Origin of the sequence: Sporofaciens sp. SGI.106 (assembly GCF_050314255.1) — a bacterium.
Classification (GTDB): domain Bacteria; phylum Bacillota; class Clostridia; order Lachnospirales; family Lachnospiraceae; genus Claveliimonas.
The window spans coordinates 57,672-113,495 of sequence record NZ_JBNPMZ010000007.1 but is presented as its reverse complement, the minus strand read 5'-3'; the positions used below and the strand labels follow the sequence as shown (position 1 = coordinate 113,495).

Below are 55,824 nucleotides of genomic sequence, written 5' to 3'. Positions count from 1 at the left end.
AATGTGTTTGACCGGTATGTGGCCGGTATTGAGGAGGCAGGTGTCATCCAGAGAGTGGATGAGTTCCTTTCAACACCGGGATATCAGGTCCGAAAGGATGAGATATATGAGAAAGTGTCAGGCACTATGCTTCGCACCATGAAGGAGGCAAATTACGATTTTGTCCGGTATTCCGAGATGGAATTTAAGGGGAAATCTGCCGAGGTGGCAGATGATATCCTGAATATCCTTCTGGAAGAACACCAGGTGGTGAAAGTGACCGATGATATGTATACGCTTTCAGAGTATATGGATCGGGCGAAAGAACGCATCGGCGACAAGCTGAGTGAGAACCCGGTCATAACTATTGCTGAAGTGAGAGATATGTTCCAGACCAGCAGAAAGAGTGCAAAGCCGATTCTGGAATATATGGACAGTATTAAGGTGACGAAGAAGGCCGGGGCAGAAAGTGAAAGGGTAAAATACTAATGAATTTGAAACAATTAGAGGCATTTGTAGAAGTGTCAGAGAGCGGAAGCTTTTCCGGGGCTGCCAAGAATCTGTTTTTGACTCAGCCTACCATCAGCGCGCATATAGCTTCGCTGGAAAAAGAACTGGATGTCCGATTATTTGTCCGCAATACAAAAGAAGTAAATCTTTCTGACGACGGACAGCTTCTTTACAAATATGCCCGGCAGATGGTTGATCTGGAGAAACAGATAGAGGCATCTTTCGGAAGCGGAAAAAACGAGGAAAAGAGATGTATTACGATTGCAGCATCCACGATTCCTGCTCAGTATCTGCTGCCAAAGGTACTGGCTCGATTTAACGAAAAATATCCGGATGAACAACTGAAAATTATGGAGATGGACAGTGCAAAGGTAATCGACCAGGTGGTTGACCATGTGGTGGACATTGGATTTACCGGAACGGTACTTGAAAAAAAGCACTGTAAGTACATTCCGTTTTATAAGGATGATCTGGTAATCATCACTCCCTGTGAAGAGAAATACCGGATTCTCCAGAACACACCACAGGATATATCCTGGATTACCAGGGAAGCGCTGATCATGCGGGAGGAGGGCTCCGGTACCCGCAAAGAGGCCAGAAAGCAGCTTAAGGGTGCGGGAATTAATCCGGAATCCCTGCAGGTCGTTGCCAGCATTGAGAATCCGGAGACGATTAAAAAATCAGTCAGCCGCGGAATGGGTGTTTCCATCCTGTCCCGTCTTGCGACGGAAGATGAAGTGAAAGAAGGACGGGTGTTGGCATTTGCGATTCCGGGAGCAGATGATGGCCGTGATATTAATGCGGTGTATAATAAAAATTATCAGTTGTCGCTCTCGGCAGAGAGATTTTTAAAGGTTGTAAAAGAAGTTTATCCAATTGAAAATCAATAAATATGGCGCCATGTATAGAATGTATCTATAAGTGGCGCTTATATATTGCAGTTTTCGATTAGACGAGCCGGGAGAAAAGGCATATACTTAAGAAAGAGTCAGAAAGAAGTGAGGTTAGTATAAAATGATATATTTAGATAATGCAGCAACCACTATGCATAAGCCGCAGGAAGTGATAGATGCAGTTGTGGAAGCGATGAGCTCCATGGGGAATGCGGGCAGAGGTGCTCACGGTGCAGCGCTCAGCGCTTCCCGGATAATTTATGACACCAGGGAGAAGCTCTGTAAAATGTTTGGGGGGACCAGCCCGAAACAGGTGGTATTTACCAGTAATTCTACAGAGAGCCTTAATATTGCAATCAAAGGTCTGATCGAGCCGGGAGATCATGTGGTCACTACAATGATGGAACATAATTCTGTACTGAGACCGCTTTATGAGCTTCAGGAAAAAGGAGCGGAGCTTACGATTGTTAAAAGTGACAGTAGAGGTGTGACAGATTATGCGGATATAGAAGCGGCGATCCGTTCGGATACCAAAGCAATTGTATGTACGAATGGCTCGAATCTTTCGGGAAATCTTGTGGATCTTAAACGGGTTGGTGAGATTGCAAAGCGTCATGGGGTGCTGTTTATCGTGGATGCTTCCCAGACGGCAGGTGTATTTCCGATAGATGTACAGGAGATGAACATCGACGTATTGTGCTTTACCGGTCATAAGAGTCTTATGGGACCGCAGGGAACCGGAGGTATGTATGTGAGAGAAGGACTTGCGATCCGTCCTTTAAAGAGCGGCGGAAGCGGGGTTCAGACCTATAGCAAAACCCATCCGACTGATATGCCGACGGCATTGGAAGCCGGGACCTTAAATGGTCATGGAATTGCAGGTCTGCATGCAGCACTTGAAGTGATCGAGAGAACTGGCATGGATCATATCCGGGAGAAAGAGCAGGATCTTATGTGGAGATTCTACGAGGGAGTAAAGGATATTCCAGGCGTGAAAGTGTACGGGGATTTCAGTTCCAAAAACCGATGTCCGATCGTTACACTTAATATCGGCGACTATGATTCTTCAGAAGTGAGTGATGAGCTTCTTACAGAATATAATATTTCAACCAGACCGGGGGCACATTGTGCACCGCTTATGCATGAGGCGCTTGGTACGGTAGAGCAGGGGGCTGTGAGATTCAGCTTTTCGCATTGTAACACGGAAGAAGAAGTGGATACAGCTATTGAAGCGATCCGTGAACTGGCGAGAGAAGACGCCTGATGTTTCCATATTGGGAATGGAAAGAAAAGAGGAGGAAAAACACATGAATTTATCAGATTCAAAGAAGAAATTAGCACTGGCAGGTGTAGTATGTGGTCTTGTAGCGGCATGTCTTGCATACTTTGGAAATCCTGCCAACATGGCATTCTGTATTGCCTGCTTCGTGCGTGACATTGCAGGTTCGCTGGGTATGCACCAGGCGGCAGTGGTACAGTATGCAAGACCGGAAATCATCGGTCTGGTACTTGGTTCATTTATTATTTCAGTTGCAACAAAGGAATATCGTTCTACGGCAGGTTCATCACCGATGATCCGCTTTATTCTGGGAATGATCATCATGATTGGTTCTCTGGTGTTCCTGGGATGCCCGCTGCGTATGATTATTCGTATGTCCGCCGGTGATCTGAATGCATGGGTTGCATTAATCGGATTTATCCTTGGAGTTTCAACAGGAGCATTTTTCCTGAAAAAAGGCTTCAGCCTTGGACGTGCTCATGAGACACAGTTTGCAAGTGGAGCTGTAATGCCGGCAATTATGGTTGCTATCCTGATTCTGGCAGTATGTACACCGCTCTTAAAGGCAAGTGAGGCTGGACCGGGAAGCGTTCATGCACCACTGATTCTGTCACTGGTTGGCGGCCTTATCTTCGGAGCGTTTGCACAGAAATCCAGAATGTGCTTTGCCGGAAGTATCCGTGACGTTGTACTTATGAAGAATTTTGACCTGCTTACCGTTATTGGCGGACTGTTTGTAGTAATGTTAGTATTCAATATTGCAACTGGAAGATTCATTCTTGCATTTGGTACACCGGGAATCATTGCTCATTCCGAGCATCTGTGGAATATCCTTGGAATGTATGCTGTTGGATTTGCTGCAGTTCTTGCAGGTGGATGCCCGCTTCGTCAGTTAATCCTTGCAGGACAGGGTTCCTCTGACTCTGCAGTAACAGTACTGGGACTTCTTTTTGGAGCTGCATGCTGTCATAACTTTGGTCTGGCTGCAAGCGGAACTGCTCCGAATCCGGAGACTGGTGAAATCGTAGCAGGTGCAGTACCGATGGCAGGCAAGATTGCATGTATCATCTGTATTGTTGTATGCTTCGTAATTGCAGTGACATGTAAGAGAGAAAAAACAAAATAAACTTTGAAATATGTATATGGTTATGATATTCTAGGAAAGAAGGTAAAATATATGAAAGAAGTAGATGCAAGAGGTCTTTCCTGTCCGGAGCCTTTGATGCTGACAGCAGAAGCATTAAAGAATGCGAATGGACCGGTGAAAGTACTGGTCAGTGAGCCTCACCAGAAAATGAATGTTGAAAAGTATGCCAAAGACCATGGTAAGAAATCAACTTCTACAGAGAAAGGCGGATGTTTCGAAGTAGTGATTGAGTAAGATGAGAAAGAAAGAATTAAAACTGGTAGTAACCTTCCATACCACTGCAGATGCGATGGCTATGGAGAAAGCATGCAAAGAGCATAATGCTCCGGGACGCCTGATTCCGGTACCCAGGGCAATTTCCGCGGGCTGTGGATTGTCATGGTGTGCGGATCTGGCAGACAGAGAAGAAATTCAGGCTGTAATGGCGCAGGTGGGAATCCAGGAAGAAGAGATGCACGAGTGCATGGTTTAAAGTGAATAATGTGAAATGAAAAAGCTTTCTGTTTAAAACCGGGATTCGATAGTAGAATCCGGAGAATAAGCAGAAAGCTTTTTTGGCGGATCGGTTAATTCCATTTTTTTATACTCCTTCTACAAATGTGTCCAGAACGTGCGGGAGAAGTTTGTCGCTGTATTCTGTCAGAGAAAATTTCCCCTTGAACAGTGCCCAGTCATAAAGTAGTGCCCGCTCGTACATGGCATAAATGTTCATCAGCTCCTCGGCTGAGGACGTATTAGCAAACTCGCCGCTATCCAGACCCTGACTTATTATTTCTGTTATCCATTTGAAATAATAACGCTTGTGATCAGACAGGGATTTTTTATCCTTTGTCGTAAGCTGGGAAGAATAGAGAAAAGCCAGGAGCGAGATGTCCACGCTGGTCTCAATCATATAAAACAGCTCGTGGTTCAAAAACAACAGCTTGTCATAAGCAGAAAGTTCGGGATTGATGACACCGGCCAGTTCCTCATACTTTTCGTCAAAAAGATAAGATAAGGAATTGAGCAGAGATTCTTTGCCTTTAAAGTAATGATAAAAGGTCCCTTTTGATGTTTTGGATGCCGCAATGATGTCTTCTATGGTAGTTTTGTCATAGCCGTTTTTGAAAAACAGATTCCAGGCTGCTTTTACAATCCGGCTTTTGGTTGATTGTCTTTTTCTTGGCATCTGAGTCATTCCCTCCTGTTGTGATATAAAAAGGAGACAGATTGATTCTAATCTGCCTCCTGTTGAAAGTCGGTTTAATTGTGACCTAACCTACCTGGAAACCATATTTCAATGGATCTTCCGGATCGATGAGGTATGTAGCAACACCTGTCAGGTAGCAGCTTCCTGTAATCATCGGGATTACAGCATCGTAGTCGCCAACCTTAGCGGTTTCTTTGATAACGCCTTTGAATAAGGAACCGATAAAGCTTTCGTAGATGAATTCTTCGCCAACTTTAATCTCTCCCCAGTGATGCAGGGTAGCAAGTTTTGCACTTGTACCTGTTCCGCAAGGTGAACGGTCAGCCATAGCATCTCCGAAGATAACTACGTTTCTCATAGTTGCTTTGTCAGGATTCGGTGTTGGTCCATAGAACTCAACAAGGTCAACAGTATCAATGTCAAGAAGAGGATGTTTAACAGGGATTTCCTTATTAATAATATCAAGCATCTTCATTCCGAGTTTGGTATATTCCGGAACAGTTTTCGGATTGATTTCTCCGATATCCAGTTTTGTGGTGTCTACAAGAGCGAAGAAGCTTCCTCCGAAGGAAATTGTAAATTCGATCTCTTTTCCGTCGATTGTTACTTTCTGGTTCTCTTTGTAAACGAATGCCGGTACGTTTGTAAGAGTAACACTTTCTACTTTTCCGTTCTTAACAATAGCTTTGGTGCGGATAAGTCCGGCAGGAGCCTCGAGAATAACTTCGTTCTCTCCTTCGTGGGATTCTACCAGACCAGCTTCGACTGCAACTGTTACTGCACCGATTGTACAGTGTCCGCACATGTTCAGGTATCCGCCTGTATCCATGAACATAACACCGAACTGAGCTTCTGGATTAACCGGCTCACAGAGGAATGCACCGAACATATCGTGATGTCCTCTTGGCTCAAACATCAGAGCGGTACGAACATGGTCATAATTCTTCTCCATCCATTTTTTCTTTTCGATCATAGTGTTTCCTTCCGGCTCCGGGAAACCTCCGATGACGATTCGGCAGAATTCACCAACTGTGTGGGAATCAACTACCTGCAATGCACCTTCGAAACGGTCGAAATTCACATTTGCTTTCAATTCCATAGCTTGAAAACCTCCTTTTAAAAGATATTTGTTATAGATTATTATAGAAAAAATCTATAATTATTTATAAAAACACATTGAAAACCCCATGCTTTCTTTGTGCCTTTTTCTATGGAACAAGATGAATAGTGTTGATTTTTTAACAATTATATAGTAAAAAAATATTGCCTGATAAACACTCTTTTAACAAACTAGAATGCGTTCTAGTACGTGTTCTAGTATTGCGTTCATTTTTATATAAATCATTATGAGCTAAAACCCTTGAAAAGTCAATGATTTTTTGATAATATAAAAGTAACAAAAAGCTATTGAAATATAAAATAAACTGTGTTATTGTTAAAAATGTGATAAGAATAAATATGGGGGTAGATGGGTGACTGGTGTGCCTCCTAGTCTTCAAAACTAGTGTGGGGCGTTAAGAGCGTCCCGGGTGGGTTCGATTCCCACATGCCTCCGCCAAAAAAGAAATAATGAATGTTAAAAAAATCGCAGACTGCTTTGCTTATGGGGTCGTGTTATAGAGATAATCAATAAATGTCAACACGATGCAGGGCGCTATGGGGGTCTCGACAAGATATTAATGGATAAATTATAGAATACGGGGAATAAGTAAACGAGATGGAATGTTTCGTTTTTTACTTATATAAAAAAGAAAAGGAGAATTATGTCATGGGAAATGTACAGATTTTGTTACGTCAGCACGTAGGTGCTCCGTGTGCTCCGTGCGTTGAGGTTGGAGCAGATGTAAAAAAAGGTACTCTGATCGCTACTCCTACAGGACTTGGAGCAAATATCTTCTCTAGCGTTTACGGAAAAGTAGCTGAGATTACAGAGGATCGTATCATTATCGAGATGGCAGATGAGCAGCCGGACGAGTTCGTTCCGATTGATGTACCGGCTGATGCAAGCAAGCTTGATATGGTAAAAGCAGCTGGTGTTGTTGGTATGGGTGGTGCAGGCTTCCCTACAGGAGTCAAGCTTAACATCAACCTTTCTGAAACACCTCTTGGGGAGATGAATCCGGAGATCAATCCAGAGATCGATGATGTGAAAGAACCGGGTAAATACAGTTATATTCTGGTAAATGCTGCAGAGTGTGAGCCGGGACTTGAACACAACATCAGACAGCTTGAAGAACAGTGTGACAAATGCCTTCAGGGTGTAAAATACTGTATGGAGATCACACAGGCTGATAAGGCAATCTTCGCAATTAAGAAGAAAAACAAAAAAGCTGTTAAAACATTGATGGCAGCAATCGAAAATGAAGAGAATATTTCCATGCATCTGCTTCCGGATATTTATCCGATGGGAGAAGAACGTGCGGTTGTTCGTGAGTGCCTTGGATTAAACCTTGATACAACACAGCTTCCTTCTGCGGCAAGAGCCGTTGTAGTTAACCTTGAGACAGCAGCAAGAGTTGCTGAGGCGATTGATGAGAAGAGACCATGTATCAGCAAGAACCTGACAGTCCGTGGTAACATCAAAGGTGGAAATGCAGCACATGTATTTATGGATGTACCGATCGGTGTTTCTGTCGGCGAGATGATCGAAAAAGCAGGTGGACTGGATAAACCGGATCAAGTCGGCGAAATCATCATGGGTGGAGCTTTCACAGGACGTGCAGCAGAGCTTGATGAGCCAATTACAAAGACGACAGGTGGTATCCTTACAACATACAAAATGCCGGACCTTACAGATAAGAAAGTGGGACTTCTTGTCTGTGCATGTGGCGGTAGTGAAGCACGTATGCGTGTAATCGCAGAAAAAATGCACGGTGAAGTTGTATCTGTATGCAGATGTAAACAGGCAATTGAGAACAAACCGGGTGCACCGCTTAAGTGCCTTCGTCCTGGAAACTGTCCTGGGCAGGTTAAAAACAATATGCAGTTTAAGAAAGATGGCTGCGAATATATTATTATTGGTAACTGTTCAGACTGTACAAACACAGTTATGGCATCTGCTCCTCAGATGGGACTTAAAGTATTCCATCAGACAGACCATGTTATGAGAGCAGTTGGTCACGCACAGTATCGTCAGCTTACAGTATCTAAATGGGTTGACCAGGATATTGATGTAGAAGACTAGTTATGGTATAAATTGCGGAAGTAAGGAGTGATTCCCCGATATGACTCTTTACGGAGCAATTATATATATGTTAATTATCACGATTAGCAAAGTAATTAAAAGGAGGGAACAATATGTCTATTACAGCTGAAACAGCGAAACAACATGCAAATGATCCTGCAGTGTTATGCTGTAGAGCAGAGGCTGGAATCATTATTGAACCAGCAAATCTTGAAGATCCAGCAATTTTTGATGAGTTAGTTGACTCTGGATTATTGAATCTTGATGGATGCTTAAAAATTGGACAAATTTTAGGAGCAAAACTTACAAAAACTCTTGATTCTCTTTCTCCGTTAACAGCAGATGTTGTTGAGGGAGCAAAGGATTCTGTAGAGGAAGAAGCAGAAGAAACAGTAGAGGAAGCAGCACCGGCAGCAGCACCAGTAGAAGCAGCACCGGCAGCAGCACCGGCAGCAACAGCAGTTGCAGGCGGAATCCTTAAAATCCACATCGGAGAAGGAAAAGATATCGATCTTTCAATTCCGGTTGGTGCACTTGGCGGAGGAGCACAGGTAGTAGAGGTTGCACCGGCAGCACCAGCAGCAGCACCGGCAGTAGCAGCTCCGACAGCTGAAGAAGTGGCAAAAGAAGGAAAGGTTGTCAGAAGCCTTACAAGAAAACATTTTGCAATCACAGAAGTTAAGAGAGGACCGGAGACAAAGATCGAAGGAACAGTTCTTACAATCCGTGAAGGCATTGAAGCAGACGTAATTGCTAATTCTGATCTTGTTAAAGATTTCCATCTTGAAATCGTTACACCAAAGGAATACCACACATATTCCGAGACAATCATGGATGTTCAGCCAATCGCAACAAAAGAAGGCGATGCTAAGATCGGACAGGGCGTTACAAGAGTAATCGACGGCGCTATCATGATGCTTTCAGGAACAGACGAAGGCGGAGTTCAGATCGGTGAGTTCGGTTCTTCAGAAGGATATATGGACGAAAACATTATGTGGGGACGTCCGGGATGTCCTGATAAGGGAGAAATCTTCATCAAAGGTAATATCGTAGTTCAGGAAAAGACAAACATGGAACGTCGTGGACCTATGGCTGCACACACAGCATTTGATATTATCACACAGGAAATCCGTGAAGCATTGAAGAAACTTGAAGACGACCTTGTAGTAGATACAGAGGAATTTGTACAGGTTCGTCATCCGGGACAGAAGAAAGTAGTTATTTGTAAAGAAATCATGGGACAGGGAGCTATGCATGATAACTTCATCCTTCCGGTAGAACCATGTGGAATTCTTGGAGCAAGAGCTAACGTAGACCTTGGTAACCTTCCGGTATGTATGAGCCCATTGGAAGTGCTTGATGGATGTATCCATGCTCTTACATGTATCGGACCTGCATCTAAAGAGATGACAAGACATTACTGGAGAGAGCCACTTGTACTTGAGGCACTTGCTGATCCGGAAATCGACCTTTGTGGTGTAATCTTTGTTGGATCTCCGCAGATCAACGCTGAGAAGTTCTATGTATCTGAAAGACTTGGACAGACAGTAGAAATGATGGACGTTGATGGTGCATTTGTTACAACAGAAGGTTTCGGTAACAACCATATCGACTTTGCAAGCCACCATGAGCAGATTGGTATGAGAGGAGTTCCTGTAGTAGGACTTTCATACTGTGCAGTTCAGGGAGCACTTGTAGTTGGTAACAAGTACATGACAGCAATGGTAGATAATAACAAATCTGAAGGCGGTATCGAGAACGAAATCCTTGGAAACAATACACTTTGCCATGAAGATGCAATCCGCGCTCTTGAGATGCTCAAAGTTCAGATGGCAGGCGAAGTAATCAAGCCAGCTGAAAAGAAATGGAATCCAAACGTTAAGGCTACCAACATTGAAATGATTGAAGATGCTATCGGATCCAAGATTGATCTTGTAGACAATGAGCAGGCACTTCCGCTTAGCCAGAAACGTATTGATAAAGGATATAACTAAGAATAAGGTGTTTTAAATGAATGACGAACGATTGAAATATGGTGACAGAATCATATACATGGAAGGAATTTGTGTTGATGTTGATGATTGCAGCATCAGTGTAGATTTGAAAGGACGATTGGGATTCTTCAAAGCTCCAAAGAGAATGTTTATCTGTGATACTGAACCAAAAATCGGTCAGGAATTTGGATGGCATATGAGTTTCCCGGAGCAGCTTGGTCCTGAAATCCATGAGAAGTACGTCAGTAATTTAGAAAAAGAGCGTCGTAAACAAGCAGAGATGAACGCTCGTTTAAAGAAAGAGGAGGAATAAAAATGAGTTTAACGGTTGTTAAAGGATTACAATCAGAAATCTTCGTTCCAATTACTCCACCGATGGTATGGACACCAGTAGAAAAAGAGTTGAAAGATATGACAGTTGCTCTTGCTACAGCAGCAGGTGTACATCAGGTTGATCAGGAAAGATTTAACCTTGCAGGTGACTTTACTTGGAGAAAGATCGATGATAAATGTCCATCAGATAAATTGATGGTATCTCATGGTGGATATGATAACAGTGATGTTAATAAAGATATCAACTGTATGTTCCCTATCGACAGACTTCATGAATTAGTAGAAGAAGGATTTATTAAGGCTACAGCTCCGTTCCATGCAGGATTCATGGGTGGTGGCGGAAACCAGGAAAAATTTAAAAACGAGACAGGTCCAGCAGTAGCAGCAATGCTGAAAGAGGAAGGCGTAGACGCAGCAATCCTCACAGCTGGCTGAGGTACCTGCCACCGCTCTGCAGTATTGGTGCAGAGAGCGATTGAAGAAGCTGGAATTCCTACAATTATTATTGCAGCTCTTCCACCAGTTGTACGTCAGACTGGTACTCCACGTGCGGTTGCTCCGTTGGTACCTATGGGTGCTAATGCAGGTGGTCCTCACAATGTGGAACAGCAGACAGCTATCGTAAAAGCTACTCTTGAGCAGTTGGTTGAGATCCAGACACCTGGAAAGATCGTGCCATTGCCATTTGAGTATGTTGCTAAAATCTAATATACAGCGAACTTCAAGAGGGGAATGGTTTGTCCATTCCCCTTTTTAGATTCTTTCTTTGATAGCAGAAAGAGTAATAAAAAATGATTGATTTTGTATATAGGTGTGATAAAATAAAAACAGATGAGTTTACGTAGCGAAAAAATTGCTAAAGGAGGACATGGAAAACATGGCAGTTGAGGAACAGAAATTACGTCGCCTTACCATTAAAGCATTTCATATGGATACGGTTGTCGAAGGTGACCGTAATGATATCACAACAGGCGGAAAGATGACTGTTTGTAAAGATATCATCCCGGAATTATTAAAGGATGCAAAGCATATCACAGATATTGATATCCAGGTAATCCAGCCGGGAGATCATGATCGTTGGACGAATACTATCATGGATATTATTCCAATTTCTACAAAGGTGCTCGGAGAATTGGGCGAAGGAATCACACATACAATTACAGGTGTTTATGTGATGCTTACCGGTGTAGATGTTAATGGAAAACAGTGTCATGAATTTGGATCGTCAGAAGGTAACTTAAAAGAGCAGCTTGTGCTTAATAAAGCGGGTACTCCGGGAGATAATGATGTGATTATTTCCTTTGATGTCACGCTTGCGGCAGGAATGGGACAGGAAAGACCGGGTCCGACAGAAGCGCATTTGCTTTGTGATAAATTCATTAATATTTTCAGAGAGAAACTAAAAAAATTTAATGGAAATCAGTGTACGGAGAAACATGTATATCATGATGTAGTACGCCCTGGCAAGAAACGTGTTTTGATTATCAAACAGGTTGCAGGCCAGGGAGCGATGTATGATACACATATGTTCTCGAAAGAGCCATCTTGTTCTATCGGATCAAAATCCATCATTGATATGGGAAATATGCCGGTAATAGTTACACCGAATGAATACAGAGACGGAATTATCCGTTCCATGCAGTAAGAGGGGAGGAAAAGAATATGGGAATTGGTCCTTCAACAAAAGAAACATCATTACATCACTTCAGGGACCCGCTTCTTGAGGTTGTTGCAGAAGATACAGACCTTGATCTGATGGGGATTATGCTTGTCGGTTCTCCGGATGGTAACGAAGACAAGATGCTTGTTGGTACGAGAGCAGCTATTGCGGCAGAATGTATGCGTGCAGATGGTGTGATCATCTCCTGTGACGGTTGGGGAAACAGTCATGTTGATTACACAAATACAATTGAGCAGATTGGTAAGCGTGGCATTCCTGTTACAGGAATTACGTTTAACGGTACAGTTGCACAGTTTGTAGTTGTGAATGATTATCTGGATGCGATTGTAGATATCAATAAGAGTGCGACAGGTGAAGAGACGAATATCGTTGGTGAAAATAATATGGATCGTATCGACTGCCTAAAAGCAAAAGCTCTCTTAAAGCTTAAGATGCGTAAGAAAGATCAGGAAAATAAATAGCGGGTCTGAATTAAAAGCAAAACCACCAATCTTGATATTATACATTTTTGAGTGCAGGTAGAAAAGTAACAACAATCCAAAGATAAATGATTGGCTGATGAATTCGAGAGAGATTTTGCCCATGTTGTCAGAATGGTGAAGGGGCAAGAGATGATTTGAAGCTCTCAGGAAACGGAATTGGATTTGTACAATGCTCTGAAAGATATGCGAAAGGGAACTGCAACATCCGCGGATATGGATGATACGGTTCCTTTTTATATTATTTGACAGAACAGTAATTAAAGCAAAAATAAAAGAAAAAGGAGAAAAAATGGAATTAAGAGAAGATTTATTATATTCAAAATCACACGAATGGGTAAGGGAAGAAGGAGATGTAGCAATTATTGGTCTTACAGATTATGCACAGTCTGAGCTTGGAGAGCTGGCATTTATAGATCTTCCGGAAGAGGGGGATGTGATTGTAATAGGTGAGCCTTTCGCAGATGTTGAATCTGTAAAAGCGGTATCTGACGTGTACGCACCGGTATCCGGAACAGTATGTGAAATTAATGAGAATCTGTTGGATGCTCCGGAGAAAATCAATGAAGCACCTTATGATGCATGGTTCGTAAAAGTGAAAGATATCACAGAGAAAGAAGAACTTTTTACAGCAGAGGAATACAAGGCGTTCGTAGAGAGCGAAGCGTAGGAGAAGTGTTGTTGGTGCAGCAGTACATGTCATGCCTAAAAATAAGAGATAAATGTTGAAAAGATAACATAAAAAATGTAAAATAAAAGGCGGTATGGAAATTGGGATGCAGATGGCGTAATATCAGGATTATTTTAAGGAGAAGAGAAATATGATGTTAGAACAGAAAACAACAGATTTTCTGGAAGTATTATCCTCTGCCGCACCGGTTCCGGGCGGCGGGGGTGCATCCGCGGCAGTGGGAGCGTTTTCCTCTGCGCTTGGAATGATGGTGGCAAATCTGACGATTGGAAAGAAAAAGTATGCAGATGTAGAAGAAGAGATTATTGAGGTAAAAGAACAGCTTCAGAATCTGCAGAAAGAGCTGATTGACCTTACGGATAAAGATGCAGAAGCATTCGAGCCTTTGTCCAAAGCATACGGACTTCCAAAGGATACGCCGGAGCAGAAGGAAGAAAAGGAAAGAGTGATGGAAAAAGCACTGTATGAAGCCAGTATTGTTCCGCTGCAGATTATGAAGACTGTTGCCAAAGTGATGGAGCTTCTTGAAACACTTGGAGAAAAGGGCAGTAAAATTGCAATCAGTGACGTGGGAGTTGCGGTACTGTTTGCACGTGCAGCATTAGAAGGAGCTTCTCTGAATGTCTACATTAATACCCGGTTAATGAAAGATCGGGAACAGGCAGAGCGCCTGAATAAAGAATCAGATGATATGATTGAGGAAGCACGCAGGATGCAGGAAAAAATATATGCGGGAGTGCTTGGCAAGATCCGTTAGGAGGAAAAGATGAGTGTATTGATGAAGGGCGCTGACGTGGCAAATGCCATGAAAGAAGTGCTGATAAAAAAGGTAGAATGCCTGAAAGAAAAGGGAGTTCATCCCTGTCTGACGATTGTGAGAGTGGGAGAGCGTCCGGATGACCTGGCTTATGAGCGCGGTGCAAAAAAACGGATGGAGACAATTGGAATCGAATGCAGAATTTTAGAACTTCCCCAAGAAATTGAACAGGAGGATTTCGAAGAGGAGTTCCGTAAGGTGAATGATGATCCCTGTGTTCATGGAATTCTGCTCTTCCTTCCGTTGCCAAAGCATTTGGATGAAGAGCCAATTAAGGCTATGATTCATCCGGAAAAAGATATGGACTGTATGTGCCCTGTTAATATGGCAAAGGTGTTTGCGGGTGATGAGTCTGGATACGCTCCATGTACTGCGGAGGCAGTAGTGGAGATGCTGGACTACTACGGTATCGATCCGAAGGGAAAGAATGTAACCGTAGTTGGACGCAGTATGGTAGTGGGAAAGCCATTGGCCATGATGTTACTGAAGAAGAATGCAACCATTACAGTCTGCCATACCAGAACAGTGAATCTCGCGGAAGTGTGTCGAAGGGCAGAAATACTTGTTGCGGCAGCTGGTAAGGCTAAGATGATTACGTCGGATATGGTGAGTGAAGGAACCGTTATTGCGGATGTGGGCATTAATGTAGATGAAGATGGAAATATGTGTGGAGATGTGGATTTTGAGACTGTAGAGTCAAAAGCATCTTATATCAGCCCGGTTCCGAGAGGTGTTGGAAGCATTACTACCTCAGTGCTGGCCAAACATGTAGTCCGTGCGGCAGAAGCCGTGGCTGAAAGAAAATAATAACTGATTGATATGTCACAGCTCCATTGATAGTACGATGGAGCTGTATGCTTTTAAAAAGACTTCTGCATGATAATGAGTTAATGATTTAATACGGTAAAGTGAACAAAAAAATTGAGTGAAAAATACCATTATTTGGCAACGTGCATAAAATTAATTTTTTGAAAAAAATAGCATTGACGATTAAAAAAAGTGGTGCTATATTATAAGCAACTTAGATGTGCGAACCAATGGCGGTTAACTTTTTAGGACGAAAAAGGTAACTGCTTATTATTTTTAAAGCGTACAGATGAGTTTTAACCCCAGTGGTTGCAATTGCAGTTATGCTGTTGCCGATCATTTCCCCCAAGAATGATCCTGCAACGGTGAACTCCAATTAATATATACTATCTCATTATGAGAAGCATTCCCCAGCTTTGTATATACACAAAACTGCAGTGCAACGAGATAACCTCTCAATGACATACCAAAAAGAAAGGGCACGACTTTTTAAGTCGTGCCTTTTCTTTGTTGTAATATAGAAATAGAAAGGGCAGGACGATGTGTCCTGCCCTTTCGGGGGTCTAAGCTTTAGCTGCGTCTTTGAAGAAAATAACTGCACAGATAATCATTACGGCTGTAACAATCCATGTCAGGACTGTTAATGGAAGTGATGTAATGATGAAGCATGCAATCAGTACACCGATAACTCCGGTGACAGTAAGTACAAGAGAAGATGCTCTGTTGTATTTTCCTTCTTTTACAAACTTAATACCTGCAGAAGGCATCAGGAATGCACAGGAACCCATCATGATTGGGAAAGCAACATCTGCGCTCATTCCAAGCAGAAGTACAAGAGCCATACATGGTGCATAAAGTCCAAGACCTACGATCATCAGAGCGCCAAGAACAAAGTTGGCAACTACACCAATTAAGAGTTTTACACCTGTAAGAGCTGTTGCGCTTCCTACGATACCAAATGGACCAACACCGAGGAGTTTGCATACCATAACGATTGCCAGTGCTATAAGAGCGGAACCAAGAGCAATACGAACTTTTTTGAGGTCCCATTTAGATACTACGGAAGCTCCGATAACAGCACCCAGGATTGCGGAGCCTATCATAAGAACCAGAGTGAGCGGATCAACAGTAACTTTCTGGATGAATACAACTGCCTCAACTACAACGGGAATGGCATAAGCTACATTTAATGTTCCGGGAATAAGTTCATCCGGACATGACTTTGTGAATTTAAATGCTGTGGTAGAAGTAGCGTAGCTTCCGATTCCCAATGTGTCGAAGAAATTGGCCAGGACACCGATAATAATTGTTGGTATGTATTTGACATCTTTAAAATCTTCTTTGTGTTTTAACACGTCTTTTACATAATAAACCCCGAATACAGCGGTCCATATAATAAGGACCCAAACTAAAATTTTTGCAATACTCATTTTCTCATCCTCCTAGATTGATTGTTTTTGATATATAAAATATCGTAGAAAACAAAAAGACGATTTCCTTGTGGAAACCGTCTTTGGTTAACTGTTACAAATGCATTATACTACAAATACAAATAATCAGTCAACAATATTGTGAAAAAATATTCAATATACTGGAAGAAATAAAGAAGGGATGAAAAAAGCGGTTTCTGAATGAACAAAAACCGCCTTTGGATATTCAATATGAAATTGTAATCTTCTGATTAAGCCTCTGTCTTGGAAGCATCTCTGAAGAACATGATAGCTGTGTAAATCATAACTACACAAATGATGTATGTCAAAGTCTTCAGTGAGAAGAAGCAAGCTACCTTATAAGCAATAACTACACCGATACATCCGAATACTGCAAGGTAAAGGGCAGCTCTTCTGTCGTATCTTCCTTCTTTGATGAACTTGAAGCAAGCTGCGTTCATCAGGAATGCACAGGAACCCATCATGATTGGGAAAGCTGTTCCGATGTTCATTCCAAGTGCTGCACAAAGTGCCATACAAGGAGCATACAGACCAACACCGATCATCATAAGAGCGCCTAAGAAGAAGTTAACAACGATACCGATAACAAGCTTAATACCTGTCAATCCCAATGCCTCTCCGCTTACACCGAAAGGTCCGATACCTGCATTCTTGCAGAAGAGAACAACGGCAAGAATGGAAAGACCAACACCAAGTCCAAGACGAACCATCTTCAGGTTCCATTTACATACGATACCAGCTCCAACAAGAGCTCCGATAATGGATGCAGCAAGCATAAGTACCAGTGTAAGTGGATCGATATCAACGAAACCGAAGAATAACAGAGCCTCAAGTGTTACAGGGAAAGTATCTCCAACGTTCAGGGTTCCAGGAACTGTAAGGTCTTCGCTGGATTTTGTAAATTTGAAACCAGCCTGTGTGGTTGCATAGGAACCGATTCCCCATGTATCAAGCAGGTTAGTGATACATCCAATCAGTGCCAGAGCAATTGGTTTTCCGCCTTTGATATCTTCTTTGTGTGCGAGAAGGTCTTTGATAAAGTAAGCACCAGACGCGATTACAAAGATGATGAGCGCGATACGTAAGATTGTGATAATGTTCATAATTCATCCCTCCAGATTGTTTAAAAAGTTACTAAAAAAATTAACAAACAATATTCATCACTGAAATAGTATGTAAGGTCATAAACACCCCGATTTGTTTATGCATCCTGTTGATATTGTCTGTTCTTTAACTAATTGTACCAACATCGATAGGAAAAGTCAATCGAATTTATAGAATATGGACAAAAAGGACAGGCTTTATGGTGAGAATGTGTGAAAAATGGTATGTTAAAGTATTTCTTGTGGAAAAAGAAGAAACATATTATAATGGAAAGGAAATGTTTTGTCATGATGTGGCAGAAGAAAAATTAGAAAATAAGGAGAGGTTAAGATGACACCGGTATATGAAGTGAAAACAAAGCATACAAGACAGATGCTGGAGGATTTTGTGGGATTTACTTTCAGGGTGAAACATCCGGCAACTACATTTTCTCTGGCGGTTTTGGCTCTTTGCTTTTACACGCTGGCGTATTTGGGAAGAGATACGTTTGGTGTGATATGGATTGTGGCAATGGCAATAATCGGAACAATTATTCTTGTGTTTGATTTTAATAGGAAGAAAATCGCTGCATCCAAGCTTGCAAAGTGTGATCCAAGCTATCAGAATCAGACTCTGATTCATTTTGTGTTTGGAGAAAGAGAGTTTACGATTGAAGATGATCAGGGACTCCAACACTGGAAATATGGTGAGATACCGTATATGTATGCGGATGATAAGTATTTTTTTGTCAGCATTAATAATGAAATGATGCATTTGATTCCGAAGAGTGATTTTACACGCGGGACTGCAGAGCAGTTTTATGAGTTTATCAGTGATAAAACGGGAAAGGTCATTCACCCAACATATATTCCGTGGAAGACCAGAATCCGCATGATGATGGAGTACCGGGATGCGAGAGCTGAAGCCTGGGAAAAGCAGGAAGCGGAAAAAAAGGCTAATAAGAAAAAGAAAAAATAATTGTATTGAAAAAAATACAATAAAAATAAAAAAGTACTTGAAATGTACATATGAATCAGATATACTGAAAAAGCTGTGACATGATAGCGATGAAGCGCGAGGTTGCTGCCCCTGGATGGCAGGTTTTCCGTGGAGCGAATGTCAAGTTAGGAAACTGGCGACAAGTCACTGTACGAAACTATAACAGCCACTGAAATGTGGTAACAACGTGTGAGTTTCTCACGACACACACGGGAGAGTGTACAGTCACCGCTTGTCGTACTGAAGTTAAAAGTACGAAAAGGAGGCGACTTTTTTTATGGCAAGTCAAGTAATGAGAATCACATTGAAAGCGTATGATCATCAGCTGGTTGATGCATCCGCAAAAAAAATCATCGAAACTGTTAAAAAGAATGGAGCGCAGGTGAGCGGACCGGTACCGCTTCCGACTAAGAAGGAAGTAGTAACCATCTTGAGAGCTGTTCACAAATATAAAGATTCCAGAGAACAGTTCGAGCAGAGAACTCATAAGAGACTGATCGATATCATTGCACCGACACAGAAGACAGTTGATGCTCTGTCCAGACTGGAAATGCCAGCAGGTGTTTATATCGATATCAAAATGAAAAACAAATAAGTAGAGCATCATTAACTACAGAACGCAGTAATTCCTAAAATTTAGGATGAACGTCCAGGTGACGTTCCGCTGTAAATCACAGGAGGTAATTATAATGAAGAAAGCTATCTTAGCTACAAAAGTCGGAATGACTCAGATCTTCAACGAAGACGGTGTGCTTACACCAGTAACCGTACTTCAGGCTGGTCCTTGCGTAGTAACACAGATTAAGACTGTAGAGAACGACGGATACAGCGCAGTACAGGTTGGTTTCGTTGACAAGAAAGACAAAATTGTAAACAAAGACAAGAGCGGTAAGAAAGAGATCGTTCATCGTCACGGTGTAACAAAGGCAGAGCAGGGACATTTTGCAAAGGCTGGAGTTACAGGTAAGAGATATGTAAAAGAGTTTAAATTTGAAAATGCTGAGGAGTACACACTGGCTCAGGAAATCAAAGCTGACATCTTTACGGTTGGAGATAAGGTTGATGCAACAGCAATCTCCAAAGGTAAAGGATTCCAGGGTGCAATTAAGAGACACAATCAGCATAGAGGACCTATGACTCACGGTTCTAAGTTCCACCGTCATGCAGGTTCCAACGGTGCTGCATCTGACCCGAGTAAAGTATTCAAAGGTAAAAAGATGCCAGGACAGATGGGAAGCAAGAAGATCACTATCCAGAATCTGGAGATTGTTCGCGTAGATGCAGAGAAGAACTTGCTTCTGGTTAAAGGTTCTGTACCGGGACCAAAGAAATCTTTAGTAACAATTAAAGAGACAGTGAAAGCTATCTAAGCTTTACTTAGGAAAGGAGGAACACTAGAGATGGCAAACGTAGCAGTTTACAATATCGAAGGTAAAGAAGTTGGTACAATCGACTTAAACGATGCTGTATTCGGTGTAGAAGTTAATGAACACTTAGTACACATGGCAGTTGTAAGCCAGCTTGCAAATAAACGTCAGGGAACTCAGAAAGCTAAAACACGTTCTGAAGTATCTGGTGGCGGAAGAAAACCATGGAGACAGAAAGGAACAGGTCACGCAAGACAGGGATCCACAAGAGCTCCACAGTGGACAGGCGGCGGAGTAGTATTCGCACCGGTACCGAGAGATTATTCATTCAAGATGAATAAGAAAGAAAGACGCGCAGCTCTGAAATCAGTTCTCAGCGCGAAAGTAGCAGAGAAGAAGTTCATTGTAATCGATGAGATTAAATTCGAAGAGATCAAGACAAAGAACTTTGCAAATATTCTTAAGAACTTAGATGTAAATAAAGCATTAGTAGTATTAGAGGATGGCAATACAAACGCAGAGATTTCCGCAAGAAATATTGCAGATGTAAAAACAGCTAAGACTAATACAATCAATGTGTACGACATCTTAAAATACAACACAGTAATCGCAACGAAGGCTGCTGTTGCAACAATCGAGGAGGTGTACGCATAATGGCAAACGTTCAGTATTATGATGTAATCCTTAAACCGGTAGTAACTGAGAAGAGCATGGAGCTTATGGGAGAGAAGAAATATACTTTCCTTGTACACACAGAGGCTACAAAATCTCAGATCAAAGAAGCTGTTGAAAAAATGTTCTCCGGAACAAAGGTTAAGAGTGTAAACACAATGAACCTTGACGGAAAGAACAAGAGAGTTCGTGGAACATTCAAATTCGGAAAGACAGCTAAGACAAAGAAAGCAATCGTTCAGCTTACAGCTGACAGCGCAGATATTGAGATCTTCGAGGGGTTATAAGACTTGCTGAAGACGAGCGTCAGCGAAGACTGAAGCTTAGTCGGACCCCGTTCGCTGAGGTTAGCGAGGTCATTTCGAGCTTAGCGAAGCGAACATACACCGCGCGAAGCGCGACAATTAGACGGAAAGAAACCGTGACAATAAACAGTAATTGAAAGGAGAAGTAATCATGGGAATTAAAACATATCGCCCATATACGCCTTCCAGAAGACAGATGACTGGATCTGATTTCTCTGAAATCACAAAGACAACTCCAGAAAAATCTCTGTTAGCTCCAAAGAGCAGACAGGCAGGACGTAATAATCAAGGTAAAATCACAGTTAGACACCGCGGAGGCGGAGCTAAGAAGAAATATAGAGTAATCGACTTCAAGAGAAGAAAAGATGGAATCGCTGCAAAGGTAATCGGTATTGAGTACGATCCGAACAGAACAGCAAACATCGCTCTGATCTGCTATGAAGATGGTGAGAAAGCTTACATTCTTGCACCGGAAGGATTGAAAGACGGAATGAAAGTTATGAACGGACCGGAAGCTGAGGTTCATGTTGGTAACTGCCTCCCACTTTCTGAAATCCCGGTAGGTACACAGATTCATAACATTGAGCTGTATCCTGGAAAAGGCGGACAGCTGGTTCGTTCCGCTGGTAACAGTGCACAGCTGATGGCTAAAGAAGGAAAGTATGCAACCCTTCGTCTTCCTTCTGGAGAAATGAGAATGGTTCCAATCGTTTGCCGCGCATCTGTTGGTGTTGTTGGTAACGGAGACCACAGCCTGATTAACGTTGGTAAAGCAGGACGTAAACGTCATATGGGTATCAGACCTACAGTTCGTGGTTCTGTTATGAACCCGAATGACCATCCGCACGGTGGTGGTGAAGGTAAGACTGGAATCGGTCGTCCGGGTCCGTGTACTCCTTGGGGTAAACCGGCACTTGGTCTTAAGACTCGTAAGAAAAACAAACAGTCTAACAAGTTAATCGTAAGAAGACGTGATGGTAAAGGTATTAAATAATAGATTCGTAAGGAGGTAGAACCATGGCTCGTTCACTTAAAAAAGGACCATTCGCAGATGCAAGTCTGCTTAAGAAGATTGATGCTATGAACGCATCCGGCGACAAGTCAGTTATCAAAACATGGTCTCGTCGTTCTACAATCTTCCCAAGCATGGTTGGACATACAATCGCCGTTCATGACGGAAGAAAACACGTTCCTGTATATGTAACAGAGGATATGGTTGGACACAAACTCGGAGAGTTCGTAGCAACCAGAACCTACAGAGGACATGGAAAAGACGAGAAGAAATCCAGAGTTAGATAGTAAACAACGTATTTGAAAGGAGGGTTCATCCATGGCAAAAGGACATAGATCCCAGATCAAGAGAGAGAGAAATGCTAATAAGGACACCAGACCTTCAGCTAAGTTATCTTACGCTAGAGTATCTGTTCAGAAAGCATGTTTCGTATTGGATGCCATCAGAGGTAAGGATGTAACAACAGCACTTGGTATTTTAACTTACAATCCAAGATATGCTTCAAGTTTAATAAAGAAATTATTAGAGTCAGCAATTGCTAACGCTGAGAATAACAATGGTATGAGCGCTGAAAATCTTTATATTGCAGAAGCTTATGCAAACAAAGGACCAACAATGAAGAGAATCAGACCTAGAGCACAGGGTAGAGCTTACAGAATCGAGAAGAGAATGAGCCACATTACACTGGTGCTTGATGAAAGATAAGGAGGGCAATCATGGGACAGAAAGTTAATCCTCATGGCTTAAGAGTCGGTGTTATCAAAGATTGGGACTCTAAATGGTATGCAGAGAAAGATTTTGCTGATAACCTGGTAGAAGACCATGAAATCAGAACATTTCTGAAAAAGAAATTATACAGCGCTGGTATCTCCAAGATTGAGATCGAGAGAGCATCTGACCGCGTTAAAATTATCATTTACACAGCTAAACCGGGTGTTGTAATCGGTAAGGGCGGAGCTGAGATCGAGAAGGTTAAAGCTGAGCTTGCACAGTTTACAGACAAGAAGCTGGTTGTAGATATTAAAGAAGTAAAGAGACCTGACAAGGATGCTCAGTTAGTAGCTGAGAACATTGCACTTCAGTTAGAGAATCGTATTTCTTTCAGACGTGCTATGAAATCCTGCATGTCCAGAACTATGAAATCAGGAGCACTTGGTGTGAAGACTTCTGTATCAGGACGTCTTGGCGGAGCTGATATGGCTCGTACAGAGTTCTACAGCGAGGGAACAATTCCGCTTCAGACACTGAGAGCAGACATTGACTACGGATTCGCTGAAGCTGACACAACTTATGGAAAAGTTGGTGTTAAGGTATGGGTTTATAAAGGCGAAGTTCTTCCGGAGAAGGCAGCAAAGGAAGGGAGAGATAAATAATGTTAATGCCAAAAAGAGTAAAACGTCGTAAACAGTTCCGTGGATCCATGAAAGGAAAAGCTCTTCGTGGAAACACACTTTCATATGGTGAATATGGTATTGTTGCAACGGAACCATGCTGGATCCGTTCCAACCAGATTGAGGCAGCCCGTGTAGCTATGACTCGTTATATCAAGCGTGGCGGTAAAGTTTGGATTAAAATATTCCCAGATAAACCAGTAACTACGAAACCAGCTGAAACACGTATGGGTTCCGGTAAAGGTACCTTAGAATACTGGGTAGCAGTTGTTAAGCCGGGTCGCGTTATGTTTGAAATCGCAGGCGTACCTGAGGAAGTAGCAAGAGAAGCGCTTCGTCTGGCAACACACAAGTTACCTTGTAAATGTAAAATCGTTTCTCGCGCAGACTTAGAAGGCGGTGATAACAGTGAAAATTAATGCATTTGTAGAAGATTTAAGAACAAAATCAGCTGCAGAGCTGAATGAAGAATTAGTAGCTGCTAAAAAGGAACTCTTTAACCTGAGATTCCAGAACGCAACAAATCAGTTAGATAATACCAGCAGAATTAAAGAAGTTAGAAAGAACATTGCAAGAATCCAGACAGTAATTACTGAGATGGCTAAAGCTGAATAATCCGGAAAGGAGAAAAAGTCGTGGAAAGAAATTTAAGAAAAACACGTGTGGGCAAAGTTGTCAGCAATAAAATGGATAAGACAATTGTTGTTGCAGTTGAAGACCACGTAAAACATCCGCTTTACAATAAGATTGTAAAAAGAACTTATAAATTAAAAGCTCACGATGAAGCAAATGAATGCAATATCGGCGATAAAGTAAAAGTAATGGAAACAAGACCTCTGTCCAAAGATAAGAGATGGAGACTTGTAGAAGTTATGGAAAAAGTTAAATAGTATATAAGGAGGGAAACCTGCATGATACAGCAAGAAAGCAGACTGAAAGTAGCAGACAATACAGGTGCGAAAGAGTTACTGTGTATCCGTGTGCTTGGTGGTTCAACCAGAAGATATGCAAGCATTGGCGACGTTATTGTTGCAACTGTTAAAGATGCAACACCAGGCGGCGTTGTTAAAAAAGGTGATGTAGTAAAAGCTGTAGTTGTACGTACTGTAAAAGGTACTCGTCGTAAAGATGGTTCCTACATCCGTTTCGACGAAAATGCTGCTGTTATTATAAAAGACGATAAAAACCCAAGAGGAACCCGTATCTTCGGGCCAGTAGCAAGAGAGCTTCGTGACAAACAGTTCATGAAAATTGTTTCCTTAGCTCCGGAAGTACTTTAAGGAGGTGCGAGAAGATGTCAACTATGAAGATCAAAAAAGGCGATATGGTTAAAGTTATTGCCGGTAAAGATAAAGACAAAGAAGGCAAAGTCATCTCTGTAAATCAGAAGGACAAAACAGTTCTTGTTGAAGGTGTTAACATGCTGACAAAACATGCTAAACCAAGCATGGCTAATCAGAATGGTGGCATCATTCATCAGGAAGGACCTATTGATATTTCTAACGTAATGTACATTCACAAAGGAAAAGCTACAAGAGTAGGTTTCAAGATGGATGGAGACAAGAAAGTACGTTTTGCAAAATCAACAGGTGAAGTTATCGATTAATTTTGAGGAAGGAGGTCCAGGGCTTTGAGTAGACTGAAAGAACAGTACCAGAACGAGATCATTGATGCAATGATCAAAAAGTTCGGTTATAAAAATATCATGGAAGTGCCGAAACTCGATAAGGTTGTTATCAACATGGGTGTTGGCGAAGCAAAAGATAATGCAAAGGCTTTAGAGTCAGCTATTGCTGATATGGAAAAAATCACAGGACAGAAAGCAGTTGTATGTAAGGCAAAGAAATCCGTAGCTAACTTCAAACTGAGAGAAGGAATGCCGATCGGATGTAAGGTTACATTGAGAGGAGAGAAGATGTACGAATTCGTAGATCGTCTTGTTAATCTTGCACTGCCTCGTGTACGTGACTTTAGAGGAGTTAATCCGAACGCATTTGACGGAAGAGGTAACTACGCTCTTGGTGTAAAAGAACAGCTTATCTTCCCGGAAATCGAGTATGATAAAGTGGACAAGGTAAGAGGTATGGACGTAATCTTCGTTACAACAGCTAAGACTGACGAAGAGGCACGTGAGCTGCTGAAACAGTTCAACATGCCGTTTACAAAATAAGGAGGTAAATTATGGCTAAAACAGCAATGAAAATCAAACAGCAGCGTAAGCAGAAATTCTCCACAAGAGAATACAATCGCTGCAGAATTTGTGGTCGTCCGCATGCATATTTAAGAAAATATGGAATCTGCCGTGTTTGCTTCCGCGAACTGGCATACAAAGGACAGATCCCAGGTGTGAAAAAGGCAAGCTGGTAAGGAGGTAAAGAGCAAATGACTATGAGTGATCCAATTGCAGATATGCTTACAAGAATTCGTAATGCAAATACTGCTAAACATGATACAGTTGATATCCCGGCATCCAAGATGAAAATCGCGATTGCAGATATCTTACTGAATGAAGGATATATCGCTAAATACGACATCGTAGAAGACGGTGCGTTCAAGACAATCCGTGTAACATTAAAATACGGTGCAGACAAGAATGAGAAAGTTATTTCCGGTCTGAAGAGAATTTCCAAACCAGGTCTTCGTGTATATGCAAACAGCGAAGAACTGCCGAAGGTACTGGGTGGACTTGGAACAGCTATCATTTCTACAAACCACGGTGTAATCACAGACAAAGAGGCTAGAAAGCTTGGCGTAGGTGGAGAAGTACTGTGCTTTGTATGGTAACTATCACAAGGTAAGAACTGAAAACAGAGAAGCCAACGCAGCTTCTCCGAGAATTTAAGTTAAGGAGGACAAGGCAATGTCACGTATAGGAAGACTGCCAATCAAGGTTCCAGCAGGAGTTACTGTTGAAATTACTGAGAACAATAAAGTGACCGTAACAGGTCCAAAGGGAACTCTTTCCAAAGAGCTTCCAACAGAAATGGAAATCAAACAGGAAGGCGATGAAATCATCGTAACAAGACCTAACGACTTAAAGAGAATGAAATCTCTTCACGGTCTTACAAGAACACTGATCAACAACATGGTTGTTGGTGTGACAGAAGGATACAAGAAAGTTCTGGAAGTTAACGGTGTTGGATACAGAGCAGCAAAATCCGGAAATAAATTAACACTGAGTCTTGGATATTCTCATCCGGTAGAGATGATTGATCCGGAAGGTGTTGAGACTGTTCTTGAAGGACAGAACAAGATTACTGTTCAGGGTATCGATAAAGAAAAAGTAGGCCAATACGCAGCTGAAATCAGAGACAAGAGAAGACCGGAGCCTTACAAAGGTAAAGGTATTAAATATGCTGATGAAGTTATCAGACGTAAAGTTGGTAAGACTGGTAAGAAATAAATAAGGAGAGTGTGAAAATGGTTAGCAAAAAATCTAGAAGCGAAGTTCGTGTTAAAAAGCACAGAAAATTACGTAACCGTTTTAGCGGTACAGCTGAGTGCCCGCGTTTAGCAGTATTCAGAAGTAATAACCACATGTATGCTCAGATTATTGACGACACAGTTGGTAACACTCTGGTTTCTGCTTCCACTCTTCAGAAAGAAGTGAAAGCAAACTTAGAAAAAACCAACGACGTTAATGCTGCAGCATGTTTAGGAAAAGTCATTGCAGAAAAAGCACTGGAAAAAGGCATCAAGGATGTTGTTTTTGACAGAGGCGGCTTTATATATCATGGCAAGATCAAGGCATTAGCAGACGCAGCTAGAGAAGCTGGACTGAATTTCTAGAAGGAGGAGCACACATGAAACAGGAACGTATTGATGCTGGTTCATTAGAATTAACAGAAAAAGTAGTATCAATTAAGCGTGTTACCAAAGTTGTTAAGGGTGGTCGTAACATGAGATTCACAGCTTTAGTTGTTGTAGGTGATGGAAACGGCCATGTTGGTGCAGGTTTAGGAAAGGCAACTGAAATTCCGGAGGCAATTCGCAAAGGAAAAGAAGATGCTGCTAAAAAACTTATTTCTGTTGCATTAGATGAGAATGGAAGTATTACACATGATTTAATCGGTAAATTCGGAAGCGCTTCAGTATTACTGAAGAAAGCACCGGAAGGTACTGGAGTTATTGCCGGTGGTCCGGCTCGTGCCGTTATCGAGATGGCAGGAATAAAGAACATCCGTACAAAATCTCTGGGATCTAACAATAAGCAGAACGTAGTTCTTGCTACAATTGAAGGATTAAGTCAGGTTAAAACTCCAGAAGAAGTAGCTAAGCTTCGCGGAAAATCTGTTGAAGAAATCTTAGGCTAAGTAAGGAGGTAGACCGAGATGGCAAACTTAAAAATCACTTTAGTAAAATCTACAATTGGTGCTGTACCGAAGCATAAAAGAACTGTAGAGGCACTTGGACTTAAAAAGACAGGCAGATCTGTTGAACTTCCGGATAATGCAGCAACAAGAGGAATGATTAAACAGGTTCAGCATTTAGTAAAAGTAGAAGAAGTTTAAATAATAATATCGAGTAAGGAGGTGTCACAATGGATTTATCAAACTTAAGACCTGCTGATGGTGCAAAACAGAGCGATAATTTCAGAAGAGGACGTGGACACGGTTCTGGTAATGGTAAAACTGCTGGTAAGGGACACAAAGGTCAGAAGGCTCGTTCAGGCGGCACAAGACCAGGCTTCGAAGGTGGTCAGATGCCATTATATAGAAGAATTCCAAAGAGAGGTTTCACAAACAGAAACTCTAAGACAATCGTTGGAATTAATGTAAGTGCTCTTGAAGTATTCGAGAATGATGCTGTAGTTTCTGTAGAAACATTAGTAGAGGCTGGTATCGTTAAGAACCCAAGAGATGGCGTTAAAATCCTCGGAAAAGGAGAGTTAACTAAGAAGCTCACAGTTCAGGCTAATGCATTCAGCGCTGGCGCTGCTGCAAAGATTGAAGCTCTTGGTGGAAAAGCAGAGGTGATCTAATTGTTTAAGACATTTCGAAAGGCATTTCAAATTGAAGATATTCGAAAGAAAATCTTATATACATTTTTAATGTTGATCGTAATCAGACTTGGATCCCAGATGCCTACGCCTGGTGTTAACCCGCAATACATTAAGGATTTTTTTGCACAGAACACGGGGGAAGCGTTTAACTTATTTAACGCTTTCACCGGTGGATCCTTTGAGCAAATGTCCATATTTGCTCTTAGTATAACACCATATATTACATCTTCCATCATTATGCAGCTGATGACTATTGCAATTCCGAAGCTTGAGGAAATGCAGAAGGAAGGCGAAGATGGAAGAAAAAAGATTGCAGCAATGACACGTTATGTCACAGTAGCGCTTGCATTGATCGAATCTACTGCCATGGCAGTTGGTTTTGGTCGTCAGGGACTTCTGGTCGAGTATAACTTTGTAAATGCTGCTACTGTAGTGCTGACACTCACAGCAGGTTCTGCGTTCCTGATGTGGATTGGTGAAAGAATTACAGAGAAGGGTGTTGGAAACGGTATTTCGATTGTATTGGTAATTAACATTATTTCACGTATCCCGAGTGATATGACAACACTGTTTGAACAGTTTGTAAAGGGTAAAAGCTTTGCATCCGGAACGCTTGCTGTAATCATTATCCTTGCAATCATTCTTGCACTTGTTGTATTTGTTATCATTCTTCAGGATGGTGAGAGAAGAATTGCAGTACAATACTCCCAGAAAGTACAGGGCAGAAGAACTTACGGCGGACAGTCGTCAAGCATTCCGTTAAAAGTTAATACTGCCGGAGTTATTCCGATTATCTTTGCATCTTCACTGATGCAGTTTCCTATTGTTATAGCAAGTTTTCTTGGAAAAGGAAATGGAAGCGGAATCGGAAGTGAGATTTTACGTGGATTGAATCAGGGTAACTGGTGTAATCCACAACATATCCAGTATAGCTGGGGACTTATCGTATATATTATTCTTACCGTATTTTTTGCATATTTTTATACTTCCATTACATTTAACCCGATGGAAATTGCCAACAATATGAAAAAAAGCGGTGGCTTTATTCCAGGTATCCGTCCCGGTAAACCGACGGTTGAATATCTGACAAAGATTTTAAACCGTATTATCTTTATCGGAGCTTGCGGACTGATCATGATTCAGGTTGTACCAATCTTCTTTAATGGAGTATTTGGTGCGAGTGTATCATTTGGTGGTACTTCCCTGATCATTATCGTGAGCGTTATCCTGGAAACACTCAAGCAGATTGAATCACAGATGCTTGTGCGTAATTATAGAGGATTCTTAAACAGATAATATTTTGACTCGCGGAATTTTTTTCGCGGGTTAAAATGCTATAAAGGAGGAAGTAACATATGAAGATTATTATGTTAGGCGCACCAGGCGCAGGCAAAGGAACCCAGGCAAAGAAAATCGCTGCAAAATACGAGATTCCTCACATCTCCACAGGAGATATTTTCCGTGCAAATATTAAAAATGGCACGGAGCTTGGAAAAAAAGCCAAAACTTATATGGATCAGGGACTCTTGGTTCCGGATGAACTGGTTGTAGATCTGGTTGTAGATCGTGTAAACCAGGATGACTGTGCAAATGGATATGTACTGGATGGATTTCCGAGGACAATTCCACAGGCAGAAGCACTCACTAAAGCTCTGGAAACCCTGGGACAGAAGGTTGATTATGCCATTGATGTAAATGTTCCGGATGAAAATATCGTAAAGCGTATGGGCGGAAGACGTGCATGTGTAGGATGTGGAGCTACATATCATCTTGAATATGCGGCACCCAAAAAAGACGGAATCTGTGATACCTGTGGCGGGGAGCTTATTTTAAGAGATGACGACAAGCCGGAGACAGTTCAGAAACGTCTGAATGTGTATCATGAGCAGACACAGCCACTCATTGATTATTATACTAATGAAGGTATTTTGAAAACGGTTGATGGAACCGTAGATATCAATGATGTTTTCCAGGCTATCGTGGAGATTTTGGGAGCGTAATATTATGCCAATTACAATCAAATCATCCAGAGAAATTGAACTAATGAAAGAGGCCGGAAGAATTCTGGAGAAGGTACATAATGAACTTGCTGTGGCTTTACGCCCGGGAATGAGTACCCTTGATATTGATCGTCTGGGAGAGGAGTTAATACGAAGCTATGGCTGTATTCCTTCTTTCCTGGACTACAACGGATATCCGGCATCAATTTGCGTGTCAGTGAATGATGAGGTGGTTCACGGAATTCCGACTGCGGATCGTATTTTACAGGAGGGTGACATTGTCAGTCTGGACGCGGGAGTAATTTATAAAGGATACCATTCTGATGCCGCCAGGACGTATGGAATTGGTGAAATCAGTGCAGAAGCGCAGAAATTAATAAAAGTTACGCGGGAAAGCTTCTTTGAAGGTATAAAATATGCAAAAGAAGGCAATCATCTATTTGATATTTCAGCTGCAATCGGCAGATATGCGGAGGGATATGGATATGGAGTAGTCCGTGACCTTTGCGGACATGGAATAGGAACAAATCTGCATGAATCTCCGGAAATACCGAATTACGTGATGAACCGTAAAGGAGTAAAGCTTAAGGCAGGCATGACACTTGCTATTGAGCCTATGATTAACATGGGAGGTTATGAGGTGGATTGGATGGATGATGACTGGACTGTCGTCAGCAGAGACCATTCCCTGTCAGCTCACTATGAAAATACGGTGTTAATAACGGAGAGTGAACCGGTGCTTTTGACTCTGAGTGGTCCGGAACCATTTGAAAAGTAGGAACCGGAAAGGACAGAGGAGGAAGGATTATGGAAAAATTCAAACCGGGGGTACCGGTGATCTCCAAAGCCGGACATGATGCCGGAAAGTTTTATATCATAATAGAAGTAAAGGATGCGTATGTATATTTAGCAGACGGCAGAATTAGAACGCTTGAGCATCTGAAAAAGAAGAAAAAAAAGCATGTTCAGATTATAAACCGGGAACATGATATCACTGGACTTGATGATGTGGGAATTAAACGGATACTAAAGGAATACGAAAAAGTGTAGGAGGAATCATCTATGTCAAAAGCTGACGTAATCGAAATTGAAGGAACTGTAGTAGAAAAATTACCAAATGCAATGTTTCAGGTGGAACTGGAAAATGGACACCAGGTACTTGCACATATCAGTGGAAAACTGAGAATGAACTTTATTAAAATTTTACCGGGAGATAAGGTAACACTGGAACTTTCACCATATGATCTGTCTAAAGGAAGAATTATTTGGAGAGATAAATAAATATCGTAAAAAAGCTATTGACTTTATTTGACTTTGAGTGCTATACTATATAAGCGCGTTTCCGGGCATTTATTTATTTGCCTGAAATAAGGGGATGAATCAAAACAGCACGGGATGCGCATGGTACAGAAGTCAGCAGGTGGACGAAAGGAGGATTTGACGTGAAGGTTAGATCATCAGTAAAACCGATTTGCGAAAAATGCAAAGTAATTAAAAGAAAAGGAAGCATTCGCATTATCTGCGAAAATCCAAAGCATAAACAGCGTCAGGGATAGGTACTGAACACTTAGATGATGTTTATGCAAATGAATTAGGCGGCTGATAGTTGACACACCAGGCAGTGTGTGAACTATTTAAAATATACAAGGAAGCACCTTTGGCCGGTGAAAATCCTTCGTATATTGCTTCTAATGCCGGCCCGTCATTACCGTTTCTTCTATAATATAGAATTTGCGGTGGCCGGAAAGGGCGTGCATACCGAACGCGCCTGGGTTATGCAAAATGCAAACCCCTATTAAAGACGATAACAAAACAGAAAATGGAGGAAAATCACATGGCTCGTATTGCAGGTGTAGACTTACCAAGAGACAAACGTGTTGAAATCGGATTAACTTATATCTACGGAATTGGTAGAACAAGCGCAAACCGTATTTTGGCAGAGGCAGGAGTAGATCCTGATATTCGCTGCAGAGACTTAACAGATGAGGATGTTAAGAAAATCAGCGCAGTAATCGATGAAACTCAGACAGTTGAAGGTGATCTTCGCAGAGAGATCGCACTTAACATTAAGAGATTGCAGGAGATTGGATGCTATAGAGGTATCCGTCACAGAAAAGGACTTCCGGTTCGTGGTCAGAAGACAAAGACCAATGCAAGAACAAGAAAAGGTCCTAAGAGAACAGTTGCAAACAAAAAGAAATAATTAAGTAACAAGACAATTATAATGAAGGAAAGTGTAGGTTAGTTTTATTATGGCAAAGAAAGTTACAAAGAAAGTGACAAAGAAACGTGTCAAGAAAAACGTTGAACGCGGACAAGCACACATCCAGTCATCTTTTAATAATACAATCGTTACATTAACAGATGCACAGGGAAATGCTCTTTCATGGGCAAGTGCTGGTGGTCTTGGATTCAGAGGTTCAAGGAAATCTACTCCTTATGCAGCACAGATGGCAGCTGAGACAGCAGCTAAAGCAGCATTAGTACATGGTTTGAAATCCGTAGACGTTATGGTTAAAGGACCTGGTTCAGGAAGAGAAGCAGCAATCCGTGCTCTTCAGGCTTGTGGAATTGATGTAACAAGCATTAAAGATGTTACTCCGGTACCGCACAACGGATGCCGTCCACCGAAACGCAGAAGAGTGTAGTCGCATACCACTTAGCGAAAGTATGTTGATTAATGCAATATCATAATGTCAAAAATTTAGGAGGAAAAAGAACATGGCAGTAAATAGAGTTCCGGTTCTTAAAAGATGTCGTTCACTTGGAATGGACCCAGTCTATTTAGGAATTGATAAAAAGTCTAACAGACAGTTAAAGAGATCCAACAGAAAAATGAGTGAGTATGGTCTTCAGTTACGTGAGAAACAGAAAGCTAAATTTATCTATGGTGTATTAGAGAAACCTTTCAGAAACTACTTCACAAAAGCTCAGCAGATGCAGGGTATGACAGGTCCAAACCTTATGATTCTTCTGGAGTCCAGACTGGACAACGTTGTATTCCGTATGGGACTTGCAAGAACTCGCCGTGAAGCAAGACAGATTGTAGATCACAAGCATGTACTTGTTAATGGAAAACAGGTTAATATCCCATCTTATTTAATCAAAGCTGGTGATGTGATTGAAATCAAAGAGAAATGCAAAGGTTCCCAGAGATATAAAGATATCGTAGAAGTTACTGGCGGACGTATGGTTCCGGCATGGCTTGAAGTTGACGCTGAAAACTTAAAAGGAACAGTGAAAGAGCTTCCTACACGTGACGAAATCGACGTTCCGGTAGACGAGATGCTTATCGTCGAATTATATTCTAAATAAGATCCATTCGGGCGCCCCGCAGCTGCATTTATGCACGGCGGGATACGCCTGATTAGGTTTATTTGGAGCATTTGACCCTCGATAAACGTAAATAACCCACAAGGAGGGACCTTATAGTGTTTGATTTTAATAAACCAAATATTGAAATAACCGAGATTTCAGAAGATAAGAAATATGGAAGATTCGTTGTGGAGCCTCTTGAAAGAGGTTATGGCACAACACTTGGAAATTCTCTCAGAAGAATTATGCTTTCTTCACTTCCTGGTGCTGCAATCAGTCAGGTGAAGATTGATGGAGTCCTGCATGAATTTAGCTCCATTCCAGGTGTAAAGGAAGACGTTACAGAGATTATCATGAACCTGAAATCATTAGCTATCAAGAATACATCTGAGACAGATGAGCCAAAGACAGCATACATTGATTTCGAGGGTGAAGGCGTTGTAACAGGTGCCGATATTCAGGTGGATTCTGATATTGAGATTATGAATCCGGATACTGTTATTGCTACACTGAATGGTGGGGCAGACAGTAAATTATATATGGAACTTACAATCACAAAGGGTAGAGGATACGTAAGTTCAGAGAAGAACAAGAATGAAGAACTGCCAATCGCAGTTATTCCGATTGATTCTATCTATACTCCGGTAGAGCGTGTAAATCTGACTGTAGAGAATACACGTGTTGGTCAAATCACAGACTTTGATAAGCTGACACTTGATGTCTGGACAAACGGAACGCTGGTTCCGGATGAAGCAGTAAGTCTGGCGGCAAAAGTACTTAGCGAGCATCTTAAATTATTTATTGATCTGTCTGAAGTTGCACAGGCAGCAGAAGTTATGATCGAGAAAGAAGATGACGAGAAAGAAAAAGTGCTGGAGATGAGCATTGACGAACTGGAGCTTTCTGTTCGTTCATACAACTGTCTGAAGAGAGCAGGAATCAATACAGTAGAGGAGCTGACAAACAGAACTCCGGAGGATATGATGAAAGTTCGTAACCTCGGACGTAAGTCTCTGGAAGAAGTGTTAGCGAAATTAAAAGAACTTGGCTTAGAATTAAGCCAGGGCGAGGAATAGAGCGGACGAAGTCCGCGATGCCGATTGAACTACTAACGTTCAAGCGGCTTCCACTAATCTTAGCTAAGGCGAGTGTAAACGAAGCCCGAGGTTAGTGCCAGGAGTTCGTTGTCCAGTAAGCCCGAAAGTGCATGGCAGCGGCATTTGGCTAGTAAGCCCGAAGATGCATAACCAAGTGTTAATAATGGAGGAAAAGAAAAATGGCAAAGTATAGAAAACTCGGCAGAACATCCAGCCAGAGAAAAGCATTATTAAGAAACCAGGTAACAGCACTGTTAAACAATGGTAAAATTAGAACAACTGAAGCAAAAGCAAAAGAAATCCGCAAAATTGCTGAAGGCATCATTGCACTGGCTGTAAAAGAGAAAGATAATTTCGAAGAAGTAACTGTTACAGCAAAGGTTGCACGCAAAGATAAAGATGGCAAGAGAGTAAAAGAAGTTGTAGATGGTAAGAAAGTTACTGTATACGATGAAGTAGAGAAGAAGATTAAGAAAGATATGCCATCCAGACTGCATGCAAGAAGAGAGATGCTGAAAGTTCTTTACCCGGTTAAAGAAGTTCCGACTGCAGCAGCAGGAAAGAAGAAAAATACAAAGGAAGTTGATTTGGTTGCTAAGTTATTCGACGAAATCGCTCCAAAATATGCAGACCGCAACGGTGGTTACACAAGAATTGTAAAGATTGGTCAGCGTAAAGGTGATGCAGCTATGGAAGTTCTGATCGAGCTTGTATAGTCTCTGCATGAAAAGATAAATAATTTAAAGATTAACGCATCCTGAGAAATCAGGGTGCGTTTTTTTTAAATAGTACTTGCATAAGTGATGTACAAAACGTATAATTGTATTAAACCAATAATACAAAAAGTAGAGATGACAAAGGGGTATATATGGAACCATTGATTAAAATTGAACACATGTATAAGATTTATAATCCGGGTGATGATGAAGTTAGAGCCCTGGATGACGTGAGTATGGAGATTCAAAGAGGAGAGCTTACAGCTATTATCGGACACTCGGGCTCGGGAAAATCAACTCTTATGAATATGCTGGGATGTCTGGACATTCCTACATCAGGAAAGTATTTTCTGAATGGGAAAGATGTTTTTAGCATGACGGACAATCAATTGTCGGATATCCGTAATCAGGAAATCGGCTTTATTTTTCAGGGATTTAATTTGATTGCCAATCTGGATGCGCTGGGAAACGTGGAATTACCCCTCATATACAGAGGGATAGATAAGAAGACCAGGCAGGAGCTTTCGAGAGAGGCGCTGCGTATGGTAGGATTGGAACCACGAATACATCACAAGCCATCGGAGATGTCAGGCGGTCAGCAGCAGAGGGTAGCGGTTGCCAGGGCAATAGCGGCAAAACCACCAATTATTCTTGCGGATGAACCTACAGGAAATCTGGATTCTCATTCAACAGAAGAGATTCTGCAGATATTGAAGGGATTACATGAAGCTGGAAGAACGGTCATTATTATTACTCACGATCCGGATATTGCCAGTCAGACGGATAGAGTTGTACAGATAAAGGACGGGAAAATAGAGAAGGATTACTGGAATGAAAAAGAATAATATAACAAGGGAGAATCATTTTATGAATTCAGAAGCAGTGAAAAAGGAACGAAAGAAATTGCCGGGATGGTTTATTTTTCCTATATTAGGTGTATTGGTTCTAGTATTTTTTGTCTTTTCAAAGCTGATAGGCGGCGGGGAGGCAAAAAGTACGGAGATGGATGTGGCAGTAGTAGAACGCGAAGATATCAAATCTGTCTATAATACATCTGGCACCGTGGAAAGCGGTAAAACAAAGGTGTTCTATTCTCCGGTAAATGCTCCGGTTAAGATATGCAATGCAAAAGTGGGAACAGCAGTGAAAGCCGGAGATATACTGGTAACTTTTGATACAACGAATCTGGAAAGGGATAATCAGAGGTCAGAGCTGGATGTTCTGTCTGCGAAATATTCGAATCAGGACGCTTTGGAACAAAATAGCCGGACTGCTCAGAGTGCTGCACAGGCAGAGGCTCAGACAGCAGCATCCATTCAGAAGCTGCGCAGTCAGATCAGTGAGAAACAGACCGAGATCAGTCAGCTTCAGGCGCAGGCAGAGAGTGAGAGTGCAGAGGCGGCTAAAATTGCATCGCAGACAGCAGATTTACAGCAAAAAATAGAGGCAAATTTAAACGAGCAGAGTGCGCAGAAGGCGGTAAAAGAAAATGCAGAGCGAGAATTAACGACGTTAGATCCGTCGAACCCTGAAGCAGCGGCGAGAATTGCGGAGCTTCAGACGACGGCGGCAGATGCTACCAATCGGATCAGCCAGCTTGAGCAGGAGTACCGGAGTCTGGAACAGCAGCTTGGTCAATTGGGAAGTGCAGATGCAGCAGCAGTTATACAGCAGCTTACGGCAGCCCAGCAGGAACTGGCATCGCTTCAACAATCTTTATCTGAACTGGAGAGTACATCAGGAAATACCGTCCCATCCGGACTTACCGGTGCACAGCTTAAGAATATGCAGATTACCGAGAATCTTGCCGAGCTTGCAAAGCTCAGTACAACTGAGCTTCTGGAAAAAGGAAAAGAAGGTCTGAAAGCAGAATTTGATGGAGTAATAGCAGATGTGAAAGCTGTAGAGGGAAGTGATACGGCTCAGGGAATGGAATTATTTACACTGGTGAGCAATCAGGATGTATACATAGCATTGGAAGTACCGGCAGGTGATTTTGAAAATTTGTCCACAGGAAGCAGTGCAACTATAAAAATAGGCAAACATTCCTATCAGGGAACTGTTGATTCTATTGATAAGATTGCGCTTCCTAATGCAAAGGGAAATCCGGTTGTCGGAGCAAAGGTACGACTCTCAAATCCGGATGAACATATCTGCATTGGTGTGAATGCAAAGGTGTCTATAACAGTAGCTGAGAAGAAGAAGGTTCTTTGTCTGCCGACAGAAGTAGTCAATACTTCAACAGATGGAGATTTTGTCTATGTGATTCGCAAAGGTATAGTAGAAAAGCAGGCTGTGGAGACCGGAACTGCATCCAGCAGCAAGATAGAGATTGTGAATGGTCTTGAGGAGGGAGATCAGGTAATTTCAAACACATCCGGAGATGTCAAAGAAGGTATGGCGGCAAAGGCAAAGGAGCAGTAGTATGGGACAATTTGGAGAGTATGTGAAAATGGCCCTGTACAATATCAGGGCAAATAAAGGGCGATCCTTTCTTACCATGCTGGGAATTATTATCGGCATTTCTTCTGTCATTACGATTGTTTCGCTGGGCAGTGGTCTGAAAGAAGATGTAATGTCCAGTAATGAGACTAAGAGTGTAACTGTAAATACAAACGCTGAGGAGACGACAAACACGGAATTGATAACCTGGGAGGATATTCAAGTCGTAAAGGAACAGTTGGGAGACAGAGCTGCCGGCGTGAGCGTTCTGGTGCAGCAGGTCGGAGAAGTAGAGAGCAGGAAAGGAAGATTCGATGCATATGTGTCCTTGACGATTCAGGATGAGGAATATAATCCTTATCAGCTCCCAATTATTACAGGCGAGTATTTTACGGAAGATGACGTGGTAAATGGTAATCCGGTATGTGTGCTGGATCGGGGAAGTGCCCTGTATCTTTTCGGGACAACAGATATTGTGGGAATGGATTTTGATCTGGAAATCGGTAATGCAGTACAGACATTGACGATAAAAGGAATCCGGGATGTATCGGATGCGGATATGAAGGCAAATGAAGAGGCCATGAAAATGTTTGGAATGGAGATGCCTGTTATGATTGAACTTCCCTATACCTGTGCGACGGCCTGGGGAGATGATATCGACGCATTTTCTTCTGTAAATATTTATCTCGCAGAGGGCGAGAATGAGAACTCTGTCGCAAAATCGGCAGTTCAGCTTCTGAATTCCCGTCATATGAATGATGGGGAGAATTTATTTACAAAAGCACAGTCCATGGGTGCCATGGTCAATGCTATGGGTTCCATTCTGGATGCAGTGACCGCATTTGTAGCATTTGTGGCGGGCATCTCTCTTCTGGTAGGAGGTATCGGAGTTATGAATATTATGCTGGTATCTGTAACAGAGAGAACCCGGGAGATAGGAATTCGCAAAGCGCTGGGTGCCAAGACATCCTCCATTATTGCGCAGTTCCTGTGTGAGTCGGCTATCATATCGGGAATTGGAGGTGTGATTGGAATTGCTCTTGGAGCAGGAATTGCCGGTCTGATATCAGTCATGAAGATTGCCGGTCTGTCAGCCCGACTTTCACTGTCGGCAGTAATACTTACGACCTGTTTTTCTTGTGGCGTGGGAATTATATTTGGCATCTATCCGGCGAGAAAAGCGGCTCGTATGAGTCCGATTGAAGCGTTAAGACAATTGTAGTTTATGTAGAAGGAGATTAAGAATATGTTTAGACCAAAATTATTATTAAAAGTAATATCCATATTGATGATTATTTCAGGAGTGCTTGGAGTATTTGGAACAGTGGTCAGCTATGTAATGCTGCCACAGCTCTCAGAAGTCCCGGGAGTGGATATGAGCGCCATAACAGCTGCTTATACACCACTTGCCATGGTTCTTGGCATTCTGACTTCTGTGACAGCTGCAGGAGCCGGAATATTTGGAATTGCCGGAAAGTCCGTAAAATGGGCGACTATCTTTGCAGGGATTTATACAGCTCTTATAGTGATCGCAACGATAAGGAGCATGGTTGGAGGAACCTTCACATTCCTGGCTGTTATGGATTATATTATTCCTGCCTTATACTGGTGGGGATTGTACCAGTCCAGAGAATAGGCACGTTAAAAAATAGACCATTATGTTAAATAATCTACTTATGTAATTTTCCTTACAAATTCATTTTTAAATGGTATAATTAGAAAACTGCGGGGTGAAAGCAGGAAAAACAATAATATTAAAAAAATGAAAGAGAGGGAATTAAAAAATGAGCAGATTGGAGATTGCTTCTCCGAATAGGGCTGAGATCGTGATGGAAGGGCTCTATAAGGATCTGGAGCGAAGAATCGAATCCAGTCCTCCGGGACTTTGTCCGGTGGACATGGCGCGTGCATTTCTGGAATTATGCCATGCGCAGACATGTGGTAAATGTGTCCCCTGCCGAATCGGACTTGGACAGTTAAACCACTTTATCAAAGATGTATTGGACGGAAAAGCAACGATGGAGACGCTGGATATTATGGAGGAGACAGCGTTATCTATTATGGAGTCAGCTGATTGTGCAATTGGGTATGAGGCTGCACATATGGTCTACAAGGGACTGATTGGTTACCGGGATGATTATATTGAGCATATTGAGAATGGACGCTGTACCTGTACATATAATCAGCCGGTTCCGTGTGTGGCCCTGTGTCCTGCACACGTGGATATACCGGGATATGTGGCACTGGTAGGAGAGGGAAGATATGCAGATGCTATTCGTCTGATCCGTAAGGATAATCCGTTCCCGACTACCTGTGGTTTCATCTGCGAGCATCCGTGTGAGGCAAGATGCCGCAGAAATATGGTGGATGATTCTATCAATATCCGGGGACTTAAAAGAGTGGCGGCAGATTTTGCAGGAGAGGTAGATCCTCCGGCGTGTGCACCGTCTACAGGAAAAAGAATTGCTGTTCTTGGCGGAGGCCCGGGCGGCTTAAGTGCGGCATATTATCTGCAGCTTATGGGTCATCAGGCCGTGGTTTATGAGATGCTTCCGAAGCTTGGGGGAATGCTTCGTTATGGTATCCCGAATTATCGTCTTCCAAAGGAGCGTCTGGATGAGGATATTAACAGTATTTTAAAGACCGGAGTCGAGGTGAAGCATGGACTGAAAATTGGTCAGGACATTACGATCCAGCAGCTTCGGGAAGAGTATGATGCAGTTCTCATTACGATCGGTGCAAGCACAGATAAAAAGCTTGGACTGGAAGGTGAGGATGCAGACGGGGTGCTCTCAGCAGTTCAGTTCCTGCGTAATGTAGGAAAGAATGAGATTATGGATCTGACCGGAAAAGAGGTTGCAGTTATCGGCGGAGGTAATGTATCCATGGATGCAGTGCGTACTGCAAAACGTCTTGGGGCAAAGAAGGTCAGCATCGTATACAGACGGCGTGTGGCAGATATGACAGCGCTTCCTGCAGAAATAGAAGGGGCAGTAGCAGAAGGAATCGAACTTCAGACACTGAAGGCTCCGGCTTCCCTGGATGTGGATGAGAATCATCACATTAAAGGAATTTATGTGACTCCACAGATGGTAAGTTCTATTAAGGACGGACGTGCAAGCATTAAGCCTACAGGCGAAGAAGATGTTTATATTCCGTGTGATATCCTGGTCGTTGCCATCGGACAGAATATTGAGACCCGTCATTTTGAAGAGGCGGGAATTCCGGTATCACGCGGTAAAATTATAACGAAGAGTACCGGTACATTTGAAAATATGCCGGGAGTATTTGCAGGCGGAGACTGTGCGAGCGGTCCGGCATCTGTAATTAAAGCAATTGCAGCAGCTAAGGTTGTTGCGGCAAATATTGATGAATATCTGGGATATCACCATGAGATTTCCTGCGATGTAGAAATTCCGGAAGCAAATCTGGATGACAGAACTCCTTGCGGACGAGTGAATCTTACTGAGCGTGAGGCGTGTGAGAGAGTCTGTGATTTTGAAGGTGTGGAGAACTGTATGACGGAGAAGGAAGCCAGACAGGAAGCTTCAAGATGTCTGCGCTGTGACCACTTTGGATACGGAATCTTTAAAGGAGGCAGAGAAAAATTATGGTAAATATTACGATTGATGGAAAACAAATTTCAGTAAAAGATAATACCACGATTATGGAAGCTGCTTCCCAGAACGGGATACCGATTCCCAGACTTTGTTATCTGAAGGGAATTAATGAGATTGCGGCGTGTCGTGTCTGTGTAGTGGAGCTGGAAGGAAAAGAAAAATTGATTACTTCCTGTAATAATGTTGCGGAGGAGGGAATGGTGATCTATACCAACAGTCCGAAGGTTCGCAAACACAGAAGAAAAACAGTGGAGATGATTTTATCCCAGCATGACTGTAAGTGTGTGACCTGTGCAAGAAGTGGTAACTGTAGTCTTCAGACCATCGCAAATGATCTGAATATTCTGGAGATTCCATTTAAACAGGAACTGGAACATCAGCCGTGGAATAAGAAATTTCCGCTGATACGTGATTCTTCCAAGTGCATCAAGTGTATGCGCTGTGTACAGGTATGTGATAAGGTACAGAGCCTCGGTGTGTGGGACGTAGAAGGAACCGGTTCCAGAACGACTATCAATGTGTCAGGACGACGCAGGATTGAGGAGGCGGATTGTTCTCTTTGCGGTCAGTGTATTACACACTGCCCGGTAGGAGCATTGACTGCCCGTGATGATACAGAGAAGATATGGGATGCGATTGCGGATAAGGATAAGATTGTAGTGGCTCAGGTAGCACCTGCCGTGCGCGCGGCATGGGGCGAACAGATAGGTCTTGCACCTGAAGATGCTACAATTGGAAAGATACTGGATGCCCTGAAACGTATGGGTGTGGATTATGTGTTTGATACCGTATTTTCAGCAGACCTGACGATTATGGAAGAGGGACATGAATTTGTACAGCGCTTTACCAGTGGCGAGCTTAAGAATCGTCCGATGTTCACTTCCTGCTGTCCGGGATGGATTCGCTTTATCAAGACTCAGTTCCCGCATCTGGTGAAATACCTGTCTTCCGCAAAATCACCGCAGCAGATGTTCGGTGCAGCTATGAAGACCTATTTTGCAGACAAACTGGGTGTGGCACCGGAGAAGATTTATACAATATCTGTGATGCCTTGCGTGGCAAAGAAGGGCGAGCGCGAGATGGAGCTGTTCTATGGTGAATATGCAGGACATGATATTGATGCGGTTATTACGACCAGAGAGCTGGTAAAAATGATTCGCTCTGCACATATCAGACCGGATACGCTTCAGGATATTGAGAGTGACAGACCAATGCAGGGAGGAACCGGAGCAGGTGTAATCTTCGGAGCTACCGGTGGTGTTATGGAGGCTGCACTTCGTTCTGCATACTTTATCATTAAAGGTGAGAATCCTCCGGCAGATGCTTTCCACGCTGTGAGAAGTCAGGGCTTCAATGAGAATGATGGTGTACAGGAAGCAAATTTCCAGATAAATGATATTACCGTAAGAACAGCGGTTGTCAGTGGTCTGGGTAATGCAAGAGCGCTTCTTCAGAAAATTGAGCGTGGAGAAGTACAGTATGACTTTGTTGAAGTAATGGCATGTCCGGGTGGCTGTGTCGGAGGAGGCGGTCAGCCAATCCATGACGGAGAAGAGCGGGCATTTGAACGCGGAAAGAACCTGTATTATCTGGATGAAAATTATGATATACGTTTCTCGCATGAGAATCCGGATGTATTGGAAATGTATGAAGAATATTTCGAAAAACCGTTATCTCATAAAGCGCATATGCTGTTGCACACCGAGCATGATGCAGAGGTAGTAAACTACGGTAAAGGTTTCTAAATAAGACTTGTTTAAAATAATAGAGTTGGATTGAACGAATATGGTCAGAGGTGATTACATCTGCAAGTTCAATCCAACTTTTTTTGTCATAATTCCACAATTGTTCAAAAGCACTTTGGCACGCTAAAAAAGAATGTTAAATATTTATCAAAAAGTTATTGACAAATAATTAACAATCGCTTATACTACGACCATAGCAAAGAAAAAACGGTTCACATTCATGAATTCCACAGGAGGAGAACACAATGGCAAAGAAAAAAGAGACAGTACCTCAGATCGTAGACAGCGTAGAAGCTCTTGAAGCAAAGATGAACGCGATGCGTGAAGCACAGAAGATATTTGCAACCTATACACAGGAGCAGGTAGATAAAATCTTCTTTGAGGCAGCTATGGCGGCAAATAAAATGAGAATCCCGCTTGCAAAACAGGCAGTAGAAGAAACAGGTCGTGGTATCGTAGAAGATAAAATTATCAAAAACCACTATGCAGCAGAGTATATTTACAATGCATATAAAAATACAAAGACATGTGGCGTAATTGAGGAAGACAGCGCATTCGGAATCAAGAAAATCGCAGAACCTATCGGTCTTGTGGCAGCAGTTATTCCTACAACGAACCCGACATCAACTGCTATTTTCAAAACGCTGATCTGTCTGAAGACCAGAAATGCAATCATCATCAGCCCTCATCCGGCAGCAAAGGCATGTACTATCGCAGCAGCAAAGGTTGTGCTGGATGCGGCAGTGAAAGCAGGTGCACCGGAAGGTATTATCGGCTGGATTGATGTTCCTTCTCTGGAACTGACAAATACAGTTATGAGAGAAGCGGATATTATTCTTGCAACCGGAGGTCCGGGAATGGTTAAGGCTGCTTATTCATCAGGTAAACCGGCACTGGGTGTTGGAGCCGGCAATACACCGGTTATTATCGATGACACAGCAGATGTAAGAATGGCTGTAAACTCCATAATCCATTCCAAGACATTTGACAATGGTATGATCTGTGCTTCTGAGCAGTCTGTAACTGTTCTGGACAGCGTATATGATCAGGCAAAGAAAGAATTTGAATATCGTGGATGTTATTTCTTGAAAAAAGGCGAGGAGCTTGATAAAGTTCGTAAGACCATCATTATCAATGGAGCCCTGAATAATAAGATTCCCGGAAAATCAGCATATGAAATTGCTAAACTTGCCGGTGTAGAGGTTCCGGAAAGCACAAAGATTCTGATTGGTGAAGTAGAGTCAGTAGATATTTCCGAGGAATTTGCACATGAGAAATTATCTCCGGTACTTGCAATGTATCGAGCAAAGACATTTGACGAGGCTCTTGCCAAGGCAGAGCAGCTGGTAGCGGATGGTGGATATGGACATACGGCATCATTGTACGTACACCCGGCAGAGAAGGAGAAGATTGCAAAGCATGCAGCAGCAATGAAAACCTGCCGTATTCTGATTAATACACCATCTTCCCACGGTGGAATTGGTGATTTATATAACTTTAAACTGGCACCGTCTCTTACCCTTGGATGCGGTTCCTGGGGTGGAAACTCTGTATCTGAGAACGTGGGCGTGAAACATCTGATTAACATTAAAACAGTTGCAGAGAGGAGAGAGAATATGCTGTGGTTCAGAACACCTGAGAAAGTTTACTTTAAGAAGGGCTGTATGCCGGTAGCACTGGATGAGCTTGGAACAGTGATGCATAAGAAGAAAGCGTTTATCGTAACAGATACCTTCCTTTATAAAAATGGTTATGTAGCTCCGATTGAGAAAAAACTGGACGAAATGGGAATTCAGCATACATGCTTCTATGAAGTGGCTCCGGACCCGACACTGCAGTGTGCAGAAAAAGGTGTAGATCAGATGAGAGCATTTGAGCCGGATACAATTATCGCACTGGGCGGTGGTTCTGCAATGGATGCAGCAAAGATCATGTGGGTAATGTATGAGCATCCGGAAGCAAACTTTGAAGACATGGCTATGGACTTCATGGATATTCGTAAGAGAGTATTTACCTTCCCGAAGATGGGAGAGAAGGCTTACTTCGTAGCAATTCCGACTTCTTCCGGTACAGGTTCTGAAGTAACACCATTTGCAATCATTACCGATGCAGAGACCGGAGTAAAATGGCCGATTGCTGATTACGAGCTTCTGCCGAACATGGCAATCGTAGATGTAGACAATATGATGACCCAGCCAAAGGGACTGACCAGCGCATCCGGTATTGATGTTATGACGCATGCTATTGAGGCATATGTGTCCATCATGGCAACAGATTACACAGACGGACTGGCACTTAAGGCAGTGAAGGCAGTATTCGATTACCTGCCATCTGCATATGAAAATGGCGCAAATGACCCGATTGCAAGAGAGAAGATGGCAAACGCATCCTGTATGGCAGGTATGGCATTTGCAAATGCATTCCTTGGACTGAATCATTCTATGGCACATAAGCTTGGCGCATTCCATCACCTGCCGCACGGTGTGGCAAATGCAGTGCTTCTGACAGAGGTTATGAGATACAATGCAGCAGAAGTTCCGACGAAGATGGGAACCTTCTCACAGTATGAGTATCCGCATGCTCTGGCAAGATATGCAGAGATTGGACGTTTTGCTGGATGTATGGGAAAGGATGATCAGGAAGTATTTGAAAATCTTTGTGCAAAACTGGAAGATCTGAAAGAAAAGATCGGAATTAAGAAATCCATCAAGGAATATGGAATTGATGAGCAGTATTTCCTGGATACACTGGATGATATGGTAGAACAGGCATTCAATGATCAGTGTACAGGAGCAAATCCAAGATATCCATTGATGAAGGAAATGAAAGAAATTTATCTTAAATGCTATTATGGCAAATAGTTTTTCTCGATAGTTTTTCTCACGTAAGAAGAACGCCTCACGAAAAGTGGGGCGTTTCTTCTTGCGTTGGGTCGGGACAGAGAACCGTCCCTATTATTGATTGTTTACAATATTTTTCTTACTGATATGATAATCTCTCTTTAATGCGCTCATAATATAGCGGGATACCATGTCTACGATAATGAATCCAAAAGCAATCGCGAGACAGGTAGAAATCAGAACCAGCGTCTCGGAAAATGCCATATTTATATTGCGGCTTACACATCCATACATTACGTAATACAGGTTCGGTCCCGGAATCAGAGGGAACACAGAGGCTGTCAGGAAAATAGTGGAAGGTGCCTTGTTGATTCTGGACATAATAAATGCGAAGAATCCAACAAATACGGAAGCCACCAGTGTTGCAAGGAAGTTGCTTGGCCGTAAGTAGAATACCAGCAGGTAGATTGCCCAGGTAAAGAACGCCCCCACGCTGGAATAAAGAACCTGTCTTCCTCTGATTTTGAACCACAGCGCAAATCCGGTACATGCGATAGTACAGGAGATAAGCTGTACAGGAATGCTGTGGTTTAAGATAAACCCATTCGAAGTTCCGTCATCCAGAAGGAGCATTGCGAGTGCAATTCCAAAAGCAATACCGGCGGCTCCGAGGAAGGAATTCATAATGTTCAAAAATCCTGATATAAAATCACGCTGTAATAAATCACGAATTCCGTTGGTTGTTCCGAGGGCACTGATCAGGAGCATGACAATACCGATCATAATACGGTCTGAATGAGTTCCGATACCAAGTCTGATCATAACAATGATAATGACTTCTGACAGGAATGCCAGAATCATATTATATATAAGAAGATTGTCTTCTCGCTTACTCAGCCATTCGCCCACTATTACAATCATCAAAGAAACAATAACAGCGACAATAGCATCCATAAAGTTACAGCCAAAAAAGACTGCAAATCCTGTTCCGCCCATAACACCTGCAAAATACTTGGCAGCAGGGTGCTGTTTGGGGCGGTTCAGAACCTCCAGATATTTTTCGCGAAGTGTTTTCTCATCCGGTGTGTTATCACATACATATCGGCAGAGATTATTTAGATAGTCCAGACGGTCAAAATCAATATCCGTTGTTTCTACGTGGCGAATCTGGGTAAGAATTTCACCGTCCGGAGTTTCAACTGTGATTTGAATGTTGCTTGGAATAATGAACACATCACTGTGTACAAAGCCATAGCTCCGGCACATTCTGTACAGACTGTCTTCCAGTCTGAAGTTCTCAGCGCCGCTTTTGAGCATGGATTCTCCTATGTTCAGAATTCCCTGTAAAATGCGTTTGTAATCCATACCTTTATCCTTTCAAAGTCCTTTTTTTGGCTTAAGCCAACATATGAATCATACCACTGATTCAGAAAAAGTCCAATGAAAAAAATTAAGGCTGGCATTAGAAATTGTAATGGAATATCGATGATTAATTGTTGATTATTGATAATCCATTACATCGATCCATTTCATGAGAAAGTCTTTTTCCAGTTCGTTATCTTTTTCAAGCTGGGATGCAGCTACGATAGGCAGCCATTGCTGTACATACTGTTTTGCGGTATCGCTCTTCTTGCAGAACAGGTCAAGATACAGATCTGCAGTTTTCTGATCCTTCAGTGCAAAGAGAAGGTAGGTCATGGCAGCATCAGCACTGGCATTTCCCTGAGTTGCGTGTGCCCAGTCAACCACCGTCATCTTTCCGTTCTTTCCGACAATAACATTGCTTGGGTTAAAGTCCCCGTGACATACTTTGGAGTGTTTTGGCATGCTCTCCAGCCTGGTGCGAAGCTCATAACGCTGGGTAGCATCCAATGCCTTCAGAGTGTCAATCTGGCGGGCCAGTTTATCTTTCATGCGATTCAGCATGGGAGCAGTCTTTGCATGAATGGTCAATTGCAGATCTACAAAGTCTGACATATATTTTTCTATATTAGCAGCATCTACCTGCATCATTTCTTCCAGAGTCTTACCGTCCTTTTTTTCGATTACCAGAGCCCATTTTCCGTCTATCTGGGTAACTTCCTTTAATTTAGGAATGTCCAGACCGGTTTCCTCGATGCGTACAGTGTTCAGAGCTTCGTTAAATACTGCTGACTTTGGGTGAGTAGTCTCAAATACTTTTACGATTCCTTCTTCGCAGCGATATACTTCTTTGTATGGACGTTTTACGATTAAGTTAGCTTTGTCAAGTGTCATTGTGATACCTCCTGTTGTAAATGATTATCCGTTTACTGATATGCCTATTATACACCCGAATATAATATTTGAAAAGTAAAAATGATAAAAATTTAACTAAAAAAATATGAAAAAATAAATTGTTAATTTAATAACGAATGAATCTGTTTTTACTCTATAGAAAAATCCAGAGATATATAGTAGACTAAAGATAAATATGGAGCAGGAAGGAGAGTTGTTATGCGGATCGAGTTTTCCAGTGTTTTTATCATCATTTCATTCATTATTGCAGCAGTCGATGGGTTTCTTGCACGACAAGCTCTTCGAAGGGAAGACAAAAAAGGAATATATCTTGGTATAGCCTGCATTTGTGCTATTGTGGTGGATATCAGCTATCTGCTCAGTATTTTGACCAGAGATTATTTTTTTACGTCTCTTACTTCCAGCATTTATTTTGCCAGCATTGATATAATAACGGTCTGTCTGCTGGTTAGTGTAAGATATTACACTGGGTATTTTATGCGGAAAAGCAGCAGGATATTATTCTTCGGCCTGCTGATATGGATGACGGTAGATTTGCTGGTGATGCTGATAAATCCATTTTATGAGATCGCTGTCAGGTATGAAAGAAGAGATACATTGATTGCACACTTTCGCTATCAGATGATGTCAGGGTTTGAACTGCATCTTCTTTTTACATATATTATTGTTGTGATCGTGTTGGCAATTCTGTGTCACAAAGCATATGTGGTGCCTTCCGATTACCGCCGACAGTATTTGTATGCGGTATATGGAATACTGCTGGTGGTAGGCTGTAATGCGTTTTTTCTGTTTCTTCCACAAAAGTCTTTATTCAACTTGCTGGACTATTCTATATGGGGCTATAGTGTGATTGCCGCATTTCTGTATTGGGATTATTATATGTATGCTTCTCATGGAATGCTGAATCATTTTAAAAATATGATTTTTGATAATGTAGATCAGGGAATCCTGCTTTTTGATTACGAGAATAAACTGATTTTGAAGAATAACCGTGTGACATCTTTGCTTCCTGAGGTGGTGCCAAAGCAGGAGATGGAATTGGCGGATTTTCTGGAGCAGTGTCATATCCCATTGGATATCGGTCAGAAAAATGAGGGGTGTTCGCTGCAGTGCTATACCAGAAAGGCGAATAAGATTGAGTCTGTTCGATGTGATTACCGGACTCTGAAAAATAACAGGGGAGAACTGATGGGAAGGCTATTTGTACTGTCGGATGCATCCCAGGATACAGATGTGCTGACCGGTTTTCAAAGTTGGGAGAGTTTTCAGAGATTTGCGGGTGATAATCCATTGTCTTTTGGACATCCTGCGCTTGTTGCTATCTGTGATATTAATAGTCTTGTTGCAATTAATAAGAGCTTTGGACGCAGTCGTGGAGATCAGGTGATTCAGTACCTGGCGGAACTGATGAGGAAATGTTTTCCCAAGACCAGCTATTTTGTCAGGGGTGAGGATGCGAACCTGATTGCAATCTGCTATGGAAAGAATGAGGAAGAGATTCTTGAATGTCTGAATCGGATTCAGGAAGAAGATATTATTGATATTCAGTATGCTGTCAGCACGACTTCGGAAGAAAAACCGGATATATTGGAAGCTATTGCAGCGGCAAAGAGTGGGATGACGGCAAAGAAGCTTCTGGATAGGAAGTCGGCGCATTCACATTCTATTACATCTCTTGTCCGTGCTCTTCAGGAATGTGACAGTGATACAGAAGTGCATGTAAAACGGACACAGGAACTTGGGGAAGCCCTTGGAAGGCGGATGGGTCTGTCGGATGTACAGCTTAGCAGATTATCCTTGCTGTGTCTGTTGCACGATATCGGTAAAATTGGAATACCGTTGGAGATATTGAATAAACCGGGCAAACTTTCGGAATCGGAATGGAGAATTCTTCAATCTCATGTGGAAAAGGGATATCAGATTGCCAGAAGTTCACAGGAATTGGAAGAAATTGCAGATATGATACGGCACCATCATGAGCGATGGGATGGAAGAGGATATCCGGACGGATTGTGCAGGGAAAATATCCCTTTGTTGGCTCGTGTGATTGCGGTGGTGGATGCTTATGATGCTATGACAAATGACCGATCTTATAGAAAAGCCATGTCCAGGGAAGAAGCCGGAAGAGAGCTTAAACGCTGTTCAGGAACGCAGTTTGATCCTTATATTGTAGGTGAATTTTTGGCAATGCTACGGGAGAGAGAGGAACTGGTGGAAAAAACAGCCGGGGATATGCAGGAACATGTGGAAAAGGTGGATGCAGAAGCTGCGGATGATGCTCAGAACATAGGTGTTGATGTGCGGAAAGGGCGGGAGAGTACGGTGCATCCTGTCTGTTACAGCCGCTACATACTGGATAGTCAGCAGAATATTATTTCCATAGATGATAATTTTGAATTGCTTACGGGATATCAGAGAAAAGATATAGAAAATGGCAGGATGAGTCAGGCAGATCTGATATTTCCGGAGGAGAGAATGGAGTATTTCTGCCAGGTGAATGAACAGCTCGGTCGTAACGCAATGGCATTTATTGAACATCGTATCAAATGTAAAGACGGAAGCATGAAATTTGTGTTCTGTTATGGGAAGCAGTTTTATGATTCTGCCGAGAGGGAGATGCGTTTCGAAATTATTATTACAAGTAAAATATAATCCGCCCCGCATTACAGCCGGATTCCACTTTAATGAAGTGGAATCCGGCTGTAGTGCAGGGCGGATTCATTTTATCCCTGTGTAAAGCGGGACAGGAATTGGCGGGTACGCTCTTCCTTAGGATGTTCAAATACCTGAAGCGGGTCACCCTGTTCCAGGATATATCCATCATCCATGAAGATTACCTGGTTTGCTACGTCTCTTGCAAATGCCATCTCATGGGTGACAATAATCATAGTAGTGTTTTTATCGGCAAGCTCTTTAATAACCTTCAGAACCTCTCCTGTAAGTTCAGGGTCAAGTGCAGAGGTAGGTTCATCGAAACAGAGAATATCCGGCTGAAGAGCCAGAGCCCTTGCGATGGCCACACGCTGACACTGTCCTCCTGACAGTTGGTGAGGGTAATTGTTCATGCGGTTGCTGAGTCCCATCTGATCCAGAAGAGATTCTGCCTGTTGGCGGATTTCTTCCATAATTTCTTTCTTACGGCTCTTATAATCCGGTTCCTCCTGGGCGAGCAGCTGTTTCGCCAGCATAACATTTTCCAGGGCAGTATACTGAGGAAAAAGGTTAAAGGATTGGAATACCAGACCAAAATGCAGACGTTTTTTGCGGATGGCGGATTCCTGAAGTGTTCCGGAGTCGGAGGCATCAAAGAGTGTTTCGCCATTAACACGAATGATTCCCTTATCCGGCTGTTCGAGGAAATTCAGGCACCGCAGAAGAGTGGTCTTACCGCTTCCCGAAGATCCGATGATGGAGACAACCTGTCCCTTTTCAAGAGAAAAGCTGATGTCTTTCAGAATCTGTGTATGGTTAAAAGATTTACAAATATGTTCTACTTCTAAAATTGGCATATGTTTTTCCTCCCTTTATCTGAAATAATCCAGTTTTCTTTCCAGACGTCCCAGTAATACAGTTAGAATACCATTAAAAATAAGATAGTAAACGGCAGTGAAGAACAGTGGCCAAATGGCACCTGAAATACCCTGAGATCCCTTCATAAATGCCTGTCCTGCCCAGATGATCTCCTGAAGCGCAATAATACGGGCCAAAGAAGTATCTTTTACTAATGTGATAATCTCATTTGACATAGGTGGAACAATACGTTTAATCATCTGAAGTAATTTTATTTTGAAGAAAATCTGTGATTTTGTCATACCGAGCACCAGGCCGGCTTCCTCCTGACCAACAGGTACACTTTGGATGCCGCCTCGATAAATTTCGGAAAAATAGCAGGAATAGTTGATGATAAATGATACGGATGCGGCAAAGAAACGGCCGGTTTCGCCGCCGCCCCAAATCGGGTTATGTAATACAAGGCCGGGAAAATAGTAAAAAATAAGGAGCTGAATCATTAGCGGGGTACCACGAACAACCCAGACGATGAGCTTTGTAAAATAGCTCAGGGGTCTGAAACGTGACATAGAACCGAATGCAATGATAAGTCCCAGCGGGAAGGCTCCGATGAGAGTTACAAAAAATAATTTTAAAGTTTGAATAAAGCCGATATTCAGGGATTTAATAACTATCGGCATCTGTTCCATAATCTGTTCCATAGGAAAACCTGCTTTCTTTTGTTTAATCCTTTTCAGTGAAAAATAGAGAGCGGGAATCCGCCCTCTATTCATGGGTCATCTAAATTCTACTCGAGTATAAATTGAACTTTACTGTTCAATTACGGCATCCTGAACACCATATTTCTCTGCACATTTTAGTAAAGATCCATCTGCGTAGCTGGAAGCAAAGAAATCATTCAGAGCCTTTGCAAGGTCAGAGCCTTTACGGAAACCAACACCATACTCTTCGCTGTTAAGCTCAACTGTGTGTGTCAGGTTAGCATAGCTTGTTCCTTCTCCGATCATGGCAGCAGCCATTAATAAGTCGATAACTGCAGCGTCAGAAGTTCCGGCGGATACTTCCATAAGAGCGTCAGCCTGTGCAGCAACAGAAGTGTAGTTCAATCCCAGTGCACTGACTTCTGCTTCTCCGGCACTTCCGGTCTCTACTGCGAAAGATAAATCAGCGAGGCTGTCTTTATCCTGATATTTATCAGCCTTGTCAGCAGGAACAACAACGACCTGCGCATTCTTACAGTATGCATTAGAACATTCCATAGCGCTTGTTACTTCATCGGTAAGTGTCATACCATTCCATACACAGTCGATGGTTTTTCCATCAAGTTCCATAATCTTGTTGTCCCAGTCAATCTCTACAAATTCAACGTCTACTCCAAGACTTTCTGCAAAAGCTTTCGCCATATCAGCATCAAAGCCTACCCACTCATCGCTTCCTTCTTCTTTGTAGTCCATTGGCTCAAAATTTGTGATACCTACTACCAGAGTTCCTTTATCCTTAACATACTCGGAATCACTTGCGGCTTCAGCAGTTTCTTCAGATTTGCTATCTGTGCTTTCCGCGTTTTCGTCAGAACTGGAAGAGCTGGAAGAACCGCCACATCCGGCAAGGGACAGAACCATGGTTAAAGTCAGCATCATTGCAATTAATTTCTTCATAATACCTTCTCCTTGACCTGTTTTTTATAATTCACGTTACAATATTACCAATTTACCAAGCTAAAGTCAACAGAAATATTATTTTTCATAGAAAAAGGAGCTCTGGAACAAGTTTGTTCAAGAGCTCCTGACTATGATACCTACGGATTGTTTCGTACTTTGTACTCTGGTATCATAGGACTATAATGCCTCGCCTGTAAGCATCTCATATGCCTGAAGATATTTGTTAATCGTTTTCTCTACAATATCATCAGGAAGAGTCCAGTCATTGTCCGGATTAGCTTTCAGCCAGTCGCGGGCAAACTGCTTGTCAAAGGACGGCTGTCCATGTCCTGGTTCATATCCTTCTGCCGGCCAGAAACGGGAGCTGTCCGGTGTGAGCATTTCATCACCGATTACGATGTTACCATTCTCGTCCAGACCAAATTCGAATTTAGTATCTGCAATAATAATGCCGCGGCTCAGCGCATAATCAGCGCATTTTTTATAGAGGGCAATTGTACAGTCACGTAGCTTGGCAGCATATTCTTCTCCTTTGCCAGGGAAATATTTTTCCAGATGAGCAATACTCTGTTCATAGGAAATATTTTCATCATGATCACCGATTTCAGCCTTGGTAGAAGGAGTATAGATAGGCTCTGGCAGTTTGTCAGATTCTTTCAGACCTTCCGGCAGTTTGATGCCGCATACGGTGCCGTCTTTCTGATAGCTTGCCCAGCCGCTTCCGGTAATGTAACCACGAACAATACATTCAATAGGAAGCATCTCCAGCTTTTTGCACATCATGCTGTTACCGTCGAACTTTGGCTGCTGGAAAAATTCAGGCATATCTTTTACATCGGTAGAAATCATGTGGTTTGGAAGAATGTCCTTTGTAAGGTCAAACCAGAATTTGGACATCTGTGTCAACACCGTTCCTTTTTTGGTCACTTCATTTTTCAAAATGACATCAAAACAGCTGATGCGGTCGGTTGCGACCATAATCAGACTGTCGCCATTATCGTAAATCTCACGTACTTTACCTTCTTTAATAGGTTTCATTTTGTGCACCTCGCTAATTTTAATTTTGATTAGTTAACTATATATAATAGCTAATCAGATTTTGGGGCAAAAAGCAAGAGAAAACAGGGAATTTGTTTTTTTAATCTGCCAGATACACTTCTGCGTAATAAACTCCATATGATAACGCAGTGGCATGGTCAGGTACATAAATATCTATTTTTTTGCCTTTGATCGCACCGCCGGTATCTTCTGCTACATATACATTTCCGTTAATAATAACACGGGAACCGAGTGGAATGACACTTGGATCCACAGCTATGGTACGTCCCGGTGTTGCAACAGTACCGGAAGCAGTTCCATTTCCCCATCCGCCGCTGCAATAGTAACATGGGCAATAATGGGTGATGCGGAAAGAGCCAAGACTTGTCTTGCCTTCGGTTGGTGCGGTTGGCGGAGTTACCGGGGCGGGTGCTGAATTGTTGGTTCCACCCTGATTATTGTTTTCAGCCTGTTCGGCAGCTTTCTGTGCAGCCAGTTGTTCTGCTGCTTTTGCTTTTTCCAGTAAATCAGTGTACTGATTTAATTCACCGGAAGTAGAAGAAATCTTATTTTCCAGTTCTGTGCACTTGCTGTTTAATTGTTCTTTCAATTTTTCCAGTTCTTTTTGCTGATTTTGCAGTTCTTCGCCTTCCTGGCGAATTTCATTTTGAGTATCTACAAGTTCCTGCAGCATTTTGCGGTCATACTCACTTACATTTTTGACGAAATCGGTCTTGTTCAGAAAATCACTCATACTCTCCGCAGAACAGATCAGTTCAAGGAAAGTGGTGTCTCCGGCTTCGTACATATACTTAATCCGAAGTTTCATTGCCTCATATTGTTCTTCGCCTTTTTTCTGGGCTTCATCCATCTGAGACTGCGTGTCGGCCATAACCGCCTGGGTCTTCTCGATTTTCTGAGAGAGAGCATCCAGTTCACTGCTCAAAGTATTCAGTTCATTATTCAGATTGTTTAATTCACCCTGCAGCCCTGCGGTCTTTTGTTCCAGCTCCGCAGAGGAAGGTTCCGCGTGTACATGGAAGCTGGTGCTTCCCATGGCTGCGATGCAAATGGTAACGATGCCTGCACGCAATCCACGACGCAAATTTTCACTCATCATAACAACATTTCCTTTCTTTTTTTCAGCGAATGCTTTTATATTATACAACAAATTGCTTTATTACGCAAATTTTGTTATGATGGTAGCGAAGTAGAGATTATTTATCTCACATATGTATGAAATTAAGAATTGAGAATTGCGAGGATATAATCATGAAGAAGTATGAAGAAGAACATTA

69 protein-coding genes and 1 tRNA gene (2 of these 70 running past the window's edge) are annotated in these 55,824 nt (G+C 42.3%); 59 read left to right on the top strand and 11 right to left on the bottom strand.

The annotated features are described in order from the left end of the window. The 6 genes from selB to ACQRCC_RS07490 all read left to right on the top strand — a co-directional run. A protein-coding gene (gene selB, locus ACQRCC_RS07515; RefSeq protein ID WP_427850192.1) for a selenocysteine-specific translation elongation factor crosses the window boundary here: on the top strand, positions 1–468 show its 3' portion. Its footprint begins 1,446 nt before the window's first position; the window shows 468 of its 1,914 coding nt (coding positions 1,447–1,914); its start codon lies beyond the left edge, outside the window; it ends in the stop codon at positions 466–468. Next, positions 468–1,379: a selenium metabolism-associated LysR family transcriptional regulator gene (locus ACQRCC_RS07510; RefSeq protein ID WP_427850191.1), complete on the top strand. Its 912-nt coding sequence runs from the start codon at positions 468–470 to the stop codon at positions 1,377–1,379. The genes selB and ACQRCC_RS07510 overlap by 1 nt, the downstream gene beginning before the upstream one ends. A gap of 124 nt (positions 1,380–1,503) precedes the next feature. Further along, on the top strand, positions 1,504–2,646 hold the full coding sequence (locus ACQRCC_RS07505; RefSeq protein WP_427850190.1) for an aminotransferase class V-fold PLP-dependent enzyme: 1,143 nt from the start codon (positions 1,504–1,506) through the stop codon (positions 2,644–2,646). Positions 2,647–2,689: 43 nt separating this feature from the next. Beyond that, positions 2,690–3,787 carry a YedE family putative selenium transporter gene (yedE, locus tag ACQRCC_RS07500; protein WP_427850189.1) on the top strand — a complete coding sequence of 366 codons (1,098 nt, stop codon included), beginning with the start codon at positions 2,690–2,692 and terminating at the stop codon, positions 3,785–3,787. Positions 3,788–3,838: 51 nt separating this feature from the next. Further along, positions 3,839–4,042, top strand: a complete 204-nt coding sequence (locus tag ACQRCC_RS07495) for a sulfurtransferase TusA family protein (RefSeq protein ID WP_427850188.1) — start codon at positions 3,839–3,841, stop codon at positions 4,040–4,042. Between the two features lies 1 nt (position 4,043). Next, complete coding sequence (locus ACQRCC_RS07490; RefSeq protein WP_427850187.1) at positions 4,044–4,280, top strand: DUF3343 domain-containing protein; 237 nt, start codon at positions 4,044–4,046, stop codon at positions 4,278–4,280. Positions 4,281–4,388: 108 nt separating this feature from the next. Here the strand turns inward: ACQRCC_RS07490 and ACQRCC_RS07485 are convergent, their stop codons facing one another. Further along, complete coding sequence (locus ACQRCC_RS07485) at positions 4,389–4,976, bottom strand: TetR/AcrR family transcriptional regulator (protein ID WP_427850186.1); 588 nt, start codon at positions 4,974–4,976, stop codon at positions 4,389–4,391. A gap of 85 nt (positions 4,977–5,061) precedes the next feature. Then, positions 5,062–6,096, bottom strand: a complete 1,035-nt coding sequence (locus ACQRCC_RS07480; protein ID WP_427850185.1) for a proline racemase family protein — start codon at positions 6,094–6,096, stop codon at positions 5,062–5,064. Positions 6,097–6,457: 361 nt separating this feature from the next. On the opposite strand from ACQRCC_RS07480, the gene ACQRCC_RS07475 reads away from it, so the two are divergent. The 10 genes from ACQRCC_RS07475 to ACQRCC_RS07430 all read left to right on the top strand — a co-directional run bounded on the left by ACQRCC_RS07475 (position 6,458) and on the right by ACQRCC_RS07430 (position 14,983). Beyond that, positions 6,458–6,555: transfer RNA gene (locus ACQRCC_RS07475), tRNA-Sec, on the top strand. 210 nt (positions 6,556–6,765) lie between these two features. Continuing rightward, positions 6,766–8,181 (top strand): proline reductase-associated electron transfer protein PrdC, encoded by a 1,416-nt coding sequence (locus ACQRCC_RS07470; protein WP_427850184.1) that lies wholly within the window; start codon positions 6,766–6,768, stop codon positions 8,179–8,181. Positions 8,182–8,294: 113 nt separating this feature from the next. Beyond that, complete coding sequence (gene prdA / locus ACQRCC_RS07465; RefSeq protein WP_427850183.1) at positions 8,295–10,175, top strand: D-proline reductase (dithiol) proprotein PrdA; 1,881 nt, start codon at positions 8,295–8,297, stop codon at positions 10,173–10,175. A gap of 16 nt (positions 10,176–10,191) precedes the next feature. After that, the gene (locus ACQRCC_RS07460; RefSeq protein WP_427850182.1) at positions 10,192–10,488 is read left to right on the top strand and encodes a CBO2463/CBO2479 domain-containing protein; all 297 of its coding nucleotides are present in this window, start codon (positions 10,192–10,194) and stop codon (positions 10,486–10,488) included. A gap of 2 nt (positions 10,489–10,490) precedes the next feature. Then, positions 10,491–11,216, top strand: a complete 726-nt coding sequence (prdB, locus tag ACQRCC_RS07455; RefSeq protein ID WP_427850181.1) for a D-proline reductase (dithiol) protein PrdB — start codon at positions 10,491–10,493, stop codon at positions 11,214–11,216. A gap of 169 nt (positions 11,217–11,385) precedes the next feature. Continuing rightward, a complete protein-coding gene (gene prdD, locus ACQRCC_RS07450) occupies positions 11,386–12,153 on the top strand; it encodes a proline reductase cluster protein PrdD (protein WP_427850180.1) in 768 nt (255 codons plus the stop codon). A 17-nt stretch (positions 12,154–12,170) separates the two neighbouring features. Continuing rightward, positions 12,171–12,650 carry a glycine/sarcosine/betaine reductase component B subunit gene (locus ACQRCC_RS07445; protein WP_427850179.1) on the top strand — a complete coding sequence of 160 codons (480 nt, stop codon included), beginning with the start codon at positions 12,171–12,173 and terminating at the stop codon, positions 12,648–12,650. A gap of 310 nt (positions 12,651–12,960) precedes the next feature. Next, positions 12,961–13,338, top strand: coding sequence for a glycine cleavage system protein GcvH (gene gcvH / locus ACQRCC_RS07440; protein ID WP_427850178.1), 378 nt, complete (start codon positions 12,961–12,963; stop codon positions 13,336–13,338). 151 nt (positions 13,339–13,489) lie between these two features. Next, positions 13,490–14,116, top strand: coding sequence for a cyclodeaminase/cyclohydrolase family protein (locus ACQRCC_RS07435; protein ID WP_427850177.1), 627 nt, complete (start codon positions 13,490–13,492; stop codon positions 14,114–14,116). A gap of 9 nt (positions 14,117–14,125) precedes the next feature. Further along, complete coding sequence (locus ACQRCC_RS07430) at positions 14,126–14,983, top strand: bifunctional 5,10-methylenetetrahydrofolate dehydrogenase/5,10-methenyltetrahydrofolate cyclohydrolase (protein WP_427850176.1); 858 nt, start codon at positions 14,126–14,128, stop codon at positions 14,981–14,983. Between the two features lie 563 nt (positions 14,984–15,546). Here the strand turns inward: ACQRCC_RS07430 and ACQRCC_RS07425 are convergent. Next, the gene (locus ACQRCC_RS07425) at positions 15,547–16,413 is read right to left on the bottom strand and encodes a sulfite exporter TauE/SafE family protein (protein ID WP_427850175.1); all 867 of its coding nucleotides are present in this window, start codon (positions 16,411–16,413) and stop codon (positions 15,547–15,549) included. 251 nt (positions 16,414–16,664) lie between these two features. After that, on the bottom strand, positions 16,665–17,537 hold the full coding sequence (locus ACQRCC_RS07420) for a permease (RefSeq protein ID WP_427850174.1): 873 nt from the start codon (positions 17,535–17,537) through the stop codon (positions 16,665–16,667). A 200-nt stretch (positions 17,538–17,737) separates the two neighbouring features. On the opposite strand from ACQRCC_RS07420, the gene ACQRCC_RS07415 reads away from it, so the two are divergent. The 41 genes from ACQRCC_RS07415 (at position 17,738) to adhE (ending at position 46,061) form a co-directional block, all read left to right on the top strand. Beyond that, on the top strand, positions 17,738–17,872 hold the full coding sequence (locus tag ACQRCC_RS07415; RefSeq protein ID WP_427850173.1) for a hypothetical protein: 135 nt from the start codon (positions 17,738–17,740) through the stop codon (positions 17,870–17,872). Next, the gene (locus ACQRCC_RS07410) at positions 17,869–18,495 is read left to right on the top strand and encodes a YcxB family protein (RefSeq protein WP_427850172.1); all 627 of its coding nucleotides are present in this window, start codon (positions 17,869–17,871) and stop codon (positions 18,493–18,495) included. Before ACQRCC_RS07415 ends, ACQRCC_RS07410 begins: the two co-directional genes overlap by 4 nt. A gap of 298 nt (positions 18,496–18,793) precedes the next feature. After that, complete coding sequence (rpsJ, locus tag ACQRCC_RS07405) at positions 18,794–19,111, top strand: 30S ribosomal protein S10 (RefSeq protein ID WP_118382489.1); 318 nt, start codon at positions 18,794–18,796, stop codon at positions 19,109–19,111. Positions 19,112–19,205: 94 nt separating this feature from the next. Further along, entirely contained in the window at positions 19,206–19,886 is a 681-nt protein-coding gene (gene rplC, locus ACQRCC_RS07400; RefSeq protein ID WP_427850171.1) for a 50S ribosomal protein L3, read from the top strand. A gap of 30 nt (positions 19,887–19,916) precedes the next feature. Further along, positions 19,917–20,537 (top strand): 50S ribosomal protein L4, encoded by a 621-nt coding sequence (gene rplD / locus ACQRCC_RS07395; RefSeq protein WP_427850170.1) that lies wholly within the window; start codon positions 19,917–19,919, stop codon positions 20,535–20,537. Beyond that, positions 20,537–20,842 (top strand): 50S ribosomal protein L23, encoded by a 306-nt coding sequence (gene rplW / locus ACQRCC_RS07390; RefSeq protein ID WP_427850169.1) that lies wholly within the window; start codon positions 20,537–20,539, stop codon positions 20,840–20,842. The genes rplD and rplW overlap by 1 nt, the downstream gene beginning before the upstream one ends. Positions 20,843–21,011: 169 nt before the next feature. Continuing rightward, the gene (gene rplB / locus ACQRCC_RS07385; protein WP_427850168.1) at positions 21,012–21,854 is read left to right on the top strand and encodes a 50S ribosomal protein L2; all 843 of its coding nucleotides are present in this window, start codon (positions 21,012–21,014) and stop codon (positions 21,852–21,854) included. Positions 21,855–21,877: 23 nt separating this feature from the next. After that, positions 21,878–22,159: a 30S ribosomal protein S19 gene (rpsS, locus tag ACQRCC_RS07380; RefSeq protein ID WP_204906353.1), complete on the top strand. Its 282-nt coding sequence runs from the start codon at positions 21,878–21,880 to the stop codon at positions 22,157–22,159. Between the two features lie 31 nt (positions 22,160–22,190). Beyond that, a complete protein-coding gene (gene rplV, locus ACQRCC_RS07375; protein WP_346664238.1) occupies positions 22,191–22,577 on the top strand; it encodes a 50S ribosomal protein L22 in 387 nt (128 codons plus the stop codon). An 11-nt stretch (positions 22,578–22,588) separates the two neighbouring features. Further along, positions 22,589–23,245, top strand: a complete 657-nt coding sequence (gene rpsC, locus ACQRCC_RS07370) for a 30S ribosomal protein S3 (protein WP_427850167.1) — start codon at positions 22,589–22,591, stop codon at positions 23,243–23,245. After that, a complete protein-coding gene (gene rplP / locus ACQRCC_RS07365) occupies positions 23,245–23,682 on the top strand; it encodes a 50S ribosomal protein L16 (RefSeq protein WP_427850166.1) in 438 nt (145 codons plus the stop codon). Before rpsC ends, rplP begins: the two co-directional genes overlap by 1 nt. Beyond that, positions 23,672–23,878, top strand: coding sequence for a 50S ribosomal protein L29 (gene rpmC, locus ACQRCC_RS07360; RefSeq protein ID WP_427850165.1), 207 nt, complete (start codon positions 23,672–23,674; stop codon positions 23,876–23,878). Before rplP ends, rpmC begins: the two co-directional genes overlap by 11 nt. Positions 23,879–23,898: 20 nt before the next feature. Beyond that, a complete protein-coding gene (gene rpsQ / locus ACQRCC_RS07355; RefSeq protein WP_009461316.1) occupies positions 23,899–24,153 on the top strand; it encodes a 30S ribosomal protein S17 in 255 nt (84 codons plus the stop codon). 21 nt (positions 24,154–24,174) lie between these two features. Continuing rightward, positions 24,175–24,543, top strand: coding sequence for a 50S ribosomal protein L14 (gene rplN, locus ACQRCC_RS07350; protein WP_427850164.1), 369 nt, complete (start codon positions 24,175–24,177; stop codon positions 24,541–24,543). Positions 24,544–24,557: 14 nt separating this feature from the next. After that, complete coding sequence (gene rplX / locus ACQRCC_RS07345) at positions 24,558–24,869, top strand: 50S ribosomal protein L24 (RefSeq protein WP_427850163.1); 312 nt, start codon at positions 24,558–24,560, stop codon at positions 24,867–24,869. Between the two features lie 24 nt (positions 24,870–24,893). Further along, entirely contained in the window at positions 24,894–25,433 is a 540-nt protein-coding gene (gene rplE / locus ACQRCC_RS07340; RefSeq protein WP_427850162.1) for a 50S ribosomal protein L5, read from the top strand. Between the two features lie 11 nt (positions 25,434–25,444). Then, the gene (locus ACQRCC_RS07335; protein WP_016220062.1) at positions 25,445–25,630 is read left to right on the top strand and encodes a type Z 30S ribosomal protein S14; all 186 of its coding nucleotides are present in this window, start codon (positions 25,445–25,447) and stop codon (positions 25,628–25,630) included. A 15-nt stretch (positions 25,631–25,645) separates the two neighbouring features. Next, positions 25,646–26,047, top strand: a complete 402-nt coding sequence (gene rpsH / locus ACQRCC_RS07330) for a 30S ribosomal protein S8 (RefSeq protein WP_427850161.1) — start codon at positions 25,646–25,648, stop codon at positions 26,045–26,047. Between the two features lie 76 nt (positions 26,048–26,123). Continuing rightward, complete coding sequence (gene rplF, locus ACQRCC_RS07325; protein WP_427850160.1) at positions 26,124–26,666, top strand: 50S ribosomal protein L6; 543 nt, start codon at positions 26,124–26,126, stop codon at positions 26,664–26,666. Positions 26,667–26,683: 17 nt separating this feature from the next. After that, positions 26,684–27,052, top strand: a complete 369-nt coding sequence (gene rplR, locus ACQRCC_RS07320; RefSeq protein ID WP_427850159.1) for a 50S ribosomal protein L18 — start codon at positions 26,684–26,686, stop codon at positions 27,050–27,052. A gap of 14 nt (positions 27,053–27,066) precedes the next feature. Next, positions 27,067–27,576 carry a 30S ribosomal protein S5 gene (gene rpsE / locus ACQRCC_RS07315; RefSeq protein WP_427850158.1) on the top strand — a complete coding sequence of 170 codons (510 nt, stop codon included), beginning with the start codon at positions 27,067–27,069 and terminating at the stop codon, positions 27,574–27,576. An 18-nt stretch (positions 27,577–27,594) separates the two neighbouring features. Then, complete coding sequence (gene rpmD / locus ACQRCC_RS07310; protein WP_427850157.1) at positions 27,595–27,774, top strand: 50S ribosomal protein L30; 180 nt, start codon at positions 27,595–27,597, stop codon at positions 27,772–27,774. 29 nt (positions 27,775–27,803) lie between these two features. Next, a complete protein-coding gene (rplO, locus tag ACQRCC_RS07305) occupies positions 27,804–28,244 on the top strand; it encodes a 50S ribosomal protein L15 (RefSeq protein WP_427850156.1) in 441 nt (146 codons plus the stop codon). Then, the gene (gene secY / locus ACQRCC_RS07300) at positions 28,245–29,561 is read left to right on the top strand and encodes a preprotein translocase subunit SecY (RefSeq protein WP_427850155.1); all 1,317 of its coding nucleotides are present in this window, start codon (positions 28,245–28,247) and stop codon (positions 29,559–29,561) included. It abuts the gene before it with no gap. 59 nt (positions 29,562–29,620) lie between these two features. Beyond that, a complete protein-coding gene (locus ACQRCC_RS07295) occupies positions 29,621–30,265 on the top strand; it encodes an adenylate kinase (RefSeq protein WP_427850154.1) in 645 nt (214 codons plus the stop codon). A 4-nt stretch (positions 30,266–30,269) separates the two neighbouring features. Beyond that, positions 30,270–31,043, top strand: coding sequence for a type I methionyl aminopeptidase (gene map / locus ACQRCC_RS07290; protein ID WP_427850153.1), 774 nt, complete (start codon positions 30,270–30,272; stop codon positions 31,041–31,043). A 29-nt stretch (positions 31,044–31,072) separates the two neighbouring features. Next, entirely contained in the window at positions 31,073–31,315 is a 243-nt protein-coding gene (locus ACQRCC_RS07285) for an RNA-binding protein (RefSeq protein WP_427850152.1), read from the top strand. 12 nt (positions 31,316–31,327) lie between these two features. Further along, entirely contained in the window at positions 31,328–31,546 is a 219-nt protein-coding gene (gene infA / locus ACQRCC_RS07280; protein ID WP_004607275.1) for a translation initiation factor IF-1, read from the top strand. Positions 31,547–31,707: 161 nt separating this feature from the next. Beyond that, entirely contained in the window at positions 31,708–31,821 is a 114-nt protein-coding gene (gene rpmJ, locus ACQRCC_RS07275) for a 50S ribosomal protein L36 (protein ID WP_003022746.1), read from the top strand. Positions 31,822–32,099: 278 nt separating this feature from the next. Further along, entirely contained in the window at positions 32,100–32,468 is a 369-nt protein-coding gene (rpsM, locus tag ACQRCC_RS07270; RefSeq protein WP_427850151.1) for a 30S ribosomal protein S13, read from the top strand. A 49-nt stretch (positions 32,469–32,517) separates the two neighbouring features. Continuing rightward, a complete protein-coding gene (gene rpsK / locus ACQRCC_RS07265) occupies positions 32,518–32,913 on the top strand; it encodes a 30S ribosomal protein S11 (protein WP_004607272.1) in 396 nt (131 codons plus the stop codon). Between the two features lie 73 nt (positions 32,914–32,986). After that, entirely contained in the window at positions 32,987–33,580 is a 594-nt protein-coding gene (gene rpsD, locus ACQRCC_RS07260; protein ID WP_427850150.1) for a 30S ribosomal protein S4, read from the top strand. A 116-nt stretch (positions 33,581–33,696) separates the two neighbouring features. Then, positions 33,697–34,656: a DNA-directed RNA polymerase subunit alpha gene (locus ACQRCC_RS07255; RefSeq protein WP_427850149.1), complete on the top strand. Its 960-nt coding sequence runs from the start codon at positions 33,697–33,699 to the stop codon at positions 34,654–34,656. A gap of 200 nt (positions 34,657–34,856) precedes the next feature. Then, on the top strand, positions 34,857–35,393 hold the full coding sequence (locus ACQRCC_RS07250) for a bL17 family ribosomal protein (protein ID WP_427850148.1): 537 nt from the start codon (positions 34,857–34,859) through the stop codon (positions 35,391–35,393). A gap of 152 nt (positions 35,394–35,545) precedes the next feature. Further along, on the top strand, positions 35,546–36,238 hold the full coding sequence (locus ACQRCC_RS07245) for an ABC transporter ATP-binding protein (RefSeq protein WP_427850147.1): 693 nt from the start codon (positions 35,546–35,548) through the stop codon (positions 36,236–36,238). A gap of 22 nt (positions 36,239–36,260) precedes the next feature. After that, complete coding sequence (locus ACQRCC_RS07240; protein ID WP_427850146.1) at positions 36,261–37,817, top strand: efflux RND transporter periplasmic adaptor subunit; 1,557 nt, start codon at positions 36,261–36,263, stop codon at positions 37,815–37,817. Between the two features lies 1 nt (position 37,818). Beyond that, complete coding sequence (locus ACQRCC_RS07235) at positions 37,819–39,057, top strand: ABC transporter permease (RefSeq protein WP_427850145.1); 1,239 nt, start codon at positions 37,819–37,821, stop codon at positions 39,055–39,057. Positions 39,058–39,081: 24 nt separating this feature from the next. Continuing rightward, positions 39,082–39,471 carry a hypothetical protein gene (locus tag ACQRCC_RS07230; RefSeq protein WP_427850144.1) on the top strand — a complete coding sequence of 130 codons (390 nt, stop codon included), beginning with the start codon at positions 39,082–39,084 and terminating at the stop codon, positions 39,469–39,471. Between the two features lie 148 nt (positions 39,472–39,619). Beyond that, positions 39,620–41,452 (top strand): NAD(P)-binding protein, encoded by a 1,833-nt coding sequence (locus ACQRCC_RS07225; RefSeq protein ID WP_427850143.1) that lies wholly within the window; start codon positions 39,620–39,622, stop codon positions 41,450–41,452. Next, positions 41,446–43,200, top strand: coding sequence for a [FeFe] hydrogenase, group A (locus tag ACQRCC_RS07220; protein WP_427850142.1), 1,755 nt, complete (start codon positions 41,446–41,448; stop codon positions 43,198–43,200). Before ACQRCC_RS07225 ends, ACQRCC_RS07220 begins: the two co-directional genes overlap by 7 nt. A 245-nt stretch (positions 43,201–43,445) precedes the next feature. Then, positions 43,446–46,061, top strand: coding sequence for a bifunctional acetaldehyde-CoA/alcohol dehydrogenase (adhE, locus tag ACQRCC_RS07215; RefSeq protein ID WP_427850141.1), 2,616 nt, complete (start codon positions 43,446–43,448; stop codon positions 46,059–46,061). A 93-nt stretch (positions 46,062–46,154) separates the two neighbouring features. On the opposite strand, the gene ACQRCC_RS07210 is transcribed toward adhE, so the two are convergent. Both ACQRCC_RS07210 and ACQRCC_RS07205 read right to left on the bottom strand, forming a co-directional pair. Continuing rightward, entirely contained in the window at positions 46,155–47,405 is a 1,251-nt protein-coding gene (locus tag ACQRCC_RS07210) for a threonine/serine ThrE exporter family protein (RefSeq protein WP_427850140.1), read from the bottom strand. 135 nt (positions 47,406–47,540) lie between these two features. Next, positions 47,541–48,296, bottom strand: a complete 756-nt coding sequence (locus tag ACQRCC_RS07205) for a phosphotransferase (protein ID WP_427850139.1) — start codon at positions 48,294–48,296, stop codon at positions 47,541–47,543. 219 nt (positions 48,297–48,515) lie between these two features. On the opposite strand from ACQRCC_RS07205, the gene ACQRCC_RS07200 reads away from it, so the two are divergent. Beyond that, positions 48,516–50,969 carry an HD domain-containing phosphohydrolase gene (locus ACQRCC_RS07200; protein ID WP_427850138.1) on the top strand — a complete coding sequence of 818 codons (2,454 nt, stop codon included), beginning with the start codon at positions 48,516–48,518 and terminating at the stop codon, positions 50,967–50,969. 71 nt (positions 50,970–51,040) lie between these two features. Here ACQRCC_RS07200 and ACQRCC_RS07195 read toward each other — a convergent pair whose 3' ends face one another. The 5 genes from ACQRCC_RS07195 to ACQRCC_RS07175 all read right to left on the bottom strand — a co-directional run bounded on the left by ACQRCC_RS07195 (position 51,041) and on the right by ACQRCC_RS07175 (position 55,646). Further along, entirely contained in the window at positions 51,041–51,826 is a 786-nt protein-coding gene (locus ACQRCC_RS07195; RefSeq protein WP_427850137.1) for an amino acid ABC transporter ATP-binding protein, read from the bottom strand. 15 nt (positions 51,827–51,841) lie between these two features. Continuing rightward, complete coding sequence (locus ACQRCC_RS07190; RefSeq protein ID WP_427850136.1) at positions 51,842–52,528, bottom strand: amino acid ABC transporter permease; 687 nt, start codon at positions 52,526–52,528, stop codon at positions 51,842–51,844. A 108-nt stretch (positions 52,529–52,636) separates the two neighbouring features. Further along, positions 52,637–53,485, bottom strand: coding sequence for a transporter substrate-binding domain-containing protein (locus ACQRCC_RS07185; RefSeq protein ID WP_427850135.1), 849 nt, complete (start codon positions 53,483–53,485; stop codon positions 52,637–52,639). A 180-nt stretch (positions 53,486–53,665) separates the two neighbouring features. Further along, entirely contained in the window at positions 53,666–54,535 is an 870-nt protein-coding gene (locus ACQRCC_RS07180) for a phosphoribosylaminoimidazolesuccinocarboxamide synthase (RefSeq protein WP_427850134.1), read from the bottom strand. Between the two features lie 91 nt (positions 54,536–54,626). Beyond that, complete coding sequence (locus tag ACQRCC_RS07175) at positions 54,627–55,646, bottom strand: 3D domain-containing protein (protein WP_427850133.1); 1,020 nt, start codon at positions 55,644–55,646, stop codon at positions 54,627–54,629. 152 nt (positions 55,647–55,798) lie between these two features. Here ACQRCC_RS07175 and ACQRCC_RS07170 point away from each other — a divergent pair, with 152 nt between their 5' ends. Then, positions 55,799–55,824, top strand: the 5' portion of a protein-coding gene (locus ACQRCC_RS07170) for a hypothetical protein (protein WP_427850132.1). It continues 565 nt past the right edge of the window; 26 of the gene's 591 nt are visible here — the first part of the coding sequence; the start codon lies at positions 55,799–55,801; its stop codon lies beyond the right edge, outside the window.

Coding starts and splice junctions, on each gene's coding strand:
- prdA (WP_427850183.1), top strand. CDS start 8,295: ATGTCTATTACAGCTGAAACAGCGAAACAACATGCAAATGATCCTGCA.
- prdD (WP_427850180.1), top strand. CDS start 11,386: ATGGCAGTTGAGGAACAGAAATTACGTCGCCTTACCATTAAAGCATTT.
- ACQRCC_RS07210 (WP_427850140.1), bottom strand. CDS start 47,405: ATGGATTACAAACGCATTTTACAGGGAATTCTGAACATAGGAGAATCC.
- rplB (WP_427850168.1), top strand. CDS start 21,012: ATGGGAATTAAAACATATCGCCCATATACGCCTTCCAGAAGACAGATG.
- ACQRCC_RS07185 (WP_427850135.1), bottom strand. CDS start 53,485: ATGAAGAAATTAATTGCAATGATGCTGACTTTAACCATGGTTCTGTCC.
- ACQRCC_RS07505 (WP_427850190.1), top strand. CDS start 1,504: ATGATATATTTAGATAATGCAGCAACCACTATGCATAAGCCGCAGGAA.
- ACQRCC_RS07415 (WP_427850173.1), top strand. CDS start 17,738: ATGGTGAGAATGTGTGAAAAATGGTATGTTAAAGTATTTCTTGTGGAA.
- rpsK (WP_004607272.1), top strand. CDS start 32,518: ATGGCAAAGAAAGTTACAAAGAAAGTGACAAAGAAACGTGTCAAGAAA.
- ACQRCC_RS07470 (WP_427850184.1), top strand. CDS start 6,766: ATGGGAAATGTACAGATTTTGTTACGTCAGCACGTAGGTGCTCCGTGT.
- ACQRCC_RS07205 (WP_427850139.1), bottom strand. CDS start 48,296: ATGACACTTGACAAAGCTAACTTAATCGTAAAACGTCCATACAAAGAA.
- ACQRCC_RS07420 (WP_427850174.1), bottom strand. CDS start 17,537: ATGAACATTATCACAATCTTACGTATCGCGCTCATCATCTTTGTAATC.
- ACQRCC_RS07335 (WP_016220062.1), top strand. CDS start 25,445: ATGGCTAAAACAGCAATGAAAATCAAACAGCAGCGTAAGCAGAAATTC.
- infA (WP_004607275.1), top strand. CDS start 31,328: ATGTCAAAAGCTGACGTAATCGAAATTGAAGGAACTGTAGTAGAAAAA.
- ACQRCC_RS07200 (WP_427850138.1), top strand. CDS start 48,516: ATGCGGATCGAGTTTTCCAGTGTTTTTATCATCATTTCATTCATTATT.
- rpsJ (WP_118382489.1), top strand. CDS start 18,794: ATGGCAAGTCAAGTAATGAGAATCACATTGAAAGCGTATGATCATCAG.
- ACQRCC_RS07190 (WP_427850136.1), bottom strand. CDS start 52,528: ATGGAACAGATTATGGAACAGATGCCGATAGTTATTAAATCCCTGAAT.
- gcvH (WP_427850178.1), top strand. CDS start 12,961: ATGGAATTAAGAGAAGATTTATTATATTCAAAATCACACGAATGGGTA.
- rplR (WP_427850159.1), top strand. CDS start 26,684: ATGGTTAGCAAAAAATCTAGAAGCGAAGTTCGTGTTAAAAAGCACAGA.
- rplD (WP_427850170.1), top strand. CDS start 19,917: ATGGCAAACGTAGCAGTTTACAATATCGAAGGTAAAGAAGTTGGTACA.
- ACQRCC_RS07240 (WP_427850146.1), top strand. CDS start 36,261: ATGAATTCAGAAGCAGTGAAAAAGGAACGAAAGAAATTGCCGGGATGG.
- rplO (WP_427850156.1), top strand. CDS start 27,804: ATGGATTTATCAAACTTAAGACCTGCTGATGGTGCAAAACAGAGCGAT.
- ACQRCC_RS07485 (WP_427850186.1), bottom strand. CDS start 4,976: ATGCCAAGAAAAAGACAATCAACCAAAAGCCGGATTGTAAAAGCAGCC.
- ACQRCC_RS07230 (WP_427850144.1), top strand. CDS start 39,082: ATGTTTAGACCAAAATTATTATTAAAAGTAATATCCATATTGATGATT.
- rplF (WP_427850160.1), top strand. CDS start 26,124: ATGTCACGTATAGGAAGACTGCCAATCAAGGTTCCAGCAGGAGTTACT.
- rpsD (WP_427850150.1), top strand. CDS start 32,987: ATGGCAGTAAATAGAGTTCCGGTTCTTAAAAGATGTCGTTCACTTGGA.
- ACQRCC_RS07425 (WP_427850175.1), bottom strand. CDS start 16,413: ATGAGTATTGCAAAAATTTTAGTTTGGGTCCTTATTATATGGACCGCT.
- rplW (WP_427850169.1), top strand. CDS start 20,537: ATGGCAAACGTTCAGTATTATGATGTAATCCTTAAACCGGTAGTAACT.
- rpsC (WP_427850167.1), top strand. CDS start 22,589: ATGGGACAGAAAGTTAATCCTCATGGCTTAAGAGTCGGTGTTATCAAA.
- ACQRCC_RS07175 (WP_427850133.1), bottom strand. CDS start 55,646: ATGATGAGTGAAAATTTGCGTCGTGGATTGCGTGCAGGCATCGTTACC.
- ACQRCC_RS07495 (WP_427850188.1), top strand. CDS start 3,839: ATGAAAGAAGTAGATGCAAGAGGTCTTTCCTGTCCGGAGCCTTTGATG.
- ACQRCC_RS07460 (WP_427850182.1), top strand. CDS start 10,192: ATGAATGACGAACGATTGAAATATGGTGACAGAATCATATACATGGAA.
- ACQRCC_RS07430 (WP_427850176.1), top strand. CDS start 14,126: ATGAGTGTATTGATGAAGGGCGCTGACGTGGCAAATGCCATGAAAGAA.
- rpsS (WP_204906353.1), top strand. CDS start 21,878: ATGGCTCGTTCACTTAAAAAAGGACCATTCGCAGATGCAAGTCTGCTT.
- adhE (WP_427850141.1), top strand. CDS start 43,446: ATGGCAAAGAAAAAAGAGACAGTACCTCAGATCGTAGACAGCGTAGAA.
- ACQRCC_RS07295 (WP_427850154.1), top strand. CDS start 29,621: ATGAAGATTATTATGTTAGGCGCACCAGGCGCAGGCAAAGGAACCCAG.
- rpmD (WP_427850157.1), top strand. CDS start 27,595: ATGGCAAACTTAAAAATCACTTTAGTAAAATCTACAATTGGTGCTGTA.
- rplC (WP_427850171.1), top strand. CDS start 19,206: ATGAAGAAAGCTATCTTAGCTACAAAAGTCGGAATGACTCAGATCTTC.
- yedE (WP_427850189.1), top strand. CDS start 2,690: ATGAATTTATCAGATTCAAAGAAGAAATTAGCACTGGCAGGTGTAGTA.
- rplV (WP_346664238.1), top strand. CDS start 22,191: ATGGCAAAAGGACATAGATCCCAGATCAAGAGAGAGAGAAATGCTAAT.
- rpsE (WP_427850158.1), top strand. CDS start 27,067: ATGAAACAGGAACGTATTGATGCTGGTTCATTAGAATTAACAGAAAAA.
- ACQRCC_RS07410 (WP_427850172.1), top strand. CDS start 17,869: ATGACACCGGTATATGAAGTGAAAACAAAGCATACAAGACAGATGCTG.
- ACQRCC_RS07220 (WP_427850142.1), top strand. CDS start 41,446: ATGGTAAATATTACGATTGATGGAAAACAAATTTCAGTAAAAGATAAT.
- ACQRCC_RS07285 (WP_427850152.1), top strand. CDS start 31,073: ATGGAAAAATTCAAACCGGGGGTACCGGTGATCTCCAAAGCCGGACAT.
- rplX (WP_427850163.1), top strand. CDS start 24,558: ATGTCAACTATGAAGATCAAAAAAGGCGATATGGTTAAAGTTATTGCC.
- rpsH (WP_427850161.1), top strand. CDS start 25,646: ATGACTATGAGTGATCCAATTGCAGATATGCTTACAAGAATTCGTAAT.
- ACQRCC_RS07245 (WP_427850147.1), top strand. CDS start 35,546: ATGGAACCATTGATTAAAATTGAACACATGTATAAGATTTATAATCCG.
- rpsM (WP_427850151.1), top strand. CDS start 32,100: ATGGCTCGTATTGCAGGTGTAGACTTACCAAGAGACAAACGTGTTGAA.
- ACQRCC_RS07250 (WP_427850148.1), top strand. CDS start 34,857: ATGGCAAAGTATAGAAAACTCGGCAGAACATCCAGCCAGAGAAAAGCA.
- ACQRCC_RS07490 (WP_427850187.1), top strand. CDS start 4,044: ATGAGAAAGAAAGAATTAAAACTGGTAGTAACCTTCCATACCACTGCA.
- ACQRCC_RS07235 (WP_427850145.1), top strand. CDS start 37,819: ATGGGACAATTTGGAGAGTATGTGAAAATGGCCCTGTACAATATCAGG.
- rplN (WP_427850164.1), top strand. CDS start 24,175: ATGATACAGCAAGAAAGCAGACTGAAAGTAGCAGACAATACAGGTGCG.
- ACQRCC_RS07510 (WP_427850191.1), top strand. CDS start 468: ATGAATTTGAAACAATTAGAGGCATTTGTAGAAGTGTCAGAGAGCGGA.
- ACQRCC_RS07195 (WP_427850137.1), bottom strand. CDS start 51,826: ATGCCAATTTTAGAAGTAGAACATATTTGTAAATCTTTTAACCATACA.
- ACQRCC_RS07480 (WP_427850185.1), bottom strand. CDS start 6,096: ATGGAATTGAAAGCAAATGTGAATTTCGACCGTTTCGAAGGTGCATTG.
- map (WP_427850153.1), top strand. CDS start 30,270: ATGCCAATTACAATCAAATCATCCAGAGAAATTGAACTAATGAAAGAG.
- ACQRCC_RS07435 (WP_427850177.1), top strand. CDS start 13,490: ATGATGTTAGAACAGAAAACAACAGATTTTCTGGAAGTATTATCCTCT.
- ACQRCC_RS07445 (WP_427850179.1), top strand. CDS start 12,171: ATGGGAATTGGTCCTTCAACAAAAGAAACATCATTACATCACTTCAGG.
- ACQRCC_RS07225 (WP_427850143.1), top strand. CDS start 39,620: ATGAGCAGATTGGAGATTGCTTCTCCGAATAGGGCTGAGATCGTGATG.
- rplP (WP_427850166.1), top strand. CDS start 23,245: ATGTTAATGCCAAAAAGAGTAAAACGTCGTAAACAGTTCCGTGGATCC.